We start from the raw sequence: 57,671 nt of genomic DNA, 5'->3' as shown, positions 1-57,671 counted from the left end.
ACTTGTTAATCTTTGCCTTACATGATCTCCACCCCTTTTAGAAGCATTCTTCAATGCCATTATTGTTCCTTTAATAATTTATGAAATGATACCGGAAAATAGCTGTTATGCACTTTCTATTGCGAGTTTTCTTGTTTATTTTAGCACTTATGTCATCATATTACAAGTGAATATAGGAACAATCGCACTTTATTTCTTCCTTCAAAGCAAACCAGAATCCAAAAAACAGTTCTTACTTTTCCAGTGGCAACTGACTAGAGTTTCAGCAATTTTATAGTTTTCAAATAATCTTTGAGCAAATTTCTTGCAAGTCCTTTTGTTTTGTTGTAATATATTTTATAACAACGAGAGACTTCTCGGAAATTTAAGAAAAAGGAGACACATCATGTCTAAAAAAGTATTATTTATCGTCGGATCACTACGTCAAGGTTCTTTCAACCACCAAATGGCTCTCGAAGCTGAGAAAGCAATTGCTGGTAAAGCGCAAGTTAGTTACCTTGATTATTCAGCCCTTCCTCTCTTCAGCCAAGATTTGGAAGTTCCAACACATCCAGCTGTAGCGGCTGCTCGCGAAGCGGTTCTCGCTGCGGATGCCATCTGGATCTTCTCTCCAGTCTACAACTTCTCTATCCCTGGAACAGTGAAAAACTTGCTTGACTGGCTATCTCGTGCCCTTGACTTATCTGATACACGTGGCGCTTCTGCTCTTCAAGACAAGTTTGTCACCGTATCATCTGTAGCCAATGCAGGTCACGATCAACTTTTCGCTATCTATAAAGACCTCTTGCCATTTATCCGTACACAAGTCGTTGGTGATTTCACTGCTGCACGTGTCAACGACTCTGCCTGGGCAGACGGAAAATTAGTTCTAGAAGAAACAATCCTAAACTCACTTGAGAAACAAGCTCAAGACTTGCTCGCAGCAATTCAGTAAAAAATAAAGAATTTTTAAAAGTCTAAATCAATTATCGCCACCTAATAGGGTGGCTTTTTTAGACTCAATCAAGATTTTCAGACAAACATCACTCATCCAAAAAAACCTTGAGCGTTACCACTCAAGGTTTTTAGCAGTCTTTTCCATCATAGGAAAATCATTCTAAGAATATTCTTTCATTCGAGATCTATCACTTATCATCTTCTTTCGAGAAATTAGTGACTGCTTTTGGCTGATTAATCTTCTTTTCTTCGACCTACATATAGGCTCAATAGAATACCGCTACCTAGAAGAACAGAGATATAATCAGATTGGCTTCCAGTTTCTGGTAATTTGTCCCCATGGTTTTCTTTAACTGTAGTTGGTACTACTGGGTTAGCATTTACTGGAGTTGCTGGTTGAGCCGGTGTTGGTACTACTGGTTGTTCTGGAACCGCTGGTACTGGTTTAACCGGTACTTCTGGTGTTGGAACAACTGGAGTTGGTTGTACTGGCACTTCTGGTGTCGGTACATTTGGTGTTGGTTGCGCTGGCACAGGTTTAACCGGTACATTTGGTGTTGGTTGTACTGGCACAGGTTTAACCGGTACACTTGGTGTTGGTTGTGCTGGTACTGTTGGCATATCTAATTCTGGTACTTCAGTAACTTCAGGCATACCTGGAACACCACCGTTGAATTCTGGCAATTCATGAACTTCTGGCATTCCTGGAACACCACCGTTGAATTCTGGCAATTCATGAACTGGTGGTTCTGGCATTGCAAACGTTGGTCCTTCTGGCACATTACGTGTTGGAGGAACTGGTTTGTCATTTGATGGTGTTACCGTTCTGTCTTGGCATCCACATTTACCATCTTTGCCGTCCTTACCATCTTTGCCATCACGTCCATCGCGACCATCTTTACCGTCTTTAACAACTGTTTTTGTCACAGTGCCGTCAGAATTGATGATTGTGATTGTATGACTACCATCACCATTATCTTCAACAGAAACTTTTGGTGATTTACCATCTTTACCGTCTTTAATCACCATTTCTGTTTTGCTTCCATCTGGGTTAGTAATTGTAACAACGTGAGTTCCATCGTTATTATTTTTAACAGTTACAGTTGGTGAAACGCCATCTTTGCCGTCTTTACCATCTTTGATAATAGATTTGTATTCACGGCCATCAGAATCTACGATTGTTAATGTATGAGTTCCGTCTCCGTTATCAACGATGTTCGCTTTTGGTGATTTACCATCAAAGATTGTAGTTGTAGTTTCTTTACCATCAGCACCTGTCACTTTAATAGTGTGTGAACCATTGTTGTTATCAATCACTTCAAGTTTTGGTTCTTTACCATCACGAACTGTAGTTGTTGTAGTTGTACCGTCTGAGTTCACAACTGTGATCGTGTGAGTTCCATCTCCGTTATCCACAACCTTAGCAGTTGGTGATTTACCATCACGAACTGTGGTTTCAGAAACAGTACCATTACCGTTTTCTACACGAATAGTGTAAGTACCGTCTTGGTTATCTCTAACTGTTGCTACTGGTGATTTACCATCTTTAATGATTGTTTCAGTAGTTGTTCCATCACCATTTAGAACTGAGATCTTATGAGTTCCATTTTGTTCATCAGTTATAGTCACTTTTGGTGATTTACCATCACGAACTGTGGTTTCAGTTGTCACACCTTCTGGATTTGTAATAACGATTGTATGACTTCCGTCTCCATTATCACGAACAGATGCGGTTGGAGTACGTCCATCAACACCGTCACGTCCATTCTTAACGACAAACTCATTCTTAGTTCCGTCTGGGTTAGTGATTGTTACAGTGTGGCTTCCATCTGGGTTTTCAGTAGTTGTTGCTGTTGCAGCTTTACCGTCTTTACCATCTTTGATGATAGCGTTGGTAACATTGCCGTCTCCATCTGTAACTTTAACAGTATGAGTTCCGTCTCCGTTATCCGTTACTTCAACTTTTGGAGTCTTACCGTCTTTACCGTTTTTAACAACTGTTTCTTTAGTTGTTCCATCTGGATTTGTTACAGTAATTGTGTGACTTCCATCTGGATTTTCTGTTGTAGTGATATTGGCAGTTTTACCGTCTTTACCATCTTTAACTTTCGTTGTAGATTCTGAACCATCTGGATTACGAACTGTAATAGAGTGAGTTCCATCCCCATTATCCGTTACATTTACAACTGGTGATTTACCGTCTGCTCCATTAGCTCCGTTTTCACCTTTTTCACCTTTTTCACCTTTGTCGCCTTTTTCACCGGCTACTCCTTGAGGTCCACGGATATTACCAATCTTGTTCCAAGAACCATTTTCTTTCTTGTAAACATCACCTGTATTTGCGTCGATATAAGTATCACCGTCTTTACCATCCTTAGCAGTTGGGGCAGTAACTCCACTTAGTAATTCAGCTCCTCTTATAGCATCTTTACCATCATTACCATTCTCTCCTTTTGGAGCAGGAGGAATAACAGTACTTGATATCAACTCATCACCTTCATCAAATACACCATTATTATTATTATCATAATATGCTTTTATTTCGGTTCCCGCATATTCACCTGATGGTTTAGGTTGAGTTGATGTTGGTTGTGATGCTGTTGAGCCTGTAGCTGATGGTTGTGAACCTGTTGAACCTGCAGTTGCTGGTTGTGAACCTGTTGAACCGGGAGTTGGTGGTTGAATCTCATCTGGATTATCTCCTACACTTCTCGCTCTTCTTGCACTTCTTGATGTTCCAGAAGGTTGTGAATTAGAAGTTGATCCAGCACCTCTTCTAACTGCTTCCACCAATGCATTTAAGTCAATAGTTGGTGTACGTCCATCTTTACCATTCTTACCATCTTTCACTGTAAAGGTTACTGGATCTTTACCTGGTGTTGTGATAGTTACAACAGTGCTTTGGCCATCTTGTCCACGTTGAGTAGTGATTGTAGGAGTTTGTCCATCCTGACCGGTTGCACCAGTTTCTCCCTTAGCACCATCTTGAACAAAGACTGTAGTTGGTTGTGAACCATCATGGTTATCCACCGTGATTTCTACACCTTTATGACCTTCTTCATCCTTACGAACAGCTGTTACTGTTGGAGAGACACCGTCCACTCCATCTTTAATAACTGCAAGAGGTTTTTCTGGGTTCAATGGTTGACCTGGATGTGCTGGATCTTCTTGGTAAACTTTAGTTTCTTTACCATCTTTGACAGTAAGCAATGATTTACCATCACGTCCGTCCGCACCTTTAGCACCATCTTTAATCATTTCAGAACCTAGAAGTTCATCAGTTCCTGGAGTGTACTTACCATCATTGTTTTCATCAGTATAGAATGTCACAATTGTATGAGATGGATTTCCGTTTTGTCCTTCGACACGAAGCAAATCAACTTTTGGAGTTTTACCGTTTAGACCATTTTCTCCGTCCTTAACATTTACTTTAACTGGATCTTTACCTGGAACAGTGAATGTAATGTCAGTACTATGGCCATCTTTACCTGGAGTTACAGTTACTTCTGGAGTCTTACCATCTTCTCCACGTTCACCTTTGTCACCCTTAGGTCCCTTGATGTTGCCTTCTTTTTCCCAGTTGCCGTTATTCTTAACGAAGACGTCGCCTGTTTCTGTATTAACGTATTTATCGCCGTCTTTACCTTGATTTGCTTCTGGGTTAACTTTGCCGTTCAAGACGTCTTTACCGTCGCGTCCATCACGTCCGTCACGACCTGCTGCGCCATCACGTCCGTCGCGTCCTGGTAAACCTTGTGCTCCGTCTTGACCATCACGACCTTGAAGACCTTGTTCACCTTTGTCCCCTTTAGGGCCTTTGATGTTGCCTTCTTTTTCCCAGTTGCCGTTATTCTTAACGAAGACGTCGCCTGTTTCTGTATTAACGTATTTATCGCCGTCTTTACCTTGATTTGCTTCTGGGTTAACTTTGCCGTTCAAGACGTCTTTACCGTCGCGTCCATCACGTCCGTCACGACCTGCTGCGCCATCACGTCCGTCGCGTCCTGGTAAACCTTGTGCTCCGTCTTGACCATCACGACCTTGAAGACCTTGTTCACCTTTGTCTCCTTTAGGGCCTTTGATGTTGCCTTCTTTTTCCCAGTTGCCGTTATTCTTAACGAAGACGTCGCCTGTTTCTGTATTAACGTATTTATCGCGTCTTTACCTTGATTTGCTTCTGGGTTAACTTTGCCGTTCAAGACGTCTTTACCGTCGCGTCCATCACGTCCGTTACGACCTGCTGCGCCATCACGTCCGTCGCGTCCTGGTAAACCTTGTGCTCCGTCTTGACCATCACGACCTTGAAGACCTTGTTCACCTTTGTCTCCTTTAGGGCCTTTGATGTTGCCTTCTTTTTCCCAGTTGCCGTTATTCTTAACGAAGACGTCGCCTGTTTCTGTATTAACGTATTTATCGCGTCTTTACCTTGATTTGCTTCTGGGTTAACTTTGCCGTTCAAGACGTCTTTACCGTCGCGTCCATCACGTCCGTCACGACCTGCTGCGCCATCACGTCCGTCGCGTCCCGGTAAACCTTGTGCTCCGTCTTGACCATCACGACCTTGAAGACCTTGTTCACCTTTGTCCCCTTTAGGGCCTTTGATGTTGCCTTCTTTTTCCCAGTTGCCGTTATTCTTAACGAAGACGTCGCCTGTTTCTGTATTAACGTATTTATCGCGTCTTTACCTTGATTTGCTTCTGGGTTAACTTTGCCGTTCAAGACGTCTTTACCGTCGCGTCCATCACGTCCGTCACGACCTGCTGCGCCATCACGTCCGTCGCGTCCTGGTAAACCTTGTGCTCCGTCTTGACCATCACGACCTTGAAGTCCTTGAGCACCCTGGTCACCCTTAGGTCCTTGTAGCCCTTGTGGTCCTGCAACTCCGGCTTCACCTTTTAGACCTTGAGGTCCACGAATGTTACCAATCTTATCCCAAGTTCCGTTTTCTTTCTTATAAACATCACCTGTAGTTGCATCGATATAAGTGTCGCCATCTTTACCATCATCTGCTGTTGGTGCTTTAGGTCCACTTAATAATTCAGCACCATTACGTCCGGCTGCACCTGCTGCACCATTGGCACCGTCTGTACCATTATAAATTGGTTGTTTTGCAATTAATTCATCTATACCTTCATCGTACCGACCATTACCATTGTTATCAAAGTACGCTGTAATAAGAGTACCTTCTCTTGGTTTTTCTGCTGGTGCTGTAGATGGGGCGTCTGCTAAAGCTCTTCTTACTCTTCCGCTTCTTTGATTGTTTAATCTTGCTGCTGCTTCAGCTAAGGCATTTAAGTCAATGGTTGGTGTACGTCCATCTTTACCATCTTTAATGTTAACTGTTACAGGTTCTTCACCAGGAATAGTAAATGTAATATCAGTACTACGACCGTCTGCTCCACGAGCAGTTGTGATTTTTGGAGTTTTTCCGTCACGTCCCGCTGCTCCTGTTTCACCACGGTCTCCACGTTCTCCTTTTTCACCTTGCGCTCCGGTTAGACCACGTTCGCCTTGGTCCCCTTTTTCACCTTTGGCTCCATCTGCAATAACGACTTCTTTTAATTTCTTATCAGAAGCATCTAATTCATTATTTCCATTTTGATCATAATAGAAGATAACAGTTGTTGTCTTATCTGCTTCATTTCGTTGAGTCGCAACTAATGGGCTTGCTCCATCGAGACCATCTCTTACAATAGTATTTGTAACATTACCTCTACCGTCGTTAATAGTGATTGTGTGAGTACCGTCAGCTTTATTATCTTTAACGGTTACGGTTGGAGTAACACCGTCACGTCCTGCTTGACCTTGTGCTCCAGTTAAACCACGTTCGCCTTGATCTCCTTTTTCACCTTTGGCACCTTGTGCTCCGGTGAGACCGCGTTCACCCTGGTCCCCTTTTTCACCTTTGGCTCCGGTGAGACCGCGTTCACCTTGGTCGCCTTTTTCACCTTTGGCTCCGGTGAGACCGCGTTCACCTTGATCTCCTTTTTCACCTTTGGCTCCGGTTAGACCACGTTCACCTTGGTCCCCTTTTTCACCTTTAGCTCCGGTTAGACCACGTTCACCTTGATCTCCTTTTTCACCTTTGGCTCCTTGTGCTCCAGTTAAACCACGTTCGCCTCGGTCTCCTTTTTCACCTTTAGCTCCGGTGAGACCGCGTTCACCTCGGTCCCCTTTTTCACCTTTGGCTCCGGTGAGACCGCGTTCACCTTGGTCCCCTTTTTCACCTTTGGCTCCTTGGGCTCCAGTTAAACCACGTTCGCCTCGGTCTCCTTTTTCACCTTTGGCACCTTGTGCTCCAGTTAGACCGCGTTCGCCTCGGTCTCCTTTTTCACCTTTAGCACCTTGGGCTCCGGTGAGACCGCGTTCACCTTGGTCCCCTTTTTCACCCTTGGCTCCATCTTTAATAGCAATTTTTTGAACAAGTTCGTCTACGCCCTCAGTATAAACACCGTTTCCATCGTTATCAAGATAGAAAGTGAGGTTATTTGTATCACCAACTTTATTTTGATCAACACGTGGTTTTACTGTATCGATTAGCTCTTTAGCCACACCAATTTGCATAATACGTGGCTTAGCTTCTTTAGTAACTCTATTACTAATTGGCAATCCTTGGAGTGTTTCGTTACCAAATCGATGGACTTTATAGGTAATTTGACGTTGTCCTTTTTCACCTTCACGAACTAATCTAGTTTGACCTTCTGGTAACTTACTAGTTGGAAGATAGACAGTTTGGAAGTCAATGTCTTCTGAAACAGTCTTATTATTAGTACCACCATAAGGGTTTGCATCCAAGAGGAGTGGATTTGCTCTATGATAATAGTTGGAGTTACTGTATGGGTCATTGCTAGTAGCGGCACCACCACCACCTTGGTCCACGTTAAAAGTAACTGGTTTCAAACGAACAGACAAGTCACCATTTGGATTAGCAATTGGCAAACTAAATCTGATTGTTTGTTCCATATTTGTTGAAGTAGCAGAGGTCATACTGTATCCTGAGTGAGATACGAAGTTGGCACCCTGGCTAATAGGTTTTGATTGCTCTCTTAATCTTGGAGTTGTGATAGTTGCATTTGAAGGATTTCCAAATCCATCCCCTTTATCCAAGATAAAGTTATTATTAACAAATTCACCTGGACCAGAGTATTTAATTGTGAAATTCAATCTATTACCTTGACGTACTGTTGTTACATCGTAATGAATTGAATTACCACCACGTGAGTTCCCATAACCACGGAAACTATAACTACGACCACCTTGACTAATATCTGCAAATGCAACTGTATTTCCAGAACCTGATACAATTGGATTGGCTGGATTGCTAGCCGCTCTAAAGCCACTATGCCCTTTATCCAAGTCTTCCTTACGGATAGCTGGATTTTGGCGAGCATCAGAAAGGCTCAAACCTGGTTTCAAGATTTCATTAGTAGATTCTGGAGCTGAAGTTGTTTCTACTTTGGCAGGTGCATTAGTTGCTAAAACGCTACTATCAACAGCTGAACGGTCAGTCGTTGTTGCAGCTGGCTTAGCTTCTTCTTTGGCTTCTGCTACGTCAGTTTTCTTCACTACAGGTGTTTCTGATACTGTTCCTTTATCAGAGTTAGAACGAAGTTCTAGCCCAATAATAGCTGATTGGATAGATGACTCTGCTGCTGATACTTCAGATTCAGTCGCATCTGCTTTCCCAAGCAAGCTTTGACCAGCTTGGATACTTGCTTGCAAGTTAGCAGCACTTGCTTCTGTATATAACTTGCTTTCTAATTTTTTAGCACGCGAAAGAGCTGTTAACAATTTTGACTTGTCAACAGCATCTTGATGCGTTACTTCTTCTTTTTTATCTTTTACTTCTTCAACTTTTTCTGCTGGCGCTTTGGCTTCACCAGATTTAGCTGGAATCGTTTCTACTGGGTTCGCAACAGTTGGAGCTGCATAAGTTGTTTCTTTTTTAGGTGTAGAAACTTCTGCTGGTTTAGTAGCTTCATTTACCTTATCAACAGAAACACTATTAGTTGCTTCAGGATGTTGTTCCTCCGCTTGTACTGATTGCGCATTGGCAGCAGTTCCCAAGACTAAGGCTGTCCCGAGCAAGACACTAGCCGCACCAAAGTGATACTTACGAATAGAGTATCGTTGTTGCATGCTATACCAGTCAAATGATTTCTTATGTGTATGTTTCATTTTAAACTCCTAGATAGTATTTTATAGTTTACAATTTACAACTATTTGAGGCATTAATCAATATTATCTATGAAATTAATATATCTGATTTTTGTACCATGGAGCCATATTTTTTTTTTTTTTTTTTTTGAATTTAATGTACATATTTTTAATTCTTGTTTTTTTGTACAAAAGAATCATAATTATGATACAATATAATTTAGGAGGAAATACCTAAATGCGCAACCTTTTATCCACAAAAGACCAAAGACAATTACGTGTAATGGAAACCTTAATTCAGTATCGTAATTGGATAAGGTTACATGCACTTGCCGAAAAATTAGGATGTACAGAACGAATCCTAAAAAATGATTTAAATGAATTACGAACAGCTTTCCCAAATATTGACATCCAATCTTCCGTTAACGGAATTATGATTGATTTAGATGTTAACACTAGTGTAGAAGATATTTATCAATATTTTCTAGCCCATTCCCAATCTTTTCAATTACTAGAATATATGTTTTTCAATGAGGGCCTGCCTATTTATCGAACGATAGAAAATCTTCACTCAAGTAGTGCTAATCTCTATCGATTAGGTCGAAATATTACAAAAAATCTATCCTCTCAATTCCAAATTGAATTATCTTTTACTCCAACTGAGATACATGGGAATGAATTTGATATTCGCTATTTTTATGCTCAATACTTTTCTGAACGCTATTATTTCCTAGACTGGCCTTTTCCTGACCTTCCTGAAGAGGATTTAACAGAGTTTGCTGATTTCTTCTATAAGATTACGAATTATCCAATGCGATTTTCAATTTATAGAATGTACAAATTGATGATAGCTATCAGTATTTACCGCATCAAAAATGGTCATTTCATCGACTTACCAAATCATTTTAGCGATGAATACTATCCTCTTTTGATGAATATTCCAAACTTTGAGGAGCTACTTGTCCATTTCTCTGAAAAACTGGGACTTGAAATCACTCCAGATATCATCGCCCAAATTTTTATATCCTTTATTCAAAACAATCTTTTCTTAAATCCTCAAGAATTCTTCAACTCTTTAGAAGAAAACAGTGAAGCAAGATACTCTTACCAATTACTTAGTCAAATATTAGAACGCCTATCAAAACAATATAAGATTACTTTTACCAACCACGATGAGCTGATTTGGCATTTACACAACACTGCTTTCTTTGAAAGACAGGAAATCTTTTCTACCCCAATCTTATTTGAACAAAAAGCATTGACGATTAAAAAATTTGAAGTTTACTTCCCAGACTTTATGGGAAGTGCACGTCAAGAACTGGCTCAATATCGTCAAGCAATTGGACAGCATGACCATCCTGAACAGTTGGAACACCTGATGTACACCATCTTAACCCATGCTGAAAACCTCTCTACTCAGTTGTTAGAGAATCGACCACCTATCAAGGTTTTGATTATCAGTAACTTTGACCATGCTATATCCCTTACCTTTGTTGATATGCTTTCCTATTACTGTAATAACCGCTTTACCTTCGATACTTGGGATGAATTGAAAACAAGTCCTGAGATTTTAAATCAGACAGATTACGATATCATCGTGTCTAATTTCTATATTCCAGGGATTACCAAGAAGTTTATTTGTCGAAACCATCTGTCAATCATGGATTTGGTTAATCATCTTAATACTTTATCAAATGAGATTCATTTATCCAATACTTTATAAGTTATCAAAAAAGTCAGCATAATCGTGCTGACTTTTTCTCTTATCTGATTGCTATACTTCCTTAACAAAAACCAATTCCTGTTGCTGGGACAGGTCTTCTCGGTAGTTAAATCCTGCAAAGCTTAAGCGACGAGCTTCCTCCACTGTTTGAACTTGATTTTCAATCAGGGCTGTCAAGAAGGCACCACGCGCTTTCTTGGAAATAGTTGAATGAATCTTCAGCTGACCACCCTTGTCCTCCATGAATTTGAAGGTCGCCATTTTTTCTCTGATTTCCTTAGAAAACACAGTTTCAAACTCTGACGACAAGAGGGAGAAAATTAGGTCTTCACCATTCATAGCCTCATCATAGGCTGCCTTCCAATGGCTCTTTAAAGTCTTACCAGTGACTTTTAATTTCATCAAAAAGTCCAAACGGTGAGGGGGCATAGGTGACAAGACTGGAACAACACCGTACAAAGCCGAGGTAATAAAGACATGATTTTCAAGATAGGCTTGTTCTGCCTCGGTCAACTTATCTCTCTTGATATGGCGGTACATGAGCCCATCAAAAAGTTTCAAGGCTGGGTAGTGTTGAGCAGTTTTCCTTTGCAAAGCTTGGATATTTTGAAATTCTTCCTTTGCCTTCTCAACTGATACCTTGTAAAAACTCTCCAATTGACTAACAGAATAGAGAGCCAAGGCATCCAGCACAGCCTGACTTTCTGGTCTTAAAGGAGTTGCCTCGATACTTGGCAAGTCTGTGTTCATTTCTTTTGCTGTTGGGATTAAAATTTTCATATTGATAGTGTAGCATATTTTTTAACCACAACCAAGGAATTCATCTGAAAAGAGACTGGGGAAAAAGGCATTAAAATTAAAAAATGCATAGTATCAGGAATTGAGAAATCTTGATACTATGCGTTTTATGATGGAAAGATTTACTTCATTTTTTCCTGAAATTGAGGTTTTGCCCAGCCTCTCCTCTTACTGAACTTTAAAGGTCTTGAGATAGTTGTCTTTTCCTACTTGTCCTTCGAAGGTTTTACCATTTTCAAGGTAAGGAAGGTCATCTGATACAGAGGCCTTGACCTTATAAATCTTGCCATCAACTTTAAAGAAGTAGACGGTGTCTCCCTTGATAACAGCTGATTTGAGGTCTGCTACCACACCCTTGATGCTTTCTGTCGTTGCATTGTCAATTTCAAGGTCGTTTTTATTGGCATACTTGCTGAGCAGTTCTTCCACTGTCGTTGCTACAATAACATTTTGGTACTCGACTGCGTCTACCAGAGCATACTCTTTGACCAAGCCAGCATTGTCCTTCAAGCCCATGATGTAGAGAGGCTTGTCATTAAGGTTGATGAGGATTGGGAAGGTTGCCTTGTAGGATTTCTCCTGAACAGCACCTTCGGCTGATTCACGGGCTGATTCTTCGGTCGCGGAAGCCAAGCTGTACTTAGTGATTTCTCCTGTCCGCATATTTTCAAGGATAAAACCAAGATTACTTTCATCTGCATTAGCCGACGTCACACCTGTGTAGAGATAGATATCATTGCCGATAGACAAGTAATTATAGCCCTTGGTAGTCTGGGTCACGTTTTTCTTGGAAATCATGGCATTCCAGAAACCGTCCTTGTACTTGCCGTTGTAGTTGATTTGCTCAATGGTTTCCTCAGCTGGATAAACCCTGTCCACCCATTCTGGAACATCTGATAAGCTGTATTCCTTGGTCTCTCCATTTGTGGCGTCCAAGATAATGACTGAAACAGGACGAGGAACCGCAAGCCCAAATTGCTTTTGGTAAACCGTTGCTACATAGAAAGGATTACCCTCATCGTCCACCTCGAAAGATGGAGTTTTAAAGATCTTGGTTGGGTACTTCAAGCGCAGGTGGCGTTTGACATCACGGTTAAAATACTCCGAGTCCGAATACTTGATTGGTGTCTTCAAGTCCACCAAGTCCGCATTACCAGTCACCATGTCTACCTTGATATACTCGCCGATTCCCTTGGCTTGATTATTAAACCACTTGATAGGATCCGCGTATTCTAGTGGTGTAACCCGATAAGGCTTCCCATCAATTGTCAATTGGGTATAGGTATCTGCCGCTACGTACTGCGACACCTTATCTGTTAGGGAACCCAAGTAGCGGTCACCAATTTTTTCAGCGGTACTTCTATCTAAGATAGGAACCTTACTGGTATCAGTCTTAGGAAAATCAGTAAAGTCTTTTTCCGTAACCGTGACTACATTGGCATAATTTTTAGCCTGAAAAATGCTAGAAGTCACCAAGGAAACCAAAGCTGCCAAGAGAAGAATTCCTCCAATAGAAACTAAAAGAGCTTTCCCTAACCGATTGATTTTGAAACCCTCTAGATTTAAGGCAGCTTCCGCCTTGCCGTGGCGCACATGAACCGTTTTGACAAGGTTTATCCCCTTGCCAAAGCCAAATAAGACTGCTACAACTAACAAATGCCCACAAAGGAAAAAGATAAATTCCCAGCTGGTCAGGTTAAGAGGCGGTAAAAAGATATACCAGGTCGTTGCGATAAAAATAAGTTCAAAGACTATTCGTTTCATTTGCTTTCCTCCTAAATGATTCGTCCTTCCAAGTGATCCAGTTCATGCTGACAAATCTGGGCTGGGAAGCCTGTCAAGGTGATGGTCTGTTCCTGCCACTTGCTATCACGATAGGCAACCCTTATAGTTTCATAACGCTTAGTGGGTCTCACACCTGTCAAGGACAAACAGCCTTCTTCTGTATCATAAGGTCCTGAAAAAGACTTGAGAACAGGATTAAACATGACCATAGGAACCAAGCCAAGATTAAAAATAATCACGCGCTTCTGCACCCCAATCATATTGGCAGCCAGACCGACACAGGTCTCACGATTGGCTAAAAGCGTATCCTGTAAATCTCTGGCAAGATACAGATCATCCTGACTTGCCGGCTGAGATACCTGAGATAAAAACAAAATATCCTTCACAATTTTCTTTTCCACTTCCTCACACTCCTCTTACTTTTTACTATATTATAGCAATTATAGCACAAAAGCCGATAACTGCAAGCCCTTTCCTTCAACTGTAGCAAAAAGCCATCCGAAGATGACTTTTTTTAAATCGCATTCTTATCAAAGCCAAGTTTACGTTGAACAAACTTAACGATTTCGACGATGATAATCATTGAGAAGCTTCCGCCCATAACGATTCCCCATTGTGACAAGTCTAGTTTGGTTACGTGGAAGATTCCTTCAAGCGGTTCTACGACAATTGTTGCCATAAGAAGGATGAAGGATACCAAGATAGACCAGTTGAAGGTCTTAGACTTGAATGGTCCAACTGTCAAGATGGATTGGTAAACAGACTTGACATTATAAGCATGGAAGAGCTGAATTAAACCAAGGGTTGCAAAGGCCATAGTTAGGGCATCTGCATGAATGGCATGATTGTCACCCACATGAACTGGGTAAGCAATCGCAAGACCATAAACACTCATAACAATAGTTGCTTGGAGTACACCTTGATAGATGATAGAACTCAAAACACCACCTGAGAAGAAGCTTGCCTTGCGTCCACGTGGTTTATGGTTCATGACACCAGGCTCAGCTGGCTCAACACCTAGAGCGATAGCTGGGAAAGTATCGGTTACCAAGTTGATCCACAAAAGATGAACTGGCTGTAAGACATCCCAACCAAACAAGGTTGATAGGAAGATAGTTAATACTTCAGCAGTATTGGCAGAAAGTAGGTACTGAATAGTCTTTTGAATGTTTGAGAAGACCTTACGTCCTTCTTCCACTGCAACGATAATAGTCGCAAAGTTATCATCTGCAAGAATCATGTCAGAAGCCCCCTTAGAAACCTCTGTACCAGTGATTCCCATACCGATACCGATGTCGGCTGTTTTCAGAGCTGGCGCATCATTGACACCATCACCTGTCATGGCAACGACTTTACCTTGTTTTTGCCAAGCCTTGACGATACGAACCTTGTGTTCTGGAGATACACGGGCATAAACAGAGTATTGACCAACTACTTTTTCAAAGTCTTCATCTGACAGTTCGTTGAGCTCAGCACCAGTTAAAACGTGTCCTTCTGTATCATTTGCATCGATGATTCCCAAACGTTTGGCAATAGCTTCTGCAGTGTCTTGATGGTCACCCGTAATCATGATTGGACGAATTCCCGCTTCCTTAGCCACACGAACAGCCTCAGCAGCTTCAGGACGTTCAGGGTCAATCATCCCAATCAAACCAGTAAAGATTAAATCATTTTCAAGCTCTTCAGAAGTCAGGTTTTCTGGAATGCTGTCAATAATCTTATAAGCACCTGCGAGGACACGCAAGGCTTGGTGAGCCATTTCAGAGTTGTTTGTGTGAATGAGGTTTGTAACCTTCTCATCAATCGGAGCAATATCCCCAGCTTTATCACGAAGAACACAACGTTTCAAAAGTTGGTCTGGGGCACCCTTGACCGCTACAAGGAATTTACCATCTGGCAATGGGTGAACCGTTGACATGAGCTTACGGTCAGAGTCAAATGGCAACTCAGCCACACGAGGATATTTCTCTAAAAATCCTTTCACATCGTAGCCCTTGTCCAAGGCATATTGGATAAAGGCTGTTTCGGTTGGATCTCCGATCAGGTTTCCTTCTGCATCAATCTTGGTATCATTAGCCAAAACTACAGAACGAAGAAGAGGCATGTCCAAGCCGAGTTCAATGTCATCAGCAGAGTCATGTAGGACTGCATCATAGAAGACTTTTTCGACGGTCATCTTGTTCATGGTAAGCGTACCAGTCTTATCAGAAGCGATGATTTCAGTTGAACCAAGCGTTTCTACAGCTGGCAACTTACGAACGATAGAGTTTCGTTTGGCCAAAACTTGAGTACCAAGGGCAAGAACGATGGTCACGATAGCAGGAAGTCCTTCTGGGATGGCTGCAACGGCAAGCGCAACAGAGGTCATCAACTCACCAAGTGGATTTTTCCCTTGAATGAAGACACCCACTACAAAAGTAACAAGGGCAATGACCAAGATAGCATAGGTCAAGACCTTAGAAAGGTTATTCAAGTTTTGTTTAAGTGGTGTATCCGTCTCATCCGCATCTTGGAGCATACCTGCGATGTGACCAACTTCAGTGTACATCCCTGTATTGATAACAACACCAAGACCACGACCATAAGTCACATTTGAGTTTTGGAAGGCCATATTGACACGGTCACCAATACCAGCATCTGCAGCAAGTTCAACTGTCAAGTCTTTTTCGACTGGCACAGACTCACCTGTAAGAGCTGCTTCTTCAATTTTAAGAGAGTTGGCTTCTAGTAAACGTAGGTCTGCTGGTACTACATCACCTGCTTCGAGGGCAACGATATCTCCTGGTACCAATTCTTTAGAGTCAATCTCCGCCATATGCCCATCACGAAGAACGCGAGCAGCTGGACTGGACATAGATTTGAGGGCTTCAATGGCTTCTTCTGCTTTTCCTTCTTGGTAAACACCGAAGGCAGCATTGATGATAACCACGGCTAAGATAATGATGGCATCTGCAATATCTTCTCCACCAGAAGTCACGACTGACAAGATAGCTGCCGCAACTAGGATGATAATCATCAAATCCTTAAACTGTTCGATGAATTTGACCAGGATTGATCGTTTCTCACCCTCTTCGAGTTCATTGTGGCCAAATTCGGCAAGGCGCTTTTCCGCCTCACTTGATGACAAACCTTGCTCGGTCGCATCCACAGCCTTCAAAACCTCTTCAGGACTTTGAGTGTAAAACGCTTGGCGTTTTTGTTCTTTTGACATGTGTCTCCTCCTTGACATTGTGTGCAAAACAGACTCTCTTTTTCTCATCGTATCTTTTCACGACAAACAAAAAGAGCCCTGTTAATCATAACAAGTCTCGCTGTTTAAGATAGGGCCGGAAAACATACTTTTCAGTATAAAATTCGGAATGACGACACTATCACAGGTTTCTGCCAGCTACTCCCTTGAGTAGTACTATTATAGCAAATTTTGGAAAGTTTTTAAAGAGCAAAAACTGCCTTATTTGAATTTTCCCTTGAAAACCAGTATAATGGTAGAATGCTATATGACTAGAAAGGAAGTTGAATGAAGCAATCTATTTCAAATCTCAAGTTAGCTGAGCGTGGGGCCATCATCAGTATTTCGACCTACCTGCTCTTATCTGCAGCCAAATTAGCAACTGGCCACCTTCTTGATTCATCCAGTTTGGTGGCAGATGGTTTCAATAACGTATCCGATATCATTGGAAATGTGGCCCTCTTGATTGGGATTCGAATGGCACGCCAGCCTGCGGACCGTGACCACCGTTTTGGTCACTGGAAGATTGAAGATTTGGCTAGCTTAATCACTTCCATCATTATGTTTTATGTTGGCTTTGATGTGCTGCGGGATACCATTCAAAAGATTATCAGTCGTGAAGAAACGGTCATTGATCCTCTGGGTGCAACTCTAGGAATCATTTCTGCAGCGATTATGTTTGTGGTTTATCTCTACAACACTCGCCTCAGTAAGAAATCTAACTCCAAGGCACTGAAGTCCGCTGCTAAGGACAATCTTTCTGATGCTGTTACCTCTCTTGGTACGACCATTGCCATCCTGGCTAGTAGTTTCAATTATCCCATTGTGGATAAACTGGTCGCTATCATCATCACTTTCTTTATCTTGAAAACTGCCTATGATATCTTCATTGAGTCTTCCTTTAGTCTTTCAGATGGTTTCGACGACCGTCTGCTTGAGGATTATCAAAAGGCTATCATGGAAATTCCCAAAATCAGTAAGGTTAAGTCCCAAAGAGGTCGTACCTACGGTAGTAACATCTACCTGGATATTACGCTAGAAATGAATCCTGACTTGTCGGTTTATGAAAGTCACGAGATTGCGGATCAAGTCGAGTCTATGCTGGAAGAGCGTTTTGGAGTCTTTGATACCGATGTCCATATCGAGCCAGCACCTATCCCTGAGGATGAGATTTTAGGCAATGTCTACAAAAAATTGCTCATGCGTGAACAATTGATTGATCAGGGAAATCAACTGGAAGAACTCTTGGCTGACGATTTTGTCTATATTCGCCAAGACGGAGAGCAGATGGATAAAGAGGCCTATAAAGCTGTAAAAGAGTTGAATTCTGCTATCAAGGACATTCAAATTACTTCCATCAGTCAAAAGACCAAACTCATCTGCTATGAATTGGATGGCATCGTCCATACCAGTATCTGGCGACGCCACGAAACTTGGCAAAATATCTTTCATCAAGAAACCAAAAAAGAATAGAGAAATCCTGTCCATGAGACGGGATTTTTCCATTCTTCTAGCTATCAAATTCACTTAGATACTCATAGCGTTCGTATTTTTCAAGGAGTGCCTCGTTTTTCTCATCCAGTTCTTTTTGGAGAGTCGCTAGTTTGCCAAAGTCAGAGCCGTTAGCCTGCATTTCCTCTTCAATCGCAGCGATACGATTTTCCAAGGCTTCAATATCGCTTTCAATACTTGCCCACTCCTGCTTTTCTTGGTAGGTCATGCGTTTCTTGTCTTCTCGGACCTTGACTACTTTTTCCTTTTCAGCCTTTTGCACTTGATTGGCCATATCTGTTTCAAAGGCCTTTTCATCAAGGTAGTCGGTGTAATGACCAAAGAAAGGACGAATCTTGCCATCCTCAAAAGCGAGAATCTTGTTCGCTACCTTATCCAAGAAATAGCGGTCATGGCTAACAGTCAAAACTGGACCAGCAAAGCCTTGCAAGAAATTCTCCAAAACTGTCAAGGTCGCAATATCTAGGTCATTTGTCGGTTCGTCCAAGAGAAGAACATTTGGTTTTTCCAAGAGCAGTTTGAGGAGATAAAGACGTTTTTTCTCTCCACCAGACAATTTCTCAATCAAGGTTCCATGCGTCGAACGTGGGAAAAGGAACTGCTCCAGCAACTCTGCAATCGAAGTACTAGAACCACCGCTGGTCTTGACCTCTTCTGCCACTTCCTGCAAGTAATTGATCACTCGCTTACTTTCATCCAAACCCTCAATTTGCTGAGAGAAATAGGCGATACGAACAGTTTCCCCAATCACAACTTGTCCTGCTGTCGGCTCAAGACTGCCTGCAATCAGATTAAGCAGGGTTGATTTTCCAACACCGTTGTCCCCAACGATTCCAATACGGTCTTTGGCCTGCACCAAGAGATTAAAATCTTGCAAAATAGGCTTGTTTTCATAGGCAAAGGAAACATCCTGAAACTCTATGACTTTCTTCCCAATACGACTGGTTTCAAAGTTCATGGTCAAGTCTGTCTCAGCAACTCCACCTGAAATTTCCTTTTTCAGGTCGTGGAAACGATTGATACGAGCCTGCTGCTTGGTCGCACGCGCCTGCGGTTGTCTGCGCATCCAGGCCAATTCTTGTTTGTAGAGTTGTTCTTTTTTGTGAAGAAGAGCCGCATCGCGCTCATCCTGTTCCGCCTTTAGGCGAACATAGTCCTGATAATTGCCTTGATACTCGGTCAAGCCTGCGCGATCCAATTCGAAAATTCGAGTTGACAAAGCGTCTAGGAAATAACGATCGTGGGTAATAAAAAGGACGGTCTTCTTTGAATTTTTCAAAAAGAGGGTCAGCCACTCAATAGTCGCAATATCCAGATGGTTGGTTGGCTCATCCAAAAGCAAGAGGTCGTGATTGCCAAGTAAGACTTGCGCCAACTGGACTCTTCTTCTTAGACCACCTGACAATTCTCCAACTGGAGTAGATAAGTTCTGAATACCCAGCTTACTAAGAACCGTCTTGACCTGACTCTCAATTTCCCAAGCTTGGAGAGAATCCATTTCTGCCATGACACGTTCCAAACGAGCCTGCTTGTCCTCACTGTAGTTGAGCATGATCAACTCATACTCACGAATGAGTTGGATTTCCTTGAGGTCGCTGGAGAGGACCGTATCCAAAACCGTCTTGCTATCATCAAAATCAGGATCTTGAGTCAAGTAACCAATCTGGTAATCATTCTTAGCTGAAAAGGGACTAACATCCCCATCAAATCCAGAAACACCAGAAAGAACATCTAAAAGGGTGGTCTTCCCTGTTCCATTGACACCAATCAAACCAATTCTGTCTAGGTCATGGATGATAAAGGAAATATCCTTAAAAACGGTCTTGTCACCAACGGATTTACTTAGTTTTTCAACGATAAAATCACTCATTTATTCTCCCTCAGATAAGCATGGATGGCTTGACGGTCATTTTCCAATTCTCCATCGACAATGGCATACTCAATCTCTGTTAAAATCTCTCCCAAGTCTGGACCCGGCTGATAGCCATATTCCTTGATTAAAATGCCACCATTAATCTGAATTTCTTTTTTGTCATGAATGGTCAGACTCTGGTAGGTTTCTGTGATGGCTTGTGGATTAACTTCTTTTCCTTGAGCCCGACGAAGATTTTCAGCTTGTAAAAGCAAAGCCAAGTCAAAGCGATAACAATCGCGCTTGCTCAATTCTCCCTTTTCACGCAAGGCCAAAATAGTCAGCAAATCCTGAACTTGCTTAGCAAACTGACGTGAGGTCTTCCAAGCTTTCAAAAATGGCTGCGCATTTTCAATCTCCAAAGCCCACAGTAAAGCCGCCCAAGCTTGCTCTGAAGATTCAAAGGTGAAATCAGTCTCCAAATCAAACAGTCTATTGAGCTTGTCCTGGCTAGCTGCCATATCAGGGAGATAGTCATAAGCTTGACTCTCAATCATGGAAGCCAAGCCCCTTCTCCAAAATGGAGCCAGCAAGAGTTTATCAAACTCAACGAAGGTACGCTCCACAGAAATTTTCTCCAAAAGTGGCGTCAAAGTCTTCATAGCTTTAAATGTTTCTGACTCAAGCTCAAAGCCAAGACTAGCCTGAAAACGGAAACCACGCATAATCCGTAAAGCATCTTCGTTGAAACGCTCACTAGCCACTCCAACTGCTCGTAAGACTTGCTTTTCCAAATCTTCTAAACCATGGAACAAGTCAATGATTTCTCCTGTCTCGTCCAGGGCAAAGGCATTGACTGTGAAATCACGGCGTTTGAGATCTTCTTCTAGCGAACGCACAAAGGAAACCGCACTGGGTCTACGATAGTCCACATAGACATCTTCTGTCCGAAAGGTGGTTACCTCATACTCCTCATCCCCATCTAAAACCAAGACGGTTCCATGCTCGATTCCGATATCGGCTGTTCGCGGAAAAATCTGCTTGGTTTCTTCTGGATAAGAAGACGTCGCAATATCCACATCGTGGATGGGACGATTGAGGAGGGCATCTCGAACAGAACCTCCAACAAAATAGGCCTCAAAACCTGCTTCTTTAATTTTTTCTAATACTGGTAAAGCCTTCTGAAATTCAGAAGGCATTTGCGTTAATCTCATAATAAGTGTTCTAATCCATAGACAAGCTCATGACGCTTGACAACTTCTTTAATTCCCAAATTCACCCCTGTCATGAAGGAGCTGCGATCATAGGAGTCATGACGGAGGGTCAATCCTTCTCCCTGATTGCCAAAGATGACTTCCTGATGTGCTACCAAGCCTGGTAAACGAACTGAGTGAATCCGCATGCCATCAAAGTCAGCACCACGAGCACCTGCAATGAGTTCTTCCTCATCTGTTGCACCTTGCTGAATAGACTCTCGAACTTCTGCCATGAACTCAGCTGTTTTAATAGCTGTTCCACTCGGAGCATCCTTTTTCTTGTCATGATGGAGCTCGATAATCTCCACATTTGGGAAATATTTGGCAGCCTGCCTTGCAAATTGCATGAGTAAAACAGCACCCAAGGCAAAGTTAGGAGCGATCAGGCCACCCAAATTTTGTTCACGAGAAAATGCTTTTAGCTCTGCAATTTCTTCACTTGTGAAACCTGTTGTTCCAACTACTGGAGCAAAGCCATTTTCAAGAGCAAAATGTGTATTTTCGTAGGCAACATTTGGAGTAGTAAAATCTACCCAGACATCCGCTTCAAAGCCTGCTAAATCAGCCTTATCCTTGAAAACAGGAATACCCTGCCATTCTGACTCAGACTCAAAAGGATCCAAAACTGCTACCAAGTCCAAGTCTGGATCAGCCAAGACCATCTGACAAGCAGCCTGGCCCATCTTTCCCTTAAAACCAGCAATAATTACTCGAATACTCATATCTACTCCTGACTAAGATACAAAGGACGTTAGCTGCCCTTGAAAAATAGGGAATGACGCTGACTTTCCATGAAAGGCAAGACAGGCATCTTTTTTCAAGAGGCAGGTAGTCCGTGTTCAATTTCTAAGATACAAAGCCTGCAAGAACACAAAGTGAAAATAGGAGTTCTGATCAAGGAGTAGATACTCCTTGGAAGAACTATCTTTTTCACACAGGGTTCCAGGCGTGTTCAATTATCAAGATACAAAGGACCTTAGCTGCCCATGAAAAATAGGGAATGGCGCTGACTTTCCACGAAAGGAAAAACAGTCATCTTTTTTCAAGAGGCAGGTGGTCCGTGTTCAATCTCTAAGATACAAGATTTCTTAACTAGCTCAAAAGCGCCAACTAAATCACTGGAATATAACCTAAAGCAATGCTTCCTGCTCCTAGGTGTGTTCCAATGACACTACCAAATGTAGCAAGTGAAATATCTGTACCCACTCCAGATTCAAGTAAGTGCTGACGCAATTCTTCAGCCTTTTCAGGAGCATTTCCGTGAATGACAATGATACGGTATTTGCCTGAAGCTGTGGCTTCCTTGATAATCTCAATTAAACGCTTGGCTGCTTTCTTTTCAGTACGAACTTTTTCGTACACTTCAATCACACCTTGGTCGTTGAAATAAAGAATTGGCTTAATGCTTAGCAGATTGCCCAAAATCGCAGCTCCATTTGAAAGGCGTCCACCTTTAACCAAATGGTCCAAGTCATCCACCATGATGAAAGCAGATGTATGACTAATCTGAATAGCTAGCTTATCCTGAATAATGGCAAAGTCATCACCCTGGTCTCGCCAGTTAAAGACACTTTCAACCATGATACCCAGAGGAGCACTTGTAATCAAAGTGTCTGGGAAAGCAATAGTTAAACCCTCATATTCTTCTATCATATACTGGATATTTTGGTAAAAACCTGAAATTCCAGAAGATAGGAAAAGCCCCAAAGCATGGGTATAGCCTTGTTCTTTGAGCGAAGTTAGAATCTCATCTAGCTTGGCAATACTTGGTTGACTGGTCTTAGGCAATTCAGAAGCCTGAGCCATTTTTTGGTAAAATTCCTCAGCAGTCAGATTAATACCTTCGACATACTCCTCACCATCAATATTGACAGGAATATCCAAGACATATAAATCTTCTCTTTGCAAGGCCTCTGCACTGAGATAGGCAGAGGAATCTGTGATAACAGCTAATTTCATATTAGAACTCCAAATTGATTCCTGGTAAGTCTAATGCAATTTCAGTTACTTCATAAGTCAAACGGTTGAGCATGTTCAAACATGGACGAGCCAAGGTTTCCACTTCTTCTTGGTTCAATTCACTTGGTTCGTTAACAATACGGCCATCGATATGGTTCACTTGGGAAATCGTTCCACTGATAACAAATTTGTCAAAGACAATCATAAAACTTAAGACAACCACTAAAGAAGTCACTTGATTTTCTTGGTCATGTTGGAGTAATTGGAAGTTCACATCCACCTTAGTTTCAGGAGCTCCATTTTCATTTTCCCATTCAAAATTACGCGCATCAAAATGATACTGACTAACAAATTCTTGTTCACGTTTAAGATTCATGTCTTTCTCCCTTGGCTACAATATTATAAGCTATTGTACCATAATTTTTTATTTTCATCTAGTTTTCTAGGATTTAGTCAATCCCGATTTCAGCTCGAACTACGTCTGCGATGGTATCAACATAGTAGTCCACTTCTTCTGTTGTAGGCGCTTCTGCCATAACACGCAAGAGGGGCTCTGTTCCACTTGGGCGTACTAGGATACGGCCATTCCCTGCCATTTCTTCTTCCATCTTCTCGATGATATCCTTGATAGCTGGCACTTCCATAGCCTTTTCCTTCATGGCATTTTCCACTCGGATATTGACTAATTTTTGTGGATAGATGGTTACTTCTGCTGCCAACTCTGACAAGCTCTTACCAGTTTCCTTCATGATTTTTGTCAATTGGACAGCTGATAATTGACCATCACCTGTTGTATTGTAATCCATCAAGATAACGTGACCAGACTGTTCACCACCAAGGTTGTAGCCTGATTTTCTCATTTCTTCAACAACGTAACGATCGCCAACTGCAGTGACTGCCTTGTTAATGCCTTCACGGTCCAAGGCCTTGTGGAAACCAAGGTTAGACATAACGGTTGTCACGATTGTATTTTGGGCCAATTGTCCTTTTTCAGAAAGGTATTTCCCGATGATGTACATAATCTTATCACCATCGACGATCTCACCATTTTCATCAACAGCAATCAAGCGGTCACTGTCACCGTCAAAGGCCAAACCAATAGCTGAGCTACTTTCTTTGACCACTTCTTGAAGGGTTTCTGGGTGGGTTGAACCAACATTAAGGTTGATGTTAAGACCATCTGGTGTTTCCCCGATAACAGTTAATTGAGCACCAAGATCTGCAAAGATTTGACGGGCACTTGTAGAAGCTGCACCATTGGCTGTATCCAAGGCAACCTTCATTCCATCAAGAGGAGTTCCAGTTGAAACAAGGTAGCCTTCATACTTACGCAAGCCTTCTGGATAATCTACCAAGGTTCCCAAGCCTTCTGCACTTGGACGTGGCAGAGTGTCTTCTGCAGCGTCTAGCAAGGCTTCAATTTCTGCTTCTTTTTCGTCATCTAGTTTGAAACCATCACCACCAAAGAACTTAATTCCATTATCAAGGGCTGGGTTATGGCTAGCAGAAATCATGACACCTGCACTGGCTCCCTCAGTTTTTACCAAGTAAGCTACTGCTGGTGTTGCAAGGACACCAAGTTTGTAGACGTGAATCCCTACAGAGAGGAGACCTGCCACCAAGGCAGATTCTAACATTTCCCCAGAAATACGTGTATCACGTCCTACAAAAACTTTCGGTGCTTCCGTTTCATGTTGGCTAAGAACATAGCCTCCAAAACGTCCTAGTTTAAAGGCCAATTCTGGCGTTAATTCTACGTTAGCTTCTCCACGGACTCCATCAGTCCCAAAATATTTACCCATTTTTATAAAATCCTTTTCCTATTTTTAATTCGTTTTTGAACTAGTTGCTTTCGTTGACGAAGATGTCTCCGACGAACTGCTTGTAGTTGAATTTGATGTGTTTGAACTTGTACCCACAGGTTTTGTAGTGACCTTCATTGTCGTATCAAATGGAGTAATCACCGCTGGTAAGACAACACCATTACGGTCGATTGCCTGCAAAGGTACTGAACCACTGTAATTACCTGTTATGCGTTCGCTGGTTGGTAAAAGCGCAATAATACGATCAATTTTAGCTAGTGTTTCTTGGTCAGTTGTGACAGAGACCCGTTCATTTGACACGGTTACACTATCAATTTGTAGCTTGGGATCAATCTGGCTTTGGTCAACTTGTGGCACAACAATCATCCCATCTCGCTTAACCTTCTTCCCAACTTTCACTGTAATCTTTTGAGGCGTTGCCACAGCGGTCAATCCACTTGGAAGATTTTCAATATTCAAGGGAACTTCAATCGTTCCAACACTGGCATCCGTCAAATCAGCAGTTACCTTAAACTTACGAGTGCTCTCCTGCATTTCGCTGGCCAAGGTCACACGATTGGCTCCGGTTAATACCACTGAAACTTCTGATGCAAATCCGCTAATGAAATACTGATCATCATCATAGTGAATAACGATAGGAACGTTCGTTATCGTATTGGTGTAAGTTTCTGATTTAACCTGCCTTGCGGTATTGCTATTTTGAAAGTTGGTTGACGTTGCATAGATAAATAAGACACAAGCAAAAAAGAGAGATGAAATGATATATAGACTATTTTTTCTCATATTTCCAACCTCCTAACAAACGGTCCTTGAAACTGACTTTTTCCTCAACAGCTGGCAAAAGAATTGCTCGTAGCTCTGCTTCAAATTCTTCAATCGTCAAGTCGTGCTTGAAAACACCGTTATAGGTAATAGAAATGCCTCCTGTTTCCTCTGAGACGATGAAGGTCAAGGCATCGGATACTTCTGACAAACCGATAGCCGCCCGGTGTCTGGTCCCAAATTCCTTGGAAATCCCTGTGCTTTCTGTCAAGGGAAGATAGGCAGAGGTTACTGCTATTCGATTTTCTCTGATAATCACAGCACCATCGTGTAGGGGAGTGTTGGGGATAAAGATATTAATAAGGAGTTCAGCTGAAATATTGGCATCCAAGGGAATACCTGTCGCGATGTATTCTTGCAAGGTCCGAACTCGTTGGATGGCAACCAGAGCACCAATCTTACGAGGACTCATATATTCAACCGACTTGACAAAGGCACGAATCATTTGCTCCTCTGCACTAATTTGAGCAGTAGAAAAGAAATCTGTCGCCCTTCCCAAGCGTTCCAAACCAGTCCGAATCTCTGGAGAGAAGATAACAACCGCAGCAATAACCCCATAGGTGATAATTTGATTAATCAACCAAGAAATCGTTGTTAAACCAAGGATATTGGCCACAACCTGGGCTAATACAAAGATCACGACCCCACGCACCAAAATCATAATCTTGGTGCCAGCTATCGCTTTTGTAAAACGATATAAAATATAGGCCACAATCAAAATATCAAACACATTGATGGCAATACTCCAAGGACTAGAAAACAAGCTAGTCCAATATTGCAGGTTGGATAATTGTTGAAAGTTCATCTGCTGTCTCCTCTCTGTCCAAACACGTTCCTTTCTATTATACCATTTTTCTGGCATTTTTTTCCCTATCCTACTTCATTTTAAATTAAAGAAAAAATATGATAAAATAAACTGACTAGAAAAAACAAAGGAGAAACCATGTCTCAACTCTATGATATTACCATTGTAGGTGGTGGTCCCGTCGGGCTTTTTGCAACCTTCTATGCACATCTACGCCAAGCCAAGGTCCAAATCATCGACTCCCTTCCACAACTAGGTGGACAACCTGCTATTCTCTATCCTGAAAAGGAAATTTTAGACGTCCCAGGTTTCCCAAACCTGACTGGAGAAGAATTGACCAACCGTCTAATCGAGCAATTAAACGGCTTTGATACCCCCATTCATCTCAATGAAACGGTTCTTGAGATTGAAAAACAAGAAGAAGGATTTGTCATCACAACTTCTAAAGGAAGTCACCTGTCTAAAACTGTTATCATCGCTATGGGTGGCGGTGCCTTCAAACCACGTCCGCTGGAACTAGAAGGCGTTGAAGGCTATGAAAATATCCATTACCACGTTTCCAACATCCAGCAATACGCTGGTAAGAAAGTGACGATTCTGGGTGGTGGGGACTCAGCTGTAGATTGGGCTTTGGCTTTTGAAAAAATTTCACCAACCACCCTTGTTCACCGCAGAGATAATTTCCGTGCCTTGGAACACAGTGTCCAAGCCTTGCAGGAATCTTCTGTGACCATCAAGACACCATTCGTCCCGAGCCAACTCCTTGGAGATGGAAAAAGGCTCGATAAACTTGAAATCACAAAAGTCAAATCTGATGAGACAGAAACGATTGACTTAGATCACCTCTTTGTCAACTATGGTTTCAAATCTTCTGTTGGTAACCTTAAAAACTGGGGTCTAGACCTCAACCGCCACAAGATTATCGTCAACAGCAAACAGGAATCCAGCCAAGCAGGTATCTATGCTATTGGTGACTGCTGCTACTATGACGGAAAAATTGATCTGATTGCGACAGGGCTTGGAGAAGCACCAACCGCTGTCAACAATGCCATCAACTACATTGACCCAGAGCAAAAAGTACAACCAAAACACTCAACTAGTTTATAAAAAAGAACCACGAGTCCTACGATTCGTGGTTTTATAATTCATCCGCAATCTTGTTTATTTTTCTAAGTCTGTGGTTGACACCACTTTTTGTAAGGGGATTGCTGAGGCTATCTGCTAACTGCTGGATAGAGTAGTCTGGGTGCTGAATCCGCAACTGCGCTACTTCCTGCAAATCCACTGGCAGATTTTCTAAGCCCATGATATCTTTGATTTTACTGATATTATTGATAGTCTTCATGCTGGCAGAAACTGTCCGAGCAATATTGGCTGTCTCGGCATTATTGGCCCGATTGAGGTCGTTACGAGTTTCTCGCAAAATCTTAACTCGCTCAAAATCATCACGCGCCTGCATGGCTCCGATTACTATCAAAAAGTCCATAATGTCTTCGGCACGCTGGAGGTAGGTTACAGCCCCCTTCTTGCGCTCAAGCACCTTGGCATCCAGCAAAAATTGCTGGAGAAGAGAGGCAAGCCCTTGCGCGTGGTCCAAATAAACAGAACTGATTTCCAACTGGTACTTGCCTGACTCAGGGTCACGAATGCTTCCATTTGCCAAGAAAGCGCCACAAAGATAGGCACGACCGGCTTCCTCATCCGATAAAATCGCCCCATCAATACCCGTTTCTAGGCCAAAAAAGGAGTCTGCCAAGTGCAAATCACTCAGAAGGTCCTGCACCTTTTCATCTGTAAAAACGGTATAGACCCGATTCTTACGAAGATTACTTCTTTGGTGATGGCGAATTTCTGATTTGATTTCGTAGAAATGGAGAAAGGACTCATAGAGGTGACGAGCCAGTTTGGCGTTTTCTGTCACGACGGACAATGTCAAGCCCGAAGTCGAGAGACCGATACTGCCAGACATTTTGATAATGGCAGATAATTCATGCCGGCTCAGATGGTGCTGACCTAGGATTTCTTCTTTTACTGCTACTGTGAAACTCATTTTCTCACCTGTATAATCCGCATCAACTCATCCACGAGCAAATCCCCATCGTGGAAGGCACCACCATTTTCCAGACGGAGGAAGTTGGATGAAATCACGCGCGGAACTTGCTTATTAAGACCAGCAAAATCATGTTCCACTTGCACCAAGTATTCATCAAAGCGATTGGAATTCATGTATTCCTGAGGCACTTTTTCGATATTCACCAAGACAGTATCGATAAAAGGTCGGCCAAGGTGACGATGCAAGACTTCCACGTGGTCACTATCTGTAAAGTGTTCAGTCTCCCCACGTTGGGTCATGATATTACAGACATAGGCGATTTCTGCCTTGGTTTTCAAAAGCGCCTGCCCTATTTCCTTAATCACGATATTGGGCAAAATAGAGGTAAAGAGGGAACCAGGTCCGAGGACAATCATATCACTTTCAAGAATGGTCTGCACCACTCGACGGCTAGCCAGAGGCGTATCATCGTTGAGGGTATTGGTCACATAAACATGGTCAATCATGCCTGGATGGTCTGCAATATGGCTCTCTCCAGCCACTTCTGTCCCATCCTGAAAGACTGCATGCAGGGTCAAAGGATGATCACTGGAAGGATAAATTTTCCCTGTTGTATGGAAAAATTTGCTCAGTAACTGCATGGCATTATAGGTCGAACCCTGCATTTCTGACAGGCCAGCGATAATGAGATTTCCCAATGGATGGCCAGCAAAGGCTCCCGCATCTTCAGAAAAGCGGTACTGAAAGACCTTCTCATAAAACTTAGGCATATCCGACATGGCCACAAGGACATTACGAAGATCACCTGGCGGTGTCAATTGTTGCATATTTTTTCGGAGTTCACCTGATGAACCACCATCATCTGCCACCGTTACGATAGCAGCGATTTCCACATCTTTTTCACGCAGACTTTTTAAAATGACGGGGATTCCAGTCCCTCCACCAATCACCGTTATCTTTGGTTTTCTCATGAACGGTTTACCGTTTCCTTTCTTCGGTCTTTGTCTCGATGCCCTTCATTGACAGGCCAATTCTTGGATAAGTCCTGCGCCAAGCGTTTAGCAAAGGCCACACTACGGTGTTGTCCACCCGTACAACCCATGGCAATAGTCAAAACAGACTTCCCTTCCTTTTGGTAACTTGGCAAAATCGGCTCAATCAAGGCCAACAAATGTTGATAAAAGTCTTCTGACTCAGGATGATTCATGACATAGTCATAAACTGGTTCATCCACACCCGTTTGGTTTCTCAGTTCTGGTAGGTAGTAGGGATTTGGCAAGAATCGGACATCAAAGACTAAATCTGCATCAATCGGGATTCCATATTTAAAGCCAAAAGACATGACTTCGATACGGAAAGACTGGGCTTGTTCCTGATCCGCAAACTGCTCTGCAATGGTTTTACGCAGTTCACGTGGAGTGAGTTCTGTCGTATCCACAACATTTTGGCTCATGTTTTTCAGTGGTGCTAAGAGTTCACGTTCCAGCTTAATTCCATCCAAAATCCGACCGTCAGCTGCTAGTGGGTGACTTCGTCTGGTTTCCTTGTAGCGCGCGACCAATTCCTTATCTGCAGCATCCAAAAAGAGGATTTTGAAATCCAAATCATCTTGATTTTCCAACTCATCCAAAACAGCTTGAATCTCTGAGAAGAAAGAACGGCTACGCATATCTACTACCAAGGCCAACTTATGGTCGTCTTCCTTTGTTTCCACCAACTGCAAAAACTTAGGCAAGAGAGCTGGCGGCATATTATCAATAGTAAAATAACCCAAATCTTCGAAGGACTGAATAGCAACTGTTTTCCCTGCACCACTCATTCCTGTCACAATCACCAAGTGAAGTTGTTTCTTTGTCATCTTTTTCTCCTTATATCAAAAGAAGTTTGGCAACACCAAACTTCAACTAGCTTATCCAATCTCTGCGATGACTTCGATTTCGACTTTTACATCACGAGGAAGACGAGCTACCTCCACAGCTGAACGAGCTGGAAATTCCTCTTTAAAGGCCGTTTGGTAAACCTCGTTAAAAGGAACAAAGTCGTTCATATCGCTCAAGAAGCAAGTTGTTTTGACAACATGGTCAAAATCTGTTCCTGCTTCAGCCAAAATAGCACCGATGTTTTTCAAGACTTGTTCTGTCTGTTCTTGGATCGTTTCTCCAACGATTTCCCCAGTTTCAGGAGATAGGGGCACTTGACCGCTAGCAAACAAAAGGTTGCCAACGATTTTTCCTTGAACATATGGTCCGATAGCCTTTGGGGCCTTATCTGTATGAATTGTTTTTGCCATTTTCTTTTCCTCACAATTTTTCTAAGATTGCATCCCAAGCCTCATCCATCCCTGCCTTGTTGACAGATGAAAAGAGGATAAAGTCGTCACTTGGGTCAAAGTTTAATTTCTTTTTGATTGCTGATTCATGCTTGTTCCATTTACCACGAGGAATCTTGTCCGCCTTGGTTGCCACAATGATGACTGGAATCTCATAATACTTGAGAAATTCGTACATCTGCACATCATCTGCTGACGGATCATGACGAAGGTCAACTAGACTGACCACTGCACGGAGATTTTCCCGAGTCGTTAAGTACTCCTCTATCATTCGCCCCCACTTTTCACGTTCCTTTTTAGAAACACGGGCATAGCCATAACCAGGAACATCCACAAAGCGCATCTTGTCGTCAATGTTAAAGAAATTAAGAAGCTGGGTTTTACCAGGTTTACCTGATGTTCGGGCTAGATTCTTGCGGTTCAGCATTGTGTTGATAAAGCTAGATTTACCAACATTTGAACGTCCTGCTAGAGCAATCTCTGGAAGTTCATCCTGCGGATAGTGGGACTTATTAGCCGCACTGAGCAAGATTTCAGCATTGTGTGTATTAAGTTCCATAGTCACCTCTAGGCTGTTTCTAGGATTGGTTTATCTGTTCCATCGACAGCTTCTTTTGTGATACGGACCAATTTCACATTTTCCTGACTCGGCACTTCAAACATGACATCTAACATGGTTTCTTCAATAATCGAGCGAAGACCACGCGCACCCGTTTTGCGTTCAATGGCCTTATTGGCAATCTCTTGAAGAGCTTCGTCGTCAAATTCCAACTCAACGTCATCATAAGATAGCAAGGTTTGGTACTGTTTGACCAAGGCATTTCTTGGCTCTTTCAAAATACGAACCAAGTCATCAACAGTCAATTGCTCAAGAGCTGCAAAGACTGGCAAGCGTCCAATCAACTCAGGGATAATACCAAATTTTTGAATATCTTCTGCGATAATTTCTTGCATGTAAGAGCTGTTTTCGTCAATCGCCTTATTGTTTTGACCAAATCCGATGACTTTTTCACCCAGACGTTGTTTGACGATTTCTTCAATACCATCAAAGGCACCACCCACGATGAAGAGGATATTTTTAGTATCCACTTGAATCATCTCTTGTTGTGGATGTTTACGTCCACCTTGAGGCGGCACGCTTGCAACTGTTCCCTCGATAATCTTGAGAAGGGCTTGTTGCACCCCTTCACCAGAAACATCACGTGTGATAGACACGTTCTCGCTCTTCTTAGCAATCTTGTCAATTTCATCCACGTAGATAATGCCACGCTCTGCACGTTCAATGTTAAAGTCAGCAGCCTGCAAGAGTTTGAGGAGGATATTTTCCACATCCTCACCTACATAACCAGCCTCCGTAAGAGCTGTCGCATCCGCAATTGCAAAAGGTACATTCAAGCTCTTAGCCAAGGTCTGAGCAAGGAAAGTTTTCCCCGAACCAGTTGGGCCAATCATCAAGATGTTTGACTTCTGCAAATCCACATCTTCTGACTCTTCACGCGTATCGTGGAAATTGATGCGTTTGTAATGGTTGTAAACAGCTACTGCCAAGGCACGCTTGGCACGATCTTGACCGATTACGTAGTGGTTCAAGATATGGAGAAGTTCGATTGGTTTTGGAACTTCAGACAAGTCTGCCAAGACTTCCTCAGCCAACTCCTCCCGAATAATTTCCTGGGCCAACTCCACACATTCATTACAGATAAAGGCGTTGTTACCTGCGATTATTTTTTGTACTTCTTCCTGGCTTTTGCCACAAAATGAGCAATAAACCATCATATCATTATTCCTATTTGTAGGCATGATTTCCTTCCGTTCTATTCTATACTGTCATTCTATCTAAAATAAGGTCATGTAAAAAGCATGGATACTATTGACCAAATTGGTAAAGGCATTTAACCAGAGCAGGACAGAAAGTCCATAGCGCTTTTTACGAAAAGCCTGTACTCCTGCAAGTAAGCAGACCAAACACAGCATGGCTGTGAAAAAACCAAATATACTACGTTCCATTAGACTTCCTTTCTCTTGCGGTATTGGATGGTAAAATCATAAGGATTTTTGTCATCTTTGGTATAAGATTTGCTTGAAACCGTCTCAAAAAGAGACAAGTCAAACTCCTCAGGAAAATAGGTATCTCCTTCCACCCGAGCATGAATTTGAGTCACAATCACTTCATCAAGGTAGGGCTCAAAAGCCTGAAAAATTTGCTTCCCACCGATAATATAGAGATTCTTGTCTTGACCCTGATACCAGTCTAGAACAGACTGGATATCGTGAAAAGTAGCAACCCCATCTATCTTTTCTTCTGGGTTACGAGTCAAAATCAAAGTCTCCCGTTTTGGAAGCAAGCGACGCCCCATCCCGTCAAAGGTCACACGCCCCATCAAGATAGCATGATTCAGAGTTGTTTCTTTAAAGTGTTGCAGTTCTGCTGGTAAATGCCAAGGCAGACGATTGTCCTTACCAATCACACCCTCTTCATCCTGGGCCCAAATAGCTACGATTTTCTTAGTCATGCTTCCATCCTTTTCACTGATAGTACTATTTTATCAAAAAACTCAAAAAAAGACTGGTTTGGAATAGCTTACAGAATAGAAAAAAATCCGTAAGAGGCATCCTACAGATTTTTATATGATTATTCTATTTCTTACAAACCGGGAGCTTGTCCAAGTTCTGCCGCAAGCATCCAAACCGTTTTCTCAAGTTCAGCTTTAGCACCAACAAAGATATCGTTTGTCACATCATCACCTTCTTCATCAGTAACATCCAAAGCTTTTTGGAACAGAGTGATGAGATAACGATAAACATCTAGGACACGTTCCAAGCTTTCTTCAACATTACGGTATTCACCAGCTTCTTCTTCGATTTCACTATGTTGAAGGAATTCTGTCAAAGTAGAGAATGGGCTGCCACCAAGTGTAATCAAACGTTCGCTGATTTCGTCAAGATAGCCATCAAGGCTGTCCATGTATTCATCCATTTTTGGATGCCACACAAGAAAACCACGACCGCGCATATACCAGTGTACTTGGTGCAAAGCAACGTGAGCTACGTACAAATCAGCAACAGCTTGGTTCAATACTTCCTTTGTTTTTGCCAATGCTACTGGCGCTACTTTTGTCAATGATGTTACGTCTTTTACTGCTTCTTTTTTCAATTCTACCATTTTATTTTACCTCGTTTATTATTTTTTGTAACCACTTCTTAATGATTACTACCTTAGTATACTACTAAGTAAAACCAATAGCAAGCCAAATGACTCACATGAGAAAAGTTGCAATAGACTGATAATTTAAGAATTTTTTAGAATAAAACACAGTCCCTTTCAAACTCCCTTAACTGCGATAAAATAAAGAAAAGAGCATACAAATGTACACTCTTTTCTCAGTTTTACATCTTAATACCAGACGCTAACATCCACACGTCCTCGAATCCCTTTAAGAGAGTCAGATGAAGTATATTGCCATCCTTTTTCTCCTGAATAATGAGGATTATTCCAATCAAGCGCATCCGTATAAGCTGCAACCCAGTTTACATGTTGTAAAATATCAGGATGATTCAAACGAGTTTGCAAAAGTTGACGATAGCTATAAACTTTCACGTTTTGGTAACCAGCATGCTTCATGGTTTCCATATATTTATTGATAATTTTAACCCAAGTAGCTGTGTCGGTCGGAGCTTTCTTGGTCTTATTTAAATACTCCCAATTTTCAACATCATAGTAGATTGGATAAGACAAGTTCATCTTGTATTTCTTCAAGAGTTCAATAGTCTGCTTAGCATCATTCTCAGCATCTGTTTCATTTTCGGCATAGGTATAAAGATAAACACCATAAGGAATGCCTAGTCGATTAAATTCTTGAATATTATAAGCCAATTCCTTATCTTCTACACCACTATATCCCAAGCGAACAATAACGCCATCAACTCCATTTTCCTGGATAACCTTTTTCCAATCACTAATGCGGCCATTATGCTCACTGACATCAATAACCTTCTTAGCACGGTCAGTTCCGACCTGTTCTTCACGATGGTTAAAGAAATAACGGTGTCCATTTCGATAAACCCAACCAACATTCAAGTCTTTCTTTTCTTTTAACTCACCTGAGTCAGAAAAAATATAGCGAGCATCATCCATAATTAACTCACCTGTTGCCATAGCACCACTTTCAGTAAGATAGTAGTCCCCATGCCACTCATCTTGAGCCATGTACCCCCACTTCTTGAAATAGTACCACTTGCCGTCTATCTTTTGCCACTCTTGATTTGCATAAGAACCATCGGACTTGAGATAGAAATAAGACGAATATGCTGGATCATAAAGCCATTCATTTTGCATCATAGCACCTTGACTATTTAGGAAATAACTTCCCTGCCATTGACTTTTAGCTAAATAGCCCCATTTTTTAAAATAGTACCATTTACCTCCAACAGAATGCCATTCCTGGTTAGCATAAGAACCATCAGACTTCAGGTAAAACCAATTCTTATAGGCGTTATCATAAACCCATTCATTCTTAGCCATATAACCACCTGATTTTAGGTAGTAATTGCCCTGCCACTCATTTTGAGCATAACGACCGTCTGACTTAATATAAAACCAAGCCTTATAGTAGTTATCAAAAATCCACTCACTCTTTGCTTTGGAACCATCAGCCTTTACATAATAATCCCCATCCCAGTGGGCAGAAGCATTGGTCTTTACTCCTGCGCTCGTTTGAGTTTTATTAGAAGACTGATTTTGCTCTGAACTACTTGAAACTGTCGTTGCATCCTGCGAAGTTTTTGCTACTTCAGTTTCATTTGCAGCTACATGACTAACTGCCAAGCCGAGCAAACAGATACTTGCTAATCCAATTTTTCCAATCTTTGTTTTCAATCTTTCCTCTCCTATAAAAAATGGAACAGACATCTGAATGCTGTTCCACCTAGCTTTTGCTACTGATTATTTTACAAAGTCAAGCAATGCCAAGAAGCTTTCTGGATCAAGTGATGCACCACCTACAAGAGCTCCATCAACGTCTGGACAAGCCATGTATTCAGCAACGTTTTCAGGTTTAACTGAACCACCGTATTGAACACGTACTTTATCAGCAACTTCTTGACCAAAGTCAGCAGCTACAACGTCACGAACAACTTTACACATTTTTTGTGCGTCATCTTGTGAAGCTGATTTACCAGTACCGATAGCCCAGATTGGCTCATAAGCGATAACTGATGCAGCAACTTGTTCAGCAGTCAATCCAGCCAATGCAGCAGATACTTGAGCACCTACGAATTCAGCAGCTTTACCAGCTTCGTAAGTTTCAAGTGACTCACCACAACAGATGATTGGAAGCATACCGTTTGCAAAGATTGCTTTTGCTTTTTTGTTGATATCTTCGTCAGTTTCGTGGAAGTAGTCACGGCGTTCTGAGTGACCGATAACAACGTAGTCAGTACCGATTTCTTTCAAAACTTGTGGGCTTGTTTCACCAGTGAAAGCACCTGCATTTTCAAAGTAGCAGTTTTGAGCAGCAACTTTAAGGTTTGAACCTTTTGCAGCTGCAAGAACCGTTGTCAAATCAAGAGCTGGAGCTGCGATACCTGCTTCAACAAGATCTGATGAAGGAAGTTTTGATGTAACTGCTTCAACGAATGCTTTAGCTTCTTCTGGATTTTTGTTCATTTTCCAGTTACCAGCGATAAATGGTTTACGTGACATTTCACATACCTCTTTTTTCAATTTATTTTCTACTTATTTTATCACAATTATACACAGCTTGCAAATCTTACTCGGATTTCAAGCCTGCTTACAAGGATTAATCCTTCCAGAGATCCATAGCATTTCTAAAATCTGCAGATACCTGTGTCAACTGAGGATTGCTTGCTTCTCTCTCTGCCCGCTTGGCCTCTATTTGAGCCACACTTTTAATGCCTTCATGGCGCCAATTTCTCAAAATCGCCTGAATGTACTTCCAGTTTGGTTTCCCATTCAAAACAGCTTCACGAAGAGCCTCCTTAATCAAGTCAGCACTGGTCCCATCTTCCTTTAGTGTCTTGGTCAAATCCTCAATCTCAAAAGGAGTCAACAAGCGTCCCAACTCCTGCTGGAAAGTTTCCACCAAATTCTTAAGCTGATTTTGAGGTGTCAACTGGTCTGAACTTGAATGAGCAGCTCCAAGCAAATTATCCAAACATTCCAATGCCAAACTAGCATCAAAAAGCAATTCGATTTCGCCATTTAATTCGATAGTACGATACTGAAGCAGTCCCCTCTCCGTTAGATTGGAAATAGCCTGATTGACATCCGAAATTTCCTTACCAATCCTTTCAGCAATCTGGCTTGGCGACATTTCATCCAAACCTGTCGTATTTTGCAAATAGAAAAATTGCCAGACCAGAAAATCGTCGCTAGAAGGAAAGAGTTCCTTAAAATGCAAGAGCAGGGCACTCGGTAAAACCAAGTTCCCTGATTTAAAAGCGTCTAAATATGTCATAATTCCTCTTATAAATACCCAAATGCAGATGCATCATCTTCTATTTTTCTCCAGTCAAAAGGGGTTTCCTGATAGACTGCATAATTTACCCAGTTACTGAAAAAGAGGGCTGCTGATGAAGACCAACAAAGACAAGGTGTCTGGTTGACATCATCATTCTTAAAGTAATTTTCTGGAATATGTGGATCTAAACCTGCATCACGATCTCGGAAATATTCATTTGCCAAGGTATCACGATCATATTCCAAATGTCCAAAACTATAAATTTCTCGTAAATCACGACTGGCCAAAATCGAAACTCCAACCTGAGGACCCTCTGATAAAATCTCGAGATTAGTTTTATTTAAGACTTCTTCCTTAGAAATCTCCGTGTGCCGTGAATGAGGGGATACATAGCTATCATCAAAGCCTCTAAAGAGAAGGTGACCCTCTTTTAGGGTGTCCTGAGGATAAATACCTGATAGCTTACTATCCATCTGGTATTTTTCTACACCATAGCGCAGATAAAGCCCAGCCTGAGCCCCCCAACAGATATGAAGGGTCGAATAGACATGGGTCTTGGACCACTCGATTACTTGACTAAATTCCTCCCAATAGTCCACTTCCTCAAATGGTAAATGCTCAACTGGAGCACCCGTGATAATCATCCCATCAAAATACTCGTCCTTAACTTCAGGAAAAGTTTTATAAAAGGTCTCCATGTGCTCTGAACGAGTTGTTTTAGAACGATGACTCTCCATATAGAGAAAATCAATATCCAGTTGCAAGGGCGTATTAGCCAAGTGGCGCAACAACTGGGTCTCTGTGACCATTTTCTGTGGCATGAGATTTAAAATTAAAATCTTCAAGGGACGTATATCTTGGTGGGCCGCACGTTGATCATCCATAACAAAGATATTCTCTGTCCGTAAGATCTCAACAGCTGGTAATTTTTTATCAATTCGAATCGGCATAACCCTCTCCTAACTGTACTCTTTCAGGAATAATTGCATATGTTTGAAGCCAAATCTCAAACACCTAGTCCTTTTATTATACTGCAAGAAGATATAGTTTTCAATTATACTTTTTCTCTAACTAGCTATAGTCTATTTTTATACCCTAATGTAGAGAAAACAGTCCTAAGGACTGTTTTTCATTAATAATGCATAAGAACCTTGTAATCGTAGTCACCGATTTTTTCACGGCCGTTCAATTCATCCAATTCAACAAGGAAGGCACAACCTGCTACAACACCACCAAGTTTTTCAATCATCTCGATAGTTGCCTTAACAGTTCCACCTGTTGCCAAGAGGTCATCTACGATAAGAACACGTTGACCTGGCTTGATGGCATCCGCGTGCATAGTCAAGGTATCAACACCGTATTCTTTTTCGTAGTCAGCAGAAATGACTTCGCGCGGTAATTTACCTGGTTTACGAACAGGTGCAAAACCAATTCCTAACTCAAACGCAACTGGACAGCCCACGATAAAACCACGAGCCTCAGGACCTACAATCATGTCAATTTTCTTGTCAGTAGCATACTGAACAATTTCACGAACAGCATAGCTATAAGCATTCCCATCAGCCATCAAAGGACTGATATCACGGAAGGTAATCCCTTCCTTTGGATAATTTTCAATTGTTGCAATGTAATCTTTTAAATTCATCTTTTTCTTTCTTTCAAAGTTTTTTACTCTCTATTATAGCATATTTTTTAAGAAAGAAAAAAGGAAAACTTAACTTCAATGATTATCTAACGATTTGACGATTTATAACTAGCCATCGCAATAAATCCCAAGTTCTTTTTATTCTTATCAAACATTTTATACATAGTTAAAAACTGCTTTCTATTCTCCTTTTTACAAGCATTTACGCAAATTTTCAAAGTTCCTAGCCAACCTTCGTCATAAATCATACCTGATAATTTCATTAATGTCATTTCACCAGTCAATACTTTCACATCACAATAACCTGATTCTATCATCACCTGTTCCCAACCATCTTGAGTTAAAGGACCTACATTTACATGAATTGCTTGTGACAGTTCCTGTCTGACAGACTCTTTAGCTTCCTTAAGAAGCACATCATGTGTCAAGAGAAGACCTTCAGGTTTTAAAACCCTTAGATATTCCATTACACATTTTTTCTTAGCTTGATCGGCTTGCATAGTCAGCATAGCTTCATTTATAACAATATCAAAACTAGCATCTTCATAAGGAAGTTTCATTGCATTTGCTCTTTCAAACTTGATCAAATGACCAACACCTGCCGTTTCAGCAGATTTTTTAGCCACTTCTAAAGCTTGAGCATCCATATCAATAGCAGTTATCTTACAACCAAAACGCTGTGCCAACTCAATTGCTGTAGTTCCCCTATTACACGCAACCTCTAGTATTCTCTTTTCTTTTGAAAATCCTCCTTCTGCAATTAACCAATCTGTGGCACGTTTTCCACCTGGACGTAAGCGTTTTTTCCCCAATTTTGCTAAAAACTTATGACCTGCTTCTGACATTTGAACACCTCTGTTTTTTCTTCATTATAACATAAAATGATATTATCTGACAATTCTAATCTAGTTTTTGATGAACTATAATCAAACGCATACAGTCTGCCATGATTATAGCATAAATCTATTAATTAACTTTCTAGTTCGAATTCAATTGCTCACGTAGTTTACGCATATAGGTTCACTAGTAGATGGTAACCACGGAGTACTTACATCTTAGATGAACGACATGGCTGTTATACTCAAAAAAAGAAAGGACGAAATGTGTCCTTTCTCGAGTTTAGCTTTCCTTCTACCCCCTACAGTTGACAAAGAGCCAGAAAAAACCTGATGAATCGAATGATTCATCAGGTTTAAACAGATATATTCATTGTAAACAAATCATATCAATTAGAAAGCTTAGTCTTCTTTCTTCTTGCGAGATACAAGACCAAATCCACTCAATACTCCGAGAAGTCCAAGTGCTGCAAGGCTAGCATGGTCTTCTGTACCAGTATTTGGCAATTCACGCTTAGCTTCAGCTTCTTTGACTGCTGTTGCTTGTACTGGTTGTGCTGGAGTAGCCGGTACTTGAGGTTTAGCTGGCTGTTCAGGCATTGCTGGAGTAGCTGGCTCAACTGGTTGTACTGGTTGAGTTGGATCAACTGGAGTTGGTGTTTGAACTTTTCTGAAGATATGTCTGATATTTCCATTTGAATCTGTCACTGTCTTCACATATTCGTAACCTGGAACTGTTCCTGGTTCTTTAGAACCTGGCTCAGTTGGTTTCAATGGATTTCCATTCTCATCAGTCCAAGTAGTTGTGTTTTGCTTACCTGGATTTGGTTGAGGAACAGGTGAAGGTGTTGGAGCTGGTGGTGTTACTTTTTCGTAAACATGTTCTACATCGCCATTTGGAAGTTTCTTAGTCTCTACGAAGCGGTAACCTGGGATATCTTTCTTAGGTTGTTCGCCATCTTCTGTTGGATAGTTTGGAATTTCATTTCCGTCTTTATCCTTATGACTTGTCTTAACTTTCTCATAAACGTGTTCGATATCGCCGTTTGGAAGTTTCTTAGTCTCTACGAAGCGGTAACCTGGGATATCTTTCTTAGGTTGTTCGCCGTCTTCTGTTGGATAGTTTGGAATTTCGTTGCCGTCTTTATCCTTGTGACTTGTCTTAACTTTCTCATAAATGTGCTCTGTATCTCCATTTGGAAGAGTCTTAGTTTCTACGAAGCGGTAACCTGGGATATCTTTCTTAGGAGTTGTGCCTTCCTCAGTAGTTGTTCCTGGAATTACATTACCATCTTTATCTTTATGAGTTGTTGTAACTTTCTCATAGATGTGTTTTGTATTTCCTTTTTCGTCGATTTCAGTTTTAACTACTTTATATCCTGGGATATCTTTAGATGGTTTAGTTCCGTCTTCTGTTGGTGAAAGAGGGTTACCGTCCTTATCAACATGTGAAGTATCTGGATGTACTGTTGGAGTGTACTTAGCTGTTACTGGTGTACCGTTCTTATCTACACGTTTAACGGTTACTCCGGTTGCTTTACCTACGAAGTCAGGTTCTGGTGTGAAGGTTACATTACCGTTTTCATCGATTGTGTATGTTCCTTCACCTGGTACTTTCTTCTCAGTTGTGCCATCGTCAAATGTTGGTTTTACAGTTTCATCGATTTCAACTGGAACTTCCTTACCGTTGATTGTAACTTTTCCACCTTCAAATGTTGGTGTTCCTGATTGAGTTTGTCCTTTAGGACCTTCTGATTCAGAATCTTTTGAAGTTGGTGTTACTGGAACGACTACAGGGGTGTACTTAGCTGTGATTGGTGTACCATTCTTATCCACACGTTTAACTGTTACACCTTTCGCTTGGCCAGTGAATGTTTTCTCTGGTGTGAAGGTTACTTTACCGTTCTCGTCGATTGTGTAAGTTCCTTCGCCTGGTACTTTCTTCTCAGTTGTGCCATCGTCAAATGTAGGTTTTACAGTTTCATCGATTTCAACAGTTTTTTCTTTACCGTTTACAATTACTTTTCCACCTTCAAATGTTGGTGTTCCTTCTTGAATTGCACCTTGAACATTTGTATTGATAACATCTGAACTTGTTGGTGTTGCTGGTTTTACAACTGGTGTGTACTTAGCTGTTACTGGTGTGCCGTTCTTATCTTCGCGTTGAACTGTGACACCAGTTCCCTTACCTGTGAAGTTCTTCGCTGGTGTAAAGGTAACTGTTCCGTCTGGAGCTACTGTGTATGTTCCTTCGCCTTCGATGGTTACTGAATCAACTGGATTTCCTGTTTTTGGATCAACCAATTTAGCTGGTTTATCTTCATTGATTTCAACAGTTTTCTCTTTACCATCGATTGTTACTGTTCCACCCTTGAATTCAGGTTTACCTGTTTGAGTTGAACCTTGAACATCTTCTGTTACAGCGCCTGTTCCTGTTGGTGTTACTGGTTTAACTTCTGGTGTGTAGGTTGCCTTAGCTGGAGTTCCGTTCTTATCTTGACGAACTACTTCAACACCTTTAGCTACACCTGTGAATTTTGGTTCTGGCTTGAAGGTTACTGTGCCGTCTGGAGCTACTGTATATGTTCCTTCGCCTTCAACAGTTAATGAATCTACTTTATCTCCAGTCTTAGGATCTACCAATTTAGCTGGTACTGTATCGTCCATTTCTACAGTTTTCTCTTCACCGTTAACCATAGCTGTTCCACCTTGGAATTCTGGTTTACCAGTTTGAGTTGCACCTTGAACATCAACAGTTTTAGCAGGTTCTGCTTCTGGTTGTGCAGGAATGATTGATGGAGTATAAGTTGTTGAAACTTTAGTTCCATTTGTGTCTTCTGCTTGAACATTAGCTGGTGTTATTTTACCAGTGTATGATTTATCTGTTGGTGTGAAGGTTACTTCTCCTGTTGCTGGATCGATTGAGTAAGTACCTACTGGCGTTACTCCGTCTTCAGCATAAGCTGGAGTTGTTTGTCCTGCTGGAACTTCATTTCCTTCTTTATCTAGAAGTTTGTATGAATTCTCTTTAATTGGAGCAATGTTGTCTCCAGGAACGAATGAAGGTGTTCCTTTTTGAGTGTCACCTTGGATAGCTTCTGATTTAGCTGCTTCTGCTGTTGGTGTTACAGGAGTAATCTTCGGTGTGTAAGTTGTTTCTACAGCTGTTCCATTTTTATCTTTAGCTTGAACGCGTACTGGTTGTACATCTCCTGAATATGTTTTATCTGTTGGCTCGAATACTGCAACAGCTTTTCCATCTACAGTTTTAAGAGTATATTTACCAATTACGTTTCCTTCTGGATCTTTAGCCGGTACCTCTTTAGCTGGTTTTCCATCTTCATCTAGAAGTGTGTAAGTATCTGGATCGATTTTTACAGATTTCTCTTTACCGTCAATCGTTGTCTTACCAGCTTCAAATGAAACTGTGCTTTCTTGAGTTTTACCTTGTACATCTGTTGTTGTAGCTGGCGTAGATGTTGGAGTTACTCCTACAATTGTTGGGGTATAAGTTGTCGAAACTTTTGTTCCATTTTCGTCTTCAGCTTGAACTTTAGCTGGTTGAACTTTACCAACATAAGTCTTATCAGTTGGTGTGAAGGTTACTTTGTTAGTAGCTGGGTCAATTGTGTATTCACCAACCTTTTTACCATTTTCATCTAATGCATCGACTGGCCCATTTGCTTCTGTTCCATCTGCATTCAACAATTTAGCTGAGTTTGCTTTGATTGGAACTGATTTCTTCTCACCATCAATTGTTGTTTCACCTGGTGCGAATGATACTGTTCCTTCTTGTGTTTCACCTTGTACTCCTGCTGATTCATCTGGAGTTGCTGTTGGTGTTACACCTACGATAGATGGTGTGTAAGTTGTAGAAACTTTTGTTCCATTCTTATCTTCAGCTTGAACTTTAGCTGGTTGTACTTTACCAGTGTAAGATTTGTCTGTTGGTTTGAAGGTTACTTCTCCTGTCGCTGGGTCAACAGTGTATTCACCAACCTTATTACCTTTTTCATCTAAAGCATCTACTGGTCCATTTGCTTCTGTTCCATCTGCATTAAGAAGTTTTACAGAGTTTTCTTTAATTGGTACTTCTGTATTTCCTTCTGTAAATGTTGGTGTTCCTTTTTGAATTTCACCTTGAACACCAGTTGAAGTAGATGGTGCTGCTGTTGGGGTTACACCTGTTACAGTTGGTGTGTACTTAGCAGTAGCAGTAGCTGTTGCAGGTTGACCATTTTTGTCTTGACCTACTGGTGCTGTTAATGATACATCAATGCCTTTAGCAGTTCCTGTAAATTGTGGTTCTGGAGTGAATGTTACCGCTCCAGTTGTTGGATCAATTGTATAAGTTCCTTCACCTTTTACAGTTACAGTTTTTTCATCTGTTGGTTGTCCAGTCGCTGGATCTACCAATTTAGCTGGGTATTGTACACTTGGTGTTACTGCATCTGGTGCAGTTCCGTCACCATCTTTATCTACATTGATTGAGAATTTAGGTGTTTTAGTTTGTGGTTTTCCTTGGATATCTGTTGATTCTTCAGGTTTTCCAACAATTTCTTTTGGAGTTACTGTTGGGATGTAACGACCATCCATAGAACCTTTAGCTGCCAATCCAGTTAATTGAACTTGTTCACTTACTAGGTTTAGTTGGTCTTTAGCATCTCCTTCACCACCGACGATTTGACGTCCTTCATTACCCCAACCAGTGGTATTACCGTTGATATCAGTACGACGGATGGTGATACCATCTGCTGTACCTACAAAGTTTGCTTCTGGGATAAATTCTACATCTACATTTGCACCATTATCAGTAATCTTGTATTTACCTTGCCCTGGTACTACATAGTATCCATCTACTAGATCAGCATCTGTTACTAATGTACCATCTGGTTTAACGATTTGTGATTTAACTGTCGTATCAATAGCATTATCTTTATCAAAATCATAGTTCTTTTGACCGTATGCATTAAATGCTACAGTAGATGTTTGAGTAGCACCTTGAACATCTTTAGTTTCTTGTTTTGTACCACGTGGTGGAATTGTTTGTTGGATTTGGAAGTCTTCTACCTCACCTGAGTAGGCAATACCTGTAGCTTCTTTAACGTCAGCTTTGTCGTATGCAATACGCAAACGTGTTGCTAGTTTAGTAGCAGATGTATCTACGTTTTGGTAATCATTTGTCCAAGTAAGCGTTACTTTACCATCTTGTGTTACTTCTGTTACACCTGCAGCTTCACCTTCATCAAACTTACCATTTCCGTTAAAGTCAATCCAACCATTAACGTATGCTTTTGATTCACCGTCTAGGTGAGCATCGAAGGTCATTGAATAAGTTCCGGCATTAACTTTTTTCAACTTATAGTTATCATTTGGAGCAACATCGTCACCCATCAATTGACGAGCGCCTTCATCCGCATCACCGATACCATTGATATCATCGTATACAAATGCAGTTGTTTTGTTAATTGGAGTTGTACGAACGTCAACATCAGCTGGAACAGAACCTAGGTATGGTTGTTTTTGTCCATTAGATTTAGAAATAGAATGGGCTACACGTCCGTATGATGCAGGAGCATCCCCTTCATCTAGGACCATAAATCCAAGCATAGACCCTTGTTGACCATTAGACATAATATACATACCAATATTTTTGGCATTACGAGTCATTACCAATGGAGTGGAGAAACCTGAATCACGGTGAGTTGATACTGGTCCGAAAACTTGTGTTCCTAATCCATCCGCATGAATAGTTCCATCTTTTGCAGTTGCTGTAATTACTGTATCTGATGTAACTGTTGTATTGAAGAATCCTGCACCTTTATCTGCTAAAAATGGAGCAAAAGCTGGTTTACCAGAGCCTTCAAGCGTGTAAGAAATACCTAATTGGCCATCTGTACGATTTTGTCCATGACCTGCAGTAGCCACTGTTCTGCGTTCATAGATTTCTCCAATGTATGAACGAGCTGTTTCTTTACCTGCTACAGTAGAATTTGATAACTCAGTTACTAACTCAAAACCATCACCATCTGTTTTATAGATTTCAACTTCAGATGAACCAGCTTCTTCCCCCGTTAAGAATACAACGTTTGAAGGTACTTCTTTCCCGTTTAAAGTTGATTTAACAGAGAATTCCACCCCTACGTTAGCTCCATCAACTACAGATTGAATAACTGTTTTACCTTGTGTATCCATTCCGTTTGTTTTCGCAACAGAATATGAACCTTGTTTTACGACTTTCAACTCAGCTGGAGTATTGTCTTTGTATACGTTTTGTGCATTAGCATCGTATCCTGCTCCACCACGTTTTTTATACTCATCAGTAGAGTTAAATGGTGCCAACTTAGTAACTGTTAAGGTTACAACATATCCAGGTGAAATTTCTTGTGTGAATTTTGTTCCTACTTTAAGTCTATCACCTTCACCAAGATTTTCTACTGTTGCTTTACTGTTAGCAATATCGAACCATTTGATTTGTTTAGTCAAACGCTCTGTGTTTTTATCTGCATACTTCTTCCAGTGATTTGCTTGCTCTTCTTCTGAAAGAGGTGGTTCTGTTACAGTTTCAGCTATATCAGCTAATACATATGAGAACTTACCATCACGGTTGATTCCAGCATTTTTCAATTCATTGTAAACTGCAAGGATTGATTCATTGAGGCGTTCTAGTTGAGCATCTACTTGCTCTTTTGTAACACTCTTGTCGGCCAAAAGAGTTTTTGTTTCAGCAAGAACTGCTTGGTTTTTAGCTACCGCTGCTGTAACTGCTGCTTTATTCTCTTCTTTAACGTCAGACTTAGCTAGTTCAGTCTCAGCCAATTTGTTAGTTACTTCAGCTTCTGATGAAACTTGTGTAAGTGTTGTTGTTGCTACTGAAAGAGCTTTTTCAGCGGGAGTAGCAGTTTTTTCTGCTTCAGCTTTTGCTGCTTCCTTATCAGCTGCTTCTTTCTTTTCTAAGCCAGCTACATCAGACTCAGCGACAACTGTGCTCAAAGCTACAACAGTTTCAACTTGTTTGTCTACTTCTACTTGACTAGCATCTGCTTTTGCAAGAGTCGCTTTAGCTGTTGCCAGTACGTCCTTAGCTGAACTTACTACTGAAGCGTCTGCGTATTTAGCGTTAGAAAGTTTAGATTCTAAAGCCGCAACTTTAGCTTCAAGTGTAGCTTTATTTGCTACTTTAACTTCAGGTTTCACTTCAGTAGCTGTTTCAGTTTCTGGTCTTACAGTTTCTACTGTTTCAACTTTAGCCTCAGCCTTTTCCTTATCATCTTGACTAGGAGCAGGAGTTGAGATAGTTGTTTCCACTGATTGCACTTCCGTCGCTGATACTGCACCATTTCCAAGGAACATTAAACCAGCTGCAATGGCTACTGATGCTGCTCCAAAGCTATATTTACGAATACCGTAACGAATGTACTTTTCTGTTCTAAAATCTTGTTGTTGCTTGCCTTTCATCTAGACTAACAACCTCCTTTTTTTTATATCATGTTTATAGATGATATAGTAAAAACCAAAACCACTTCATTTCATTTATAAATGAAGGAATTGCCTCAAGTACTATATTTTTTCTGAAACATGTATATTCATTCTATCACACTAGCTAGATATATTCAATTTATTTGCTTGAAAATAACATAAATAATTTAAATTTTTATTTATATCATTCTCTAAAAAATAGTCGAAATTATCTGAATTATATAAAATAATCAATAATTTTAGCTCTTTTTCAATATTTTTTCATTTCAACACCTTTTTAAAGTTGCTATATATATATATATAATTTTCATTAATTTCCATTGCTAGATATTTTATTTTTGTATATTTATTAATTTAACCCGTTTGATTTTTTTAAAAAAATCTTTCATCATATGTATTTTGATGTTTAAAACTATATTGAATGCCAACCTCAACTAAATTCATTTAGAATTTCTGATTTAGCTTTTAAAAATTCTCATTTAAGTTAGCTTAGAGCCAAAAAACCGATGAAATAAATCATCGGTTTTCTATTTGATGTGGATTAGATTAACAAATTACTAATTAGTTAGCTTAATCTTCTTTCTTCTTGCGAGCTACAAGACCAAATCCGCTCAATACTCCGAGAAGTCCAAGTGCTGCAAGGCTTGCATTGTCTTCTGTACCAGTATTTGGCAATTCACGCTTAGCTTCAGCTTCTTTCACTGCTGTTGGTTGTACTGGTTGTGCTGGAGTAGCTGGTACTTGAGGTTTAGCTGGCTGTTCAGGCATTGCTGGAGTAGCTGGCTCAACTGGTCTTGGAGTTGGCATCTCAACTTTCTTGAAGATATGTCTGATACTTCCATTTGAATCTGTCACGGTCTTGACGTATTCGTAACCTGGAATTGTTCCTGGCTCTTTAGAACCTGGTTCAGATGGTTTCACTGGATTACCATTTTCATCTGTCCAAATTGTAATATTTTGATTACCTGGATTTGGTTGAGGAACAGGTGAAGGTGTTGGAGCTGGTGGCGTTACTTTTTCGTAGACATGTTCAACATCTCCGTTTGGAAGTGGTTTAGTTTCCACAAAGCGGTAGCCTGGAATATCTTTCTTAGGTTGTTCGCCTTCTTCTGTTGGAGTATTTGGAATTGGATTTCCATCTTTATCCTTGAAGAATGTTTTCACTTGTTCATAGATATGACGAGTATTTCCATGCTCATCAGTGATTGTTTCTTTATATCTATATCCTGGAATATCTACCTTAGGCTTTTCTCCATCTTTACTTGGGAATCCTGGAATTTCTTTACCATTTTCATCTACATAGTCTGTACCTGGACGAACTGTTGGAGTGTATTTAGCAGCAATTGTTTTTCCTGCTTTATCTTTTCTTACAACAGTTACACCTTCTCCAGTTCCTACGTAATCTTCTTCTGGAGTAAATGTTACTTTACCATCTTTATCGATAGTATAAGTTCCTTCTCCGTCAACAACCATCTTAGTTGAACCATCAGAGAATGTTGGTGGTACATCTAAATCTACGTCTCCTGTGAACTCTGGAGTTTCAGATTGAGGAGTATTCTTAGGTCCTTCTGTAGTTTTGTCTACAGTCGCTGTTACTGGTGTTACTGTTGGAGTGTATTTAGCCGTTACTTCAGTTCCGTTCTTATCTACACGTTGTACAGTTACTCCTGTAGCTGTCCCTAGGAATTCTGGTTCTGGTGTGAATGTTACTTTACCATCTTTATCGATTGTGTATGTTCCTTCTCCTTCAACTGTTACTGAATCAACTGGATCTCCTGTCTTAGGATCAACTAGTTTAGCTGGAACAGCCTTATCAATTTCAACAGTTTCTTCTTTACCATTGATTTTCGCTGAACCACCTTCAAACTCTGGAGTTCCTGTTTGTGGTTGGCCTTTTGGTCCTACTGATGTCTTATCTTCTCCAGTTGGCGTTACTGGCACTACTTTTGGAGTATACTTAGCTGTTACTGGCGTTCCATTCTTATCAACACGTTGAACTTCTACACCTTCTCCTTTTCCAGTAAATTGTGGTTCTGGTTGGAATTTCACTTTACCATCTTCGATTGTGTATGTTCCTTCTCCAGGAATTACTACTGCTTCATCAGTTGGTTCTCCTGTTTCTGGATCAAGAAGTTTAGGTGCTTTTGTTTCATCAATCTCAACAGTTTTTGGTACACCATTAACCGTTACTGTTCCACCTTTGAATTCTGGTAATCCTGTTTGTGGTTTACCTTGAATATCTTTAGATTTAGCTGGTGTTGCTGTTGGTGTTACACCTTTAACTTTAGGTGTGTAGTTTGCTTCTACAGGTGTTCCGTTCGCATCTTTCACTTGAACAGTTACCCCTGTTGCTTGACCTGAAAATTGTGGTTCTGGTTGGAATGTTACTTCTCCAGTCTTAGGATCGATCGTGTATGTTCCTTCACCAGGAGTCACTACTTTGTTTTTATCAGTTGGCTTCCCTGTTTCTGGATCGATTAATTTCGCTGGTTGATCATCAGTAATTGTAATTGCAACATCAGGATTTCCTGGTGTGAATTTTGGTGTTCCATTTTGTTCAGCACCTTGAATATCTTCTGATGTAACGTCTTCTCCTGTTGGTTTAACTGGAGTTACCGTTGGAGTGTATTTAGCTTTTACAGCGGTTCCGTTTGTATCTTCGCGTTGAACTTCTACACCTGTAGCTGTTCCTGTAAATTGTGGTTGTGGTTGGAATTTCACTTTACCATCTTCGATTGTGTATGTTCCTTCACCTTCAACTGTTACAGAATCAACTGGATTACCTGTCTTAGGATCGATTAGTTTTGGAGCTTTTGTTTCATCAATTGGAACAACTTTCTCTTCACCATTAACCGTTACTTTTCCACCTTTGAATTCTGGTAATCCTGTTTGTGCTTTACCTTGAATATCTGTTGTTTTAGCTGGTGTTGCTGTTGGTTTAACCGGTGTGATATTCGGTGTATACGTAGTTTGTACTGGAGTTCCATTCATATCTGCTGCTTGAATAGTTACCGGTGGAACTGGTCCTACATATGTTTTGTCTTCTGGTGTGTATACTGCAACTGGATCTTTACCAGGTTCTTTTACAAGAGTATACTTACCGATTACTTTACTTGGATCTTTTGGATCTTTTACAACTACTTCATCAGTTGGTTTTCCATTTTCACCTACTAATGTAACTGAACCTGGATTAATCGGAACTGGATCTGATTTAATTGGGTTTCCAACTGGATCTTCTAAATCTGCAGTTCCACCTTTGAATGTAATAGGTTGTTTTTGAGTTGCACCTTGTACATCCGTTGATTCAGCTGGCTTAGCCGTTGGTTTAACTCCTACGATTACTGGAGTATAATCAGCTGTTGCCGGTGTATTGTTTTTATCAACACGTTGAACTGTTACTGGTTGTACTGGCCCTACATAACTTTTATCTATTGGTGTGAATTTCACTACTCCTGTAGTCGGATCTAAAGTATACTTACCGATTACATTTCCTTCTGGATCTTTCGCTGGAAGTTCATTTGAAGGAACAGGTTGCTTCGTTTCTGGATCAAGTAGTGTTGCTGGTTTATCGTAATCGATTGGCACTGCTTCATTTCCTGGTTTGAAGTAAGGTTTACCATTTTGCTCTTGACCTTGCACGCCTGTAGTCACATTATCGAATCCTTCTGGTACTACTGGTTTAACAATTGGTGTGTATTTCGCAGTAGCTGGTGTTCCGTTTGTATCAACACGTTTTACAGTTACACCTTTAGCTACACCTGTAAACTGTTCTTCAGGTTGGAAATGAACAGTTCCGTCAGGATCTACTGTATATGTTCCTTCTCCTGATACTACTTTTTTAGTTGTACCATCTTCAAATGTTGCTGGTACTTTATCATCGATTGGGAATTCATTATCTCCCGGAGTAAAGGTTACTCTACTTTGTTGGGGTTTACCTTGTAAATTTGTAGTAGTTTTATCTTGTCCTTCTGGTACTACTGGAGTAACAGTTGGAGTGTAAGTTGTTTCAACTTTTGTTCCATTTTTATCTGCAGCTGTTACTTTCGCTGGATCTGGTGTTCCAGTAAAGTCTTTATTTGGTTGGAATGTAATCACTCCAGTTTCTGGATCTAAAGTATAAGTACCGACTTCTTTTCCATCTTTAAGAGCTGGCATTGTTGTGACTTCTGCACCTGTTGGATCTACAAGTTTCACTGTAGATTTATTGATTGGTGCTGATTCGTCACCTTCTTTAAACATTGTAGTTGCATCTTGAGTTTGTGGTCTACCTTGTTTTCCACTTGTCTCTTTTGGTTCTGCAGTTGGTTCTACTTCTTCCACTTCTGGAGTGTAGTTTCCACTAGATGTAACTTCAACTTTATTTCCTTCTGAGTCTGTTGCTGTTACAGCTACTTTAACCTCTACTCCTTGTGCTTTACCTTTGAAGCTTGGTTCTGGTGTGAAGGTTACTTTACCATCTTTATCGATTGTGTATGTTCCTTCGCCCTTTACTACAACTTTACCTTCTTCATCAGCGCCTTCTAATGAGTACTTCGCTGTTGTCCAGTCTACATTTGTTCCATCTGGAGTATTAGTTCCTGTGTTTAATTCAGAGAAACGATCTTTTCCTGATTTAGATTCTTGAGTTTGTCCTTGTTTTCCTTTAGTTTCATCATTAGATGGTTTAACACCATATACAGTTGGTGTGTAAGTAGTTGAAGATTCTACTACTACTGGTTGACCATCATCTCCTGTTAACGTTACATTAGCTGAAACTGTTAAAGGTTTAGCCGTACCAATAAATCCTGGAGCTGGTGTGAAGTTCACTTTACCTGTGTTTTCATCAATTTCATAAGTACCTTCATCAGTAGTTACAGAATTTACTTTTTTACCTGATTCTGGATCAACTAGTTTGTAGTCAGATACTTCTGCATCATTTGGTAAACCAGTCTTGAATCCTTTTTCCATTGAATCAGCTTGTTTTTGAGCTTCTGCACCAGAAGATTTTTCAGGTTTAGAAACTACGATGTAGTAAGTTGTTTCTGCAACTGCATCTTCTGTAACTTCTCCTGAATCTGTTTTTCCTACTGTTGGAGTTGTTACAACACCATTTGAGTCAACAGATCTTACTGTTACTTTATAACTTCCATACTCACCTAATGTATATGCTGCGATTTCTGGGTTTGCTAAGTTCTTCTCAGCTGCTGTTTTTAATGCTTCACGAGCTGTTTCTACAGCTTTTTCAGCTGCAAGAGCTTCATCACGAGCTGATTTTACTTTTGCTTCTACATCTGGTAATCCAGCTTTTGCTTTATCTAATTCAGCTTTTAATGATGCTTGTTGTTCTTTTGCTGCTTTTAATTTTTTCTCAGCTAAGTCTTGTGCTGTTGGTGAAATTGTACGTAGATGTAAATCATCTAATGCTTTTTGTGCATCCTCTACAATTCTATCTTGACGGTCTACTAATTCTTGAAGTTTAGCTAATTCATTTTCTGTACCTTGAGCATTTGCTACAGCTTCTGCTGCCGCTTTTGTTTTTTCTGCAGCAGTACGTTGTGCTTGAATAAATGCTTTTTCTTCAGCTTCAGCTAAGTTAAATTCTTTTTTAGCTCCACTTGGTGAAGTTACCGTTAATTTAGTTTTAATTGTTTCAGATTGAGCATCATCGGACTCATCGTCAATTTTATCTTCAAATGCTACATTTGCTTTTGGTGATTTCAATAAGTCTACAGAATTTCCTTGTGTATCTGCATAACTTGTTGATGTTCCCGCTGGCTTATCATTTTGAATAGAAGCCACGTCTGTTCCTGTTGCTTCTCGGAAAGCTACATATCCTTTAAATCCTGAATCTGTAGAAATCTTCCATCCAGCATTTGATTTTTCAGCAGTAACTGTAGATCCATCAGACGCAGTCCATGTGTTTGTTGCTGAATCATAAGTTACAGTTACAGTGACTCCTTTTGTATCAGTTGTTTGAGCTTTTGGTAATGCAGTAACTGTACGAGTTACATCTCCTACTGCTGTTACTTCCCCATTTTTACGAATTTCTGCAACTTTTTCTGTTAAAGTAGCTGCTGAAGATGTTGCATTCCATGTACGAGTGAATTCGTATACAATATAGTCAACACTACCATCTGCTTTTGCATCTGTATAAACACGACGTTCTGTTAATGTTGTAGTTCCATCTCCATTGTCTTTTAAGACATATGCGTCTTCATTTGGAAGCGTATATTTACCAGTTGCACTATTAAATGTAGCTGTATATTCTTTATTATTTGCATCTTTCACTTTCACAACTTCACGTTGTAAGTCTGCACGAACTTTATCAGTTGTTGCTTTCGCTACAATACTATCTACTCCAACATATTGTGTAGAGTCTGAAGTAACAGGAATATTAATTTTAGACGCTGCTGTTGCTGAAGCATCTCCTAATTGATCTCCTTCTTTTACAGCTGTATTAGTAGTTCCTGCAGCTACAGTCCATTTACCGTCTTTTACAACTAATTTTGTAACTGTTCCATCTGGCATTGTGATTTCTGCTTTATTAGCACCGTTAGAAACAGATACTGGAACTTTTGTTGCATACGCTTCAACATTAGATACAGTAATTTTTGGAGCTACTGCAATCGTAATATTTTCATGAGCTTCTTGACCATACATATTCCAATCCTGATTTTTCGCATTGGTTGTATTATTATAGTCTTTGGCGTAAACATTTGCTGTATAAATTCCAGCTTCTGACGCTGTTCCTGTAATATCTCCAGTTTTTGGATCATAATTTAATCCTGGTACAACATCATTTATCGAAGTTTTACTTCCCGTAAAATTACCATTTAAGGCTGTGTGGGCTGTGACAGTTTGTGGTCCGTTCTCGGTATTTACTTTAGATCCATCAACTGCAGTAAAGGTTGCTCCATTCGTGCCTCCAGGAGCCGTTTTTGAACCGGCAACAACTTTTTCTCCATTACTTCTGTATACATAACCAGCTCTTTCATCACGACTCATTCCATCGTTGTCAACATATTTAATATTATGGTTCACTTTATCTCCAATTGTGACCATTGTAGATTTACCTTTAATTAATGGAGCTGTTGAGTCTTGCCATCCAATCCATCCAGCTGTTAAGTCACGGAAAGTAACTTGTTGAGATTGACCATCTTTTTCAACTGTAACGATATAACGCATATCATAAACACCGTTTTGAAGAGTAGATGCTACGTATCCTTCTACTGTGTCTGTTTTTTCATTATATCCAGTACCAGGAACTAAGTTACTTAGTTTGATATCTTTAATTTTATATCCCGCAGCTTCTGCTTCTGGTGATAAAGTGAAACGTTTTTTAGCATCAGTGATATACACGTAGTGATTGCCTTGTTCATATGTGTATCCATAAATTTCTGTCGCTAAATATTCATAAGATCCACCCGCACCCCATATTGTATTCCCATTAGTTTTTCCTGTAGCACGAAGTTTCCCTTTCCATAGAGCAGCTTCACGACCAAGTTTCTGAGCTTCTGTTTTTGATAAAGGAATATCAGTACGACCACTTATCCCTGCTTGTCCACTATTAGCCGCAGGCACTTCTGTATTCTCTGATTGATAACCATGAACATAAATTTTGTAATTGTTGTTACCATCTAATACTTTGTAAGATTTACCAGTAGCTCCATCGAATTCGCCATTTTCTTTTCGTAATTCTGTGGAAGCTGCTGTATATCCTTCGTTAGCTGAAAGAGCTACTGCAAACTTACCATCACGACCGATTCCTGCATTTTTCAATTCATTGTAAACTGCAAGGATGGATTCGTTGAGGCGTTCCAATTGAGCATCTACTTGCTCTTTTGTGACACTCTTATCAACCAAAAGAGCCTTAGTTTCAGCAAGTACTGCTTGGTTCTTAGCTACTGCTGCTGTAACTGCTGCCTTGTTTTCTTCTTTGACATCAGCCTTAGCAAGTTCAGTCTCAGCTAATTTGTTTGTTACTTCAGCTTCTGATGATACTTGTGTAAGAGTTGTTGTTGCTACTGAAAGAGCTTTCTCAGCTGGAGTAGCTTTCTTTTCAGCTTCAGCTTTCGTAGCTTCTTTTTCAGCTGCTTGTTTGTTATCGAAACCAGCAGTATTTGACTCAGTAACAACTGTGCTCAATGCTGATACAGTTTCTGCTTGTGCATCTACATCTGCTTGGTTAGTTTCAGCCTTTGCAAGAGCTGCTTTAGCTGTTGCCAATACTTCCTTAGCTGAACTTATTACTGTAGCATCTGCAAATTTAGCAGTTGAAAGTTTAGACTCCAAAGTAGCAATACTTGCTTCCAGTATTGCCTTGTTGACTTTTTTAGCCTCTTCTGCTTTCACTTCAGGTTTTGCTTCTGCAGTTTTTTCAGTTTCTGGTTTTACTTCTGCAGTATTCTGATTATCTTTTTTAGCTGAAGTTGCTGCTACTGCAGTTTCCGCACCTTGTACTTCCGTCGCAGATACTGCGCCGTTACCAAGGAACATCAATCCAGCTGCAATAGCTACTGATGCTGCACCGAAACTATACTTACGAATACCGTAACGAATGTACTTTTCCGTTCGAAAATCTTTCTGCTTGTCCTTCATTTTTGACAAATATCCTCCATAAAATAGTCTGATTATTAGCGATATTAATAGCCAAGATGATACATAAAAAGACCCCTTTATATTTTCTAAAATACTTAGAGGACCATCTTTTAGATAGTACCAGCAAACACCATCAATATTCAAAGCTATTTTATCATTTTTAAATTTTTTTAGCAATAAATATGATAACAAATAAATAATTGTTTAAATTATTACTTATATAGTAACTTTATCTTTATAAAACAAATATTTTTATTGATATTTTATCTTATTTCATACAAATAAAGTCCTTATCCTGATATTGTATAAAATGAAATCTTATTTCTATATTTTATGAGTTATTATGTCATTTCATTTAGTGACAAGATTTGAATTTACATTATATAAATATTTATAGCTATATTATATCTATTATGGATAAAATATAAACTTTATCTTACTTTATACATAATATGGGATTTTAGAATTTAATATATAGACAAAAATAAAAATTCCTCTCTCAAAAATTAAAAGAAGAATTTTTATCATCCACAATTCACATGCATAATTATAATACCATATTTTCAAATATTTTGCAAGCACTTTTTATTTTGAATCGTCAAATCTCTTATAAATCTTTCGCTTTTTATTTTATTTTTTTAAATCTCATTAAATAATATTTCTATTTGATGAGTTTTTAAACAAACATCCGAATTTAATGTACGTTTTTTTACTTTTATCTTTTAATTGAATATTTTATGTTTTCATTATTTTTATAACCTAAATATTATATTTACAGCCTTTTTATAATCCTGTGTTAACATTTTTAATAATCTATACACTTATCTATACATCTACCATTAATAGCTCTAGAAAAAATCGTTCGGATTTTATCCCTTAACCTCAACAATTTCAATAATAGAATACAACACTTTCTCTAAATTTTTCTCATAAGTCATAAAAGAAAAAACGAATGAAGCCACATCGATTCTTTAGAATCAATAACTAAAGACAAAAAAACGAGTACTTTCGCACTCGTTCTCTGATATAAACTACTGATTAAAGTGAGTTTACGTCAACTTTGATACCAACACCTTGAGTAGTTGTGATAGTCAAGTTTGTTACGTAAGTTCCTTTAGCTGTAGCTGGTTTTGCTTTTTGGATTGTTTCGTTGAAAGCTTTGAAGTTTTCAACCAATTTTTCAGCTTCAAATGATACTTTTCCAATGATAGCTTGAACGTTACCTGCACGGTCTGCACGGTAAGTGATTTTACCACCTTTAGACTCTTCAACTGCTTTAGCAACATCCATAGTTACAGTACCAGTTTTAGGGTTTGGCATCAAGTTACGTGGTCCAAGAACACGTCCAAGACGCCCAACAAGAGCCATCATGTCAGGTGTAGCGATAACTACGTCGAAGTCCAACCAACCGTCGTTGATTTTAGCAACAAGATCATCTTCACCAACAAAGTCTGCACCAGCAGCTTTTGCTTCTTCAGCTTTTGCACCACGTGCGAAAACAAGAACGCGTGAAGTTTTACCAGTACCGTTTGGCAATACCATTGCTCCACGGATTTGTTGGTCAGCTTTTTTAACGTCGATGTTCAAGTTGTAAGCAACTTCTACAGTTGCGTCAA

The 57,671-nt window shown here is 40.5% G+C and carries 35 protein-coding genes and 4 pseudogenes (1 of these 39 cut by a window edge); 4 read left to right on the top strand and 35 right to left on the bottom strand.

What is annotated here, in order from left to right; all coding sequences use genetic code 11:
- The first annotated feature begins 385 nt into the window (after nt 1-385).
- Nucleotides 386-934: an NADPH-dependent FMN reductase gene (locus tag RN80_RS04465; RefSeq protein ID WP_060627784.1), complete on the top strand. Its 549-nt coding sequence runs from the start codon at nt 386-388 to the stop codon at nt 932-934.
- A gap of 236 nt (nt 935-1,170) precedes the next feature.
- On the opposite strand, the pseudogene RN80_RS10285 reads toward RN80_RS04465, so the two are convergent.
- The 5 genes and pseudogenes from RN80_RS10285 to pclA form a co-directional block, all read right to left on the bottom strand.
- Nucleotides 1,171-2,004: pseudogene (locus RN80_RS10285) on the bottom strand (collagen-flanked surface repeat-containing protein); the annotation flags it as partial.
- A gap of 102 nt (nt 2,005-2,106) precedes the next feature.
- A pseudogene (locus tag RN80_RS10280) lies at nt 2,107-2,637 on the bottom strand (collagen-flanked surface repeat-containing protein); the annotation flags it as partial.
- Between the two features lie 99 nt (nt 2,638-2,736).
- Nucleotides 2,737-2,973 (bottom strand): annotated as a pseudogene (locus tag RN80_RS10275) (collagen-flanked surface repeat-containing protein); the annotation flags it as partial.
- Nucleotides 2,929-5,449 (bottom strand): annotated as a pseudogene (locus RN80_RS10270) (hypothetical protein); the annotation flags it as partial. The pseudogenes RN80_RS10275 and RN80_RS10270, both read right to left, overlap by 45 nt.
- Nucleotides 5,392-9,114, bottom strand: coding sequence for a pneumococcal collagen-like adhesin PclA (gene pclA, locus RN80_RS10230; protein ID WP_419965903.1), 3,723 nt, complete (start codon nt 9,112-9,114; stop codon nt 5,392-5,394). The pseudogene RN80_RS10270 and the gene pclA, both read right to left, overlap by 58 nt.
- 217 nt (nt 9,115-9,331) lie before the next feature.
- Between pclA and pclR the strand changes: the two genes are divergently transcribed.
- A complete protein-coding gene (gene pclR / locus RN80_RS04455) occupies nt 9,332-10,816 on the top strand; it encodes a virulence transcriptional activator PclR (RefSeq protein WP_060627781.1) in 1,485 nt (494 codons plus the stop codon).
- 51 nt (nt 10,817-10,867) lie between these two features.
- Here pclR and yaaA read toward each other — a convergent pair whose 3' ends face one another.
- The 4 genes from yaaA to RN80_RS04435 form a co-directional block, all read right to left on the bottom strand.
- Nucleotides 10,868-11,596 carry a peroxide stress protein YaaA gene (gene yaaA, locus RN80_RS04450; protein ID WP_060627779.1) on the bottom strand — a complete coding sequence of 243 codons (729 nt, stop codon included), beginning with the start codon at nt 11,594-11,596 and terminating at the stop codon, nt 10,868-10,870.
- Nucleotides 11,597-11,782: 186 nt separating this feature from the next.
- Nucleotides 11,783-13,378 (bottom strand): hypothetical protein, encoded by a 1,596-nt coding sequence (locus RN80_RS04445; RefSeq protein ID WP_060627777.1) that lies wholly within the window; start codon nt 13,376-13,378, stop codon nt 11,783-11,785.
- 11 nt (nt 13,379-13,389) lie between these two features.
- Nucleotides 13,390-13,800 carry a peptide deformylase gene (locus RN80_RS04440; protein WP_060627775.1) on the bottom strand — a complete coding sequence of 137 codons (411 nt, stop codon included), beginning with the start codon at nt 13,798-13,800 and terminating at the stop codon, nt 13,390-13,392.
- Between the two features lie 113 nt (nt 13,801-13,913).
- On the bottom strand, nt 13,914-16,610 hold the full coding sequence (locus RN80_RS04435; RefSeq protein ID WP_060627773.1) for a cation-translocating P-type ATPase: 2,697 nt from the start codon (nt 16,608-16,610) through the stop codon (nt 13,914-13,916).
- A 306-nt stretch (nt 16,611-16,916) separates the two neighbouring features.
- On the opposite strand from RN80_RS04435, the gene mntE reads away from it, so the two are divergent.
- Entirely contained in the window at nt 16,917-18,101 is a 1,185-nt protein-coding gene (mntE, locus tag RN80_RS04430) for a CDF family manganese efflux transporter MntE (RefSeq protein ID WP_060627771.1), read from the top strand.
- A 37-nt stretch (nt 18,102-18,138) separates the two neighbouring features.
- Here the strand turns inward: mntE and RN80_RS04425 are convergent, their stop codons facing one another.
- The 8 genes from RN80_RS04425 to cdaA all read right to left on the bottom strand — a co-directional run bounded on the left by RN80_RS04425 (nt 18,139) and on the right by cdaA (nt 26,657).
- Entirely contained in the window at nt 18,139-20,010 is a 1,872-nt protein-coding gene (locus RN80_RS04425) for an ABC-F family ATP-binding cassette domain-containing protein (protein WP_060627770.1), read from the bottom strand.
- Nucleotides 20,007-21,206 carry a CCA tRNA nucleotidyltransferase gene (locus RN80_RS04420; protein WP_080998500.1) on the bottom strand — a complete coding sequence of 400 codons (1,200 nt, stop codon included), beginning with the start codon at nt 21,204-21,206 and terminating at the stop codon, nt 20,007-20,009. The genes RN80_RS04425 and RN80_RS04420 overlap by 4 nt, the downstream gene beginning before the upstream one ends.
- Complete coding sequence (gene dapB, locus RN80_RS04415) at nt 21,203-21,970, bottom strand: 4-hydroxy-tetrahydrodipicolinate reductase (protein ID WP_060627765.1); 768 nt, start codon at nt 21,968-21,970, stop codon at nt 21,203-21,205. The genes RN80_RS04420 and dapB overlap by 4 nt, the downstream gene beginning before the upstream one ends.
- Nucleotides 21,971-22,358: 388 nt before the next feature.
- The gene (locus tag RN80_RS04410; protein ID WP_060627764.1) at nt 22,359-23,207 is read right to left on the bottom strand and encodes a DegV family protein; all 849 of its coding nucleotides are present in this window, start codon (nt 23,205-23,207) and stop codon (nt 22,359-22,361) included.
- A 1-nt stretch (nt 23,208) separates the two neighbouring features.
- Complete coding sequence (locus tag RN80_RS04405) at nt 23,209-23,583, bottom strand: DUF1149 family protein (protein WP_060627763.1); 375 nt, start codon at nt 23,581-23,583, stop codon at nt 23,209-23,211.
- A 73-nt stretch (nt 23,584-23,656) separates the two neighbouring features.
- Nucleotides 23,657-25,009: a phosphoglucosamine mutase gene (gene glmM, locus RN80_RS04400; RefSeq protein WP_060627761.1), complete on the bottom strand. Its 1,353-nt coding sequence runs from the start codon at nt 25,007-25,009 to the stop codon at nt 23,657-23,659.
- A 24-nt stretch (nt 25,010-25,033) separates the two neighbouring features.
- Nucleotides 25,034-25,813, bottom strand: coding sequence for a CdaR family protein (locus RN80_RS04395; RefSeq protein WP_060627759.1), 780 nt, complete (start codon nt 25,811-25,813; stop codon nt 25,034-25,036).
- The gene (cdaA, locus tag RN80_RS04390; protein WP_001011075.1) at nt 25,800-26,657 is read right to left on the bottom strand and encodes a diadenylate cyclase CdaA; all 858 of its coding nucleotides are present in this window, start codon (nt 26,655-26,657) and stop codon (nt 25,800-25,802) included. The genes RN80_RS04395 and cdaA overlap by 14 nt, the downstream gene beginning before the upstream one ends.
- A gap of 138 nt (nt 26,658-26,795) precedes the next feature.
- Here cdaA and RN80_RS04385 point away from each other — a divergent pair, with 138 nt between their 5' ends.
- Nucleotides 26,796-27,764, top strand: a complete 969-nt coding sequence (locus tag RN80_RS04385) for an NAD(P)/FAD-dependent oxidoreductase (protein ID WP_060627757.1) — start codon at nt 26,796-26,798, stop codon at nt 27,762-27,764.
- Nucleotides 27,765-27,795: 31 nt separating this feature from the next.
- On the opposite strand, the gene whiA is transcribed toward RN80_RS04385, so the two are convergent.
- The 18 genes from whiA to rplA all read right to left on the bottom strand — a co-directional run.
- Entirely contained in the window at nt 27,796-28,707 is a 912-nt protein-coding gene (whiA, locus tag RN80_RS04380) for a DNA-binding protein WhiA (protein WP_060627755.1), read from the bottom strand.
- Complete coding sequence (locus RN80_RS04375) at nt 28,704-29,681, bottom strand: YvcK family protein (RefSeq protein WP_060627753.1); 978 nt, start codon at nt 29,679-29,681, stop codon at nt 28,704-28,706. Before RN80_RS04375 ends, whiA begins: the two co-directional genes overlap by 4 nt.
- Complete coding sequence (gene rapZ / locus RN80_RS04370; RefSeq protein ID WP_060627751.1) at nt 29,678-30,568, bottom strand: RNase adapter RapZ; 891 nt, start codon at nt 30,566-30,568, stop codon at nt 29,678-29,680. Before rapZ ends, RN80_RS04375 begins: the two co-directional genes overlap by 4 nt.
- A gap of 51 nt (nt 30,569-30,619) precedes the next feature.
- Nucleotides 30,620-31,000, bottom strand: a complete 381-nt coding sequence (locus RN80_RS04365) for a RidA family protein (RefSeq protein WP_001140420.1) — start codon at nt 30,998-31,000, stop codon at nt 30,620-30,622.
- A gap of 10 nt (nt 31,001-31,010) precedes the next feature.
- Nucleotides 31,011-31,598, bottom strand: coding sequence for a ribosome biogenesis GTP-binding protein YihA/YsxC (gene yihA / locus RN80_RS04360; protein WP_000422604.1), 588 nt, complete (start codon nt 31,596-31,598; stop codon nt 31,011-31,013).
- Between the two features lie 8 nt (nt 31,599-31,606).
- Nucleotides 31,607-32,839, bottom strand: a complete 1,233-nt coding sequence (clpX, locus tag RN80_RS04355) for an ATP-dependent Clp protease ATP-binding subunit ClpX (RefSeq protein ID WP_012972566.1) — start codon at nt 32,837-32,839, stop codon at nt 31,607-31,609.
- Between the two features lie 36 nt (nt 32,840-32,875).
- The gene (locus RN80_RS04350) at nt 32,876-33,046 is read right to left on the bottom strand and encodes a hypothetical protein (protein WP_045612102.1); all 171 of its coding nucleotides are present in this window, start codon (nt 33,044-33,046) and stop codon (nt 32,876-32,878) included.
- A complete protein-coding gene (locus tag RN80_RS04345) occupies nt 33,046-33,552 on the bottom strand; it encodes a dihydrofolate reductase (RefSeq protein WP_060627749.1) in 507 nt (168 codons plus the stop codon). The genes RN80_RS04350 and RN80_RS04345 overlap by 1 nt, the downstream gene beginning before the upstream one ends.
- A 131-nt stretch (nt 33,553-33,683) precedes the next feature.
- Nucleotides 33,684-34,202, bottom strand: a complete 519-nt coding sequence (locus RN80_RS04340; RefSeq protein ID WP_000229886.1) for a Dps family protein — start codon at nt 34,200-34,202, stop codon at nt 33,684-33,686.
- 231 nt (nt 34,203-34,433) lie between these two features.
- A complete protein-coding gene (gene lytC, locus RN80_RS04335; RefSeq protein ID WP_080998499.1) occupies nt 34,434-35,948 on the bottom strand; it encodes a choline binding-anchored murein hydrolase LytC in 1,515 nt (504 codons plus the stop codon).
- Between the two features lie 33 nt (nt 35,949-35,981).
- Nucleotides 35,982-36,740: a triose-phosphate isomerase gene (gene tpiA, locus RN80_RS04330; protein WP_060627745.1), complete on the bottom strand. Its 759-nt coding sequence runs from the start codon at nt 36,738-36,740 to the stop codon at nt 35,982-35,984.
- A gap of 97 nt (nt 36,741-36,837) precedes the next feature.
- Complete coding sequence (locus RN80_RS04325; protein WP_060627743.1) at nt 36,838-37,515, bottom strand: DnaD domain-containing protein; 678 nt, start codon at nt 37,513-37,515, stop codon at nt 36,838-36,840.
- 8 nt (nt 37,516-37,523) lie between these two features.
- On the bottom strand, nt 37,524-38,468 hold the full coding sequence (gene metA, locus RN80_RS04320) for a homoserine O-acetyltransferase MetA (protein ID WP_060627741.1): 945 nt from the start codon (nt 38,466-38,468) through the stop codon (nt 37,524-37,526).
- Between the two features lie 182 nt (nt 38,469-38,650).
- Nucleotides 38,651-39,163, bottom strand: a complete 513-nt coding sequence (locus tag RN80_RS04315; protein ID WP_001049318.1) for an adenine phosphoribosyltransferase — start codon at nt 39,161-39,163, stop codon at nt 38,651-38,653.
- 86 nt (nt 39,164-39,249) lie between these two features.
- Entirely contained in the window at nt 39,250-40,008 is a 759-nt protein-coding gene (locus tag RN80_RS04310) for a class I SAM-dependent methyltransferase (protein WP_060627739.1), read from the bottom strand.
- 393 nt (nt 40,009-40,401) lie between these two features.
- Nucleotides 40,402-47,457, bottom strand: a complete 7,056-nt coding sequence (locus RN80_RS04305) for an Ig-like domain-containing protein (RefSeq protein ID WP_060627737.1) — start codon at nt 47,455-47,457, stop codon at nt 40,402-40,404.
- A 591-nt stretch (nt 47,458-48,048) separates the two neighbouring features.
- Nucleotides 48,049-56,055 carry an Ig-like domain-containing protein gene (locus RN80_RS04300; protein ID WP_060627736.1) on the bottom strand — a complete coding sequence of 2,669 codons (8,007 nt, stop codon included), beginning with the start codon at nt 56,053-56,055 and terminating at the stop codon, nt 48,049-48,051.
- Nucleotides 56,056-57,093: 1,038 nt separating this feature from the next.
- Nucleotides 57,094-57,671 carry the 3' portion of a 50S ribosomal protein L1 gene (rplA, locus tag RN80_RS04295; protein ID WP_001085675.1) on the bottom strand. The gene runs 112 nt beyond the window's last position, so only the last 578 of its 690 coding nucleotides appear in the window; the start codon falls outside the window, past its right edge; its stop codon occupies nt 57,094-57,096.

Source organism: Streptococcus mitis (genome assembly GCF_001281025.1).
GTDB lineage: Bacteria > Bacillota > Bacilli > Lactobacillales > Streptococcaceae > Streptococcus > Streptococcus mitis_AK.
The sequence above is the reverse complement of the archived record's forward strand: the minus strand, read 5'-3'. Positions and strand labels throughout refer to the sequence as shown.

Excerpts from the sequence above, each read along its gene's own strand:
- RN80_RS04465 (WP_060627784.1), top strand. The coding sequence starts at position 386 with ATGTCTAAAAAAGTATTATTTATCGTCGGATCACTACGTCAAGGTTCT.
- pclA (WP_419965903.1), bottom strand. The coding sequence starts at position 9,114 with ATGAAACATACACATAAGAAATCATTTGACTGGTATAGCATGCAACAA.
- pclR (WP_060627781.1), top strand. The coding sequence starts at position 9,332 with ATGCGCAACCTTTTATCCACAAAAGACCAAAGACAATTACGTGTAATG.
- yaaA (WP_060627779.1), bottom strand. The coding sequence starts at position 11,596 with ATGAAAATTTTAATCCCAACAGCAAAAGAAATGAACACAGACTTGCCA.
- RN80_RS04445 (WP_060627777.1), bottom strand. The coding sequence starts at position 13,378 with ATGAAACGAATAGTCTTTGAACTTATTTTTATCGCAACGACCTGGTAT.
- RN80_RS04435 (WP_060627773.1), bottom strand. The coding sequence starts at position 16,610 with ATGTCAAAAGAACAAAAACGCCAAGCGTTTTACACTCAAAGTCCTGAA.
- mntE (WP_060627771.1), top strand. The coding sequence starts at position 16,917 with ATGAAGCAATCTATTTCAAATCTCAAGTTAGCTGAGCGTGGGGCCATC.
- RN80_RS04425 (WP_060627770.1), bottom strand. The coding sequence starts at position 20,010 with ATGAGTGATTTTATCGTTGAAAAACTAAGTAAATCCGTTGGTGACAAG.
- RN80_RS04420 (WP_080998500.1), bottom strand. The coding sequence starts at position 21,206 with ATGAGATTAACGCAAATGCCTTCTGAATTTCAGAAGGCTTTACCAGTA.
- dapB (WP_060627765.1), bottom strand. The coding sequence starts at position 21,970 with ATGAGTATTCGAGTAATTATTGCTGGTTTTAAGGGAAAGATGGGCCAG.
- RN80_RS04410 (WP_060627764.1), bottom strand. The coding sequence starts at position 23,207 with ATGAAATTAGCTGTTATCACAGATTCCTCTGCCTATCTCAGTGCAGAG.
- RN80_RS04405 (WP_060627763.1), bottom strand. The coding sequence starts at position 23,583 with ATGAATCTTAAACGTGAACAAGAATTTGTTAGTCAGTATCATTTTGAT.
- glmM (WP_060627761.1), bottom strand. The coding sequence starts at position 25,009 with ATGGGTAAATATTTTGGGACTGATGGAGTCCGTGGAGAAGCTAACGTA.
- RN80_RS04395 (WP_060627759.1), bottom strand. The coding sequence starts at position 25,813 with ATGAGAAAAAATAGTCTATATATCATTTCATCTCTCTTTTTTGCTTGT.
- cdaA (WP_001011075.1), bottom strand. The coding sequence starts at position 26,657 with ATGAACTTTCAACAATTATCCAACCTGCAATATTGGACTAGCTTGTTT.
- RN80_RS04385 (WP_060627757.1), top strand. The coding sequence starts at position 26,796 with ATGTCTCAACTCTATGATATTACCATTGTAGGTGGTGGTCCCGTCGGG.
- whiA (WP_060627755.1), bottom strand. The coding sequence starts at position 28,707 with ATGAGTTTCACAGTAGCAGTAAAAGAAGAAATCCTAGGTCAGCACCAT.
- RN80_RS04375 (WP_060627753.1), bottom strand. The coding sequence starts at position 29,681 with ATGAGAAAACCAAAGATAACGGTGATTGGTGGAGGGACTGGAATCCCC.
- rapZ (WP_060627751.1), bottom strand. The coding sequence starts at position 30,568 with ATGACAAAGAAACAACTTCACTTGGTGATTGTGACAGGAATGAGTGGT.
- RN80_RS04365 (WP_001140420.1), bottom strand. The coding sequence starts at position 31,000 with ATGGCAAAAACAATTCATACAGATAAGGCCCCAAAGGCTATCGGACCA.
- yihA (WP_000422604.1), bottom strand. The coding sequence starts at position 31,598 with ATGGAACTTAATACACACAATGCTGAAATCTTGCTCAGTGCGGCTAAT.
- clpX (WP_012972566.1), bottom strand. The coding sequence starts at position 32,839 with ATGCCTACAAATAGGAATAATGATATGATGGTTTATTGCTCATTTTGT.
- RN80_RS04350 (WP_045612102.1), bottom strand. The coding sequence starts at position 33,046 with ATGGAACGTAGTATATTTGGTTTTTTCACAGCCATGCTGTGTTTGGTC.
- RN80_RS04345 (WP_060627749.1), bottom strand. The coding sequence starts at position 33,552 with ATGACTAAGAAAATCGTAGCTATTTGGGCCCAGGATGAAGAGGGTGTG.
- RN80_RS04340 (WP_000229886.1), bottom strand. The coding sequence starts at position 34,202 with ATGGTAGAATTGAAAAAAGAAGCAGTAAAAGACGTAACATCATTGACA.
- lytC (WP_080998499.1), bottom strand. The coding sequence starts at position 35,948 with ATGTCTGTTCCATTTTTTATAGGAGAGGAAAGATTGAAAACAAAGATT.
- tpiA (WP_060627745.1), bottom strand. The coding sequence starts at position 36,740 with ATGTCACGTAAACCATTTATCGCTGGTAACTGGAAAATGAACAAAAAT.
- RN80_RS04325 (WP_060627743.1), bottom strand. The coding sequence starts at position 37,515 with ATGACATATTTAGACGCTTTTAAATCAGGGAACTTGGTTTTACCGAGT.
- metA (WP_060627741.1), bottom strand. The coding sequence starts at position 38,468 with ATGCCGATTCGAATTGATAAAAAATTACCAGCTGTTGAGATCTTACGG.
- RN80_RS04315 (WP_001049318.1), bottom strand. The coding sequence starts at position 39,163 with ATGAATTTAAAAGATTACATTGCAACAATTGAAAATTATCCAAAGGAA.
- RN80_RS04310 (WP_060627739.1), bottom strand. The coding sequence starts at position 40,008 with ATGTCAGAAGCAGGTCATAAGTTTTTAGCAAAATTGGGGAAAAAACGC.
- RN80_RS04305 (WP_060627737.1), bottom strand. The coding sequence starts at position 47,457 with ATGAAAGGCAAGCAACAACAAGATTTTAGAACAGAAAAGTACATTCGT.
- RN80_RS04300 (WP_060627736.1), bottom strand. The coding sequence starts at position 56,055 with ATGAAGGACAAGCAGAAAGATTTTCGAACGGAAAAGTACATTCGTTAC.